Origin of the sequence: Clostridium sp. FS41, from assembly GCF_000954015.1 — a bacterium.
GTDB classification, from domain to species: domain Bacteria; phylum Bacillota; class Clostridia; order Lachnospirales; family Lachnospiraceae; genus Enterocloster; species Enterocloster citroniae.
Genome location: NZ_JYHN01000090.1, coordinates 57,428 through 112,441 on the forward strand (window position 1 = coordinate 57,428; position 55,014 = coordinate 112,441).

Below are 55,014 nucleotides of genomic sequence, written 5' to 3' on the forward strand. Positions count from 1 at the left end.
TCAGGGGCGGCTGCGGATACGGGATCATCTGCATCTGTTAACGGATCATCCGCGGCTGGTACGGAAACGGCAGAAGCGGCAGAAGGAGGGCATGTGCTGAATATTGCAAAACTTGCAGCATTACAGGCATGTGATCCCCACAAGGTAAATGACCCCATGTCCAATGAGCTTTTGACAGCGGTGTTTGACGGTTTGTATACTCTGGATGAAAACGGCGCCTTAGACCCGCTGATGGCAGAAAGCTATGAGATATCAGAGGATGGCCTGACCTATACCTTCCATCTTAGAGAGGCTTACTGGAGCAACGGAGAACCGGTTACTGCTAACGATTTCGCATTTTCCTGGAAACGTCTGGTGGATCCGGCTACCGCGGCAAAGAACAGCAACGAAGCAGTTGCAGTAGGCATTAAAAATGCAAAAGCGATTGTAGACGGAGAGATGGACCCGGAACAGCTGGGGGTTACTGTAATTGATGATAAGACACTGCAGGTCGAGCTGGAAGCAATCGTACCTTATTTTCTGAAAACCCTGGTACGTCCTGCGTTCCTTCCCATCAACCAGGCATATTTTGAGTCAGCCGGTGAAGATTATGGCATGAAACCAGAGGCAACCATCTATAACGGCCCGTATACCTGGACTTACTGGGATTACGCCACCAATATCAGGGCGACTAAAAACCCTGATTACTGGAATGCGGACAATATCGATATTAATCAGCTGAACTGGCAGATTGTGACTGATTCCCAGACCGGCGCTTTGATGTTTGAAAACGGAGAGCTGGACTTTGTAGAAATCAGCGGAGCTTTGATTAATAATTACGCCGGCAGTCCGGCATTTACAAAGGCGCTGGAAGTACATATGTGGTATATATACCCTAATTTTGAAAATGAAGTACTGGCCAATGTTAATATCCGGAGAGCGCTGGCAACTTCCATCAACAAAGATGCAATTGCAAAGACAGTACTGAACAATGGTTCTCAGGCAGCCAATTACTTAGTCGGGTATAATCTGTGCTTTGCTCCTGATGAAAAGACCCAGATGCGTGATACCAACGGTGATCATTTCCTGGCATACGACATGGAAGCGGCAAAGCAGTCCTGGCAAAAGGGACTTGAGGAACTGGGGAAGGACAGTGTAACGCTGCGCCTGATGTACTATAACAATAATGACGCATCCATCGCCCAGGCTGAATATATTGCTTCACAGTGGCAGCAGACTTTGCCGGGGCTTAAAATTGAGCTGTACAGCTATCCGTCCAGCTCAGCTCTTACCTATGCACAGAGTGGAGACTTTGATCTGTTCCTGTTCCGTTGGGGCCCGGACTATAAGGATCCGATGGCATTCCTTGAACTGTTGGGAAGAAAGAATGAGCATAATTACGGACGTTATGACGGAAAAGAATTTAATGATATTATTGATGCAGCTTCTACAGCAGAGATGTTGAAAAATCCGCAGGCAAGATGGGACAGCCTGGCAGAGGCGGAAAAGATTCTGCTGGATGAGGATGTGGCCGTATTCCCGACTGTACAGAATGGTCTGGCTATGCTGATCAATCCAAAAGTACATGGGTTAGAGGTACGTAATACCAGCCTGACATGGAACTACCGTTTTGTTACAATGGATGACTGAGCGATCTGAAATCGCCGGATGATATTGATGAGGCTGTGAAAATGTGGTTTGAATCTGCATTTATCACAGCCGCATCTGTCTCATGTAATAGTATTAGGAGGAATTTGCTGTGTTTAAAGAAAAAGGTTCATTTATGAAAATGTTGAAAGATGGAGAGCAGGTGTTTGCTTCAAGCGTATGGGATTGCTTTTCTGCAAAAGCTGCGGAGCTTTGCGGATACAGGGCGATGCTGCTCAGCGGCGCGGCTGTGTCAAAGGGGCTGACCGGTATGCCGGATCTGGGATTGATGACGGCGGATGAGCTGATTTATGTGACGGAACGGATTACTGATTTTTCACCCTTGCCATTGATCGTGGATTTTGATGAGGGGTACGGTGACAGCCCGCTGAACGTATACCGGAATATTAAGAGACTGGTCCGGGCCGGAGCCCAGGGTTTTACTCTTGATGACGGGCAGGGCGTCAGGGGATATGAACGTCTGGCTTATTACCGCGGAACCGGGAAAAAACCTTATGATGTTATGCCGATGGATGTTTACCTTGCCAAGATAAAAGCGGCTCTGGCCGCGGTGGAAGGAACGGATTGCGTTGTAATTGCGCGGACAGAAAGCAGAGCTGTCAATGGATTTGATGATGCGATGGAACGTGTGGCCCGCGCCCATGAGCTGGGAGCACCAATGACCCTGATCAACCGTGTCAATGATATGGAAGAGTGCAAAAAGGTTGCCGCAGCTGTTCCCGGCTGGAAGATGTATCCGGATATTGACGTAATGCCTGATGGCGTGCCGATGGTTACCATGGAGGACGTGAAGGAGCTTGGTTTTAATTTTGTGACAATCCACTGCCTGGAGAAAGGGGCAATGTGGGGCATGGTACTTTATGGAAAGAATAATTTCCAGAATAAGAACGGCATTTTTTCCGGCCGTCATCAGATGGATGGTCTTACAGAAGAGGAAAAGAAAGAGGCATTTAATGTTTATGGAACGCAGTGGCTGCAGTTAGAGAGAACGTTCCAGGAGATGAAGTGATTCAGGTGAAACCGGCCATTATGTAAAACACGGAATACGTGTTTGAAGGAGGAATCAGATGGGATTGGAGACATGGGTACTTGGGGCCTTTCTGGTGGCTCTGGCCGTGTGTATAGGTACAGGAACAGAACTTTTATATGCACTGCTGTTCGGAATGCTCTGTTTTTCCTGGTATACTGTAAAAAAGGGGCGGACGCTGGGAAATGTATTGAGATTATTGCTTGGCGGCATGGCGCGGGTGGGAAATATTATAATCATTTTTGTGCTGATCGGCTGCCTGACAGCAAGCTGGCGGATTGGAGGCACAATCCCTTTTATCCTGTATCACTCTGTGGATTTGATCGAACCCAGGTACTTTGTGTTGTGTACATTTCTTTTGTGCTGCATGATGTCGTTTCTGACAGGTACCTCGTTTGGTACCAGCAGTACCATGGGAGTCATCTGTATGATGATTTCCAATGCGGCGGGACTGAATCCGATGCTGACAGCCGGGGCTGTTTTATCCGGTATTTTTTTCGGAGACCGTTGTTCTCCCATGTCTTCAAGCGCAATACTTGTATACTCCCTTACCGGGACAGATATTTACCGGAATATCCGGGGGATGATGAAAACCAGCGTGGTTCCTTTTCTGGCTTCCTGCGTTCTTTATGTGGTGCTGGCGGGAGGCATGGCTGCGGAACCGGATCCGACCGTGACCATACTCTTTCAGGAAAATTTTTCCCTCAGCTGGCTAACCGTCATGCCGGCAGTGCTGATGCTTTTGCTGGCGCTTCTGCGGGTGGATGTGAAAATCGCCATGGGAGCCAGTATTGTGACAGCGTCTGCGGCAGCAATCATGATTCAGGGAATTACACCCGGTGAGCTTATACGCACATTATGGACAGGAGGCGTCTTTGAAGAAGGAAGCCGGCTGGCCGTACTGCTGGATGGAGGCGGGATTTCGTCTATGGTTGAGGTCGGGGCAATTGTGCTCATATCGGCTTCTTATTCCGGAATTTTTTCGGTTACACCGCTTCTTTCCGGGATAAAAGACAGGCTGAAGCAGACCGCTGTCAAATTAACGCCCTTTGGCACCGTGATCCTGACTTCGGTTCTTTCTTCTATGGTCAGCTGTAATCAGAGCCTGGGAACAATTCTGACCTGGCAGATCTGTGATGATCTCTATCAGGATAAAGAGGAACTGGCGATTGCTCTGGAAAATTCGGTCATTTTAATTGCGGCATTAATCCCATGGGCGATTGCCGGTGCTGTACCGGTGGCCACGATCGGAGCAGAGATGACCTGCCTTTTGGCTGCGTTTTATCTGTACCTGGTTCCGGCATGGAATCTCTGGATATCTCTCAGAAAACAAAACTTTAATTATATAAATAAATGGAGGAAATATCATGATAAGAAAATGCATTGAAAAAGAAACTGTCCGGAAGCCTGCCCCTTTTCAGGGCACCGGTGAGATTACCGTCCGCAGTTTGTTAAACGGCCCTGATGAAATGAGCCAAAAAGGCCGTGTTTTTGGCCATACCACCGTCTATCCCGGTTCTGAGATCGGTTATCATGTTCATACCGGCGACAGTGAAACTTATTACATATTGAGCGGTACCGGACATTACAATGATAATGGAACCATGGTTACCGTTGGTGCCGGCGATGTAACCTATTGTGCACCGGGTGAAGGGCACGGACTCGCCTGTGCCGGTGAAGAACCCATTGAAATGATTGCCTTGATTCTGTACGAATAATATTTTATGAAATATAAAAGAGGGCTGTCGCACCAGTGATGATGAATCTGATGATTTAAATCACGGATGGTGGGAGAGTCCTTTTTTATATATTGTCATACATAAAACGGCTGCATATGTCGCATATGCCCTGATATAAACATATACCAACATTATATTTGTATAATATATATAAAAATAGTCTTATCGTCTAAATATAACGATAGATTGTGCAAAGAATATTATGTGCAATTTTACTATACTTGAGTTATGAGAAATGTATTTGAAGGGACAAAAATACAAATATATTTAAGGAGGAAGTATTATATGAAAAGAAGAAAATTATGGGCACTGGCACTGACAGCGGCAATGGCCGGCTCACTGACCGCATGCGGAGGCGGCTCCAAACCGGCAGAAACGGCAGCGGCACCGGCGGCAGCGGAGACAACGGCGGCAGCGGCAGGTGACAGCGCAGCAGCTGACACACAGGCGCCGGCCGGAGATGGAGGAAGCCTTGTATACTGGTCCATGTGGGAGTCCACAGAGCCGCAGGGACAGGTGATCAAGGAAGCGGTTGACAAGTTTGCGGCCGATACGGGAATCGCAGTTGACGTTCAGTTTAAGGGACGTACCGGTATCCGCGAGGGTCTTCAGCCGGCGCTGGATGCAGGAACCAACATTGATGTGTTTGACGAGGATATCGACCGAGTGAACAAGACATGGGGCGCATATATCCTGGACCTGGAAGACCTGGTAAAGGAGAACGACTACGAGGCAACCGCAAGCGCGAGTCTGATGGGCGCGTGCCGTGAGGTTGGGGACGGAACCCTTAAATCCATTCCTTACCAGCCAAATGTATTTGCATTTTTCTACAACCAATCCATTTTTGACGAGGCGGGCGTGACAGAGGTTCCGAAGACATGGGCAGAGCTGGACGCGGCATGCCAGAAGATCAAGGACGCAGGCTATACGCCCATCACATGTGATGACGCCTACATTCTCTGCATGTTCGGATACCATATGTCCAGGATCAACGGATATGATAAGACATCTGACATTGTGAAGAACAATAAGTGGGATGATCCTTCCGTACTGGCCATGGCTAAAGCATATGAGGATTTTGCAGCCAAGGGGTATTTCTCCGAGGGCATCGGCTCCAACGTATGGCCTGCAGGACAGAACCAGGAACTGGCAATGGGCACTGCTGCAATGTATCTCAACGGCTCCTGGCTTCCAAACGAGGTTAAGGACATGGCAGGGGACGATTTTAAGTGGGGATGCTTCAGCTATCCGGCGGTAGAGAACGGTACAGACGGCACGGAAGCAGCTAACTTCGGCGCGCAGGTTCTGGCCATTAACAAGAATTCACAGAATGCAGAGGCTGCATTCCAGCTGATCACATACATCACCAAGGGCGAATTTGACAAGAAGCTTTCCGTTGAGTCCGTAGGCATTCCTTCCGATTCAACCAACACTGAGTGGCCGGCACAGATCGCATGTGTACAGCCGGTAATGGAAAGCCTGACCACACGTTATCCATGGGCGGCCGGCGCAGAGGACAACGTAGACATGACGCCGATCATCAAGGAGAACATGATGAAGCTCTGCGGCGGCTCCGTCACAGCGGATGAGTTTGTGGCAAATTTGCAGGCAGCCGGAAAGTAAAGCTTACAGGCAGCAAGAGTATCATATAAGCAACATCATCATTGAGGTGGCATCGTTTAACGCTGCCGCCTCTTTTAAATTTTATGCAGCAGCATAATTTTTAAGTAAGGAGGCACTGGTGTGAAAAGAAACAAAGGAATGATCATAGCGTTTATGACACCGGCAGTCGTGATGTTTGTCCTGGTGTTCCTCTATCCCATCGTCAGAACCGTTCTGATGAGTTTTTTCAAGATTGAAGGCATCACGGACGCCATGTCAAAATGGACCTTTACCGGAATTGATAATTACGTTAAATTGGCTAACACCACCTTGTTCCGCATGTCCATGTGGAATCTGGTCCGTATCTGGTTTATCGGAGGCATTATCGTCATGTCCCTGGCACTTTTGTTCGCAGTGATCATAACCAGCGGTATCCGTTTTAAGAGCTTTTTCAGGGCCATGATCTATCTGCCCAATATCGTCAGCGCGGTTGCGCTGGCTACCATGTGGCTGCAGTATGTATACAGCCCCAAGTTCGGCCTGTTAAAAACATTTTTTACATCCATTGGACTGGATTCCATTGCCAAAATCCAGTGGCTGGACAATGACCACAAGTTCATGGCATTGCTGCTGGCTTACTGTTTTGGTATGGTGGGATACCATATGCTGATCTTTTCCAGCGGGATCGAGAGGATCAGCGAGGATTATTTTGAAGCGGCAACCCTGGACGGAGCCAACAAGTTCATGCAGTTCCGCTACATCACACTGCCCCTTTTAAAGGGCGTGTTCAGAACGAATATTACCATGTGGAGCGTTACAAGCGTTGGATTCTTTGTGTGGTCACAGCTGTTCTCAACCGTTACAGCCGATACCCAGACCATCACGCCCATGGTTTACCTGTATATGCAGATTTTTGGCGCAGGAAACAGTGTGACTGAGAGAAACTCCGGTGTGGGCGCAGCGGTGGGCGTTATGCTCAGCGTGTGCGTGGTCGCCGTATTCTGGCTGTGTAATCATCTTTTGAAAGATGATGATCTGGAATTCTAGGGAAGGGGAACGTATATGTCAGGATTATTTGGTAAAAAAGAAAAGAGATACAGTGAACCCATCCGCTGGAGGAGGGAACTGAAGCTGGGTCCGGGTTATCTGCTTTTGACCCTGTGGATCCTCTTTACCTTTATACTGCTGGGCTGGGTGCTTCTGGCCAGCTTTTCCACCACCAAGGAGATCTTCTCCAACAAGCTGCTGGACAGCGGTTTCCATTTTGAAAACTATGTGAAGGCGTGGGTCAATTCCAATGTGTCCACCATCTTCTTTAATTCATTGTTTTATTCCTTTGTGTCCTGTACCCTGCTGATCGTGATCTGCGCGCCTGCGGCCTATGCGCTGTCACGTTTTGACTTTGTGTGTAATAAGCTGATACAGACCGGGTTGGTTGCATCCATGGGCGTTCCGGTTGTGATGATCGTGCTTCCTCTGTTTGCACTGGTGGCCGGACTTAACATCCTTAACAATGTAACGGCCAATATGGCCACGCTGATCTTTCTGTATATCGGCATCAATGTGCCCTACACCACCATTTTCCTTACTACCTTTTTTGCCAACCTTTCCAGGGCGTTTGAGGAGGCGGCAGCCATTGACGGGTGTCCGCCGGTGAAGACGTTCTGGCTGATCATGCTTCCCATGGCCCAGCCCGGCATTGTGACCGTGACCATTTTCAACTTTATCAATATCTGGAATGAGTATTTTATTTCCCTGATATTCGGCAACTCGGACCGGGTGCGCCCTGTTGCGGTCGGACTGTATTCCATGATCAACTCCATGAAATACACAGGCGACTGGGCCGGCATGTTTGCGGCAGTGGTCATTGTATTCCTGCCCACTTTTATCCTGTATATTTTCCTGTCTGAGAAGATCATCGCAGGTGTTACAGGCGGCGGTGTTAAGGGTTAGGTCATGTCGAGACACAGAATAAAATCCAGTAAGAGAGGTAGATAAGCATGGGAAAGAAACCTGTATTGGTGATTATGGCGGCTGGTATGGGAAGCCGCTACGGGGGATTAAAGCAGATCGACCCGGTGGATGAGTATGGCAATATCATAATTGATTTTTCAATTTATGATGCAAGGGAAGCCGGATTTGAGAAGGTAATATTTATTATCAAGAAGGCCATTGAGGAAGAGTTTAAGATCCATATAGGGAACAGGATCAGTAAGTACATGGATGTGGAGTATATATTTCAGGAACTGGATAAAATACCGGCAGGTTTCCAGGTGCCAAAAGAGCGGGTAAAGCCTTGGGGAACCGCCCATGCGGTCCTGTGCTGCGCATCCAGCATAGACGGTCCTTTTGCGGTTATTAATGCGGATGATTATTATGGAAAAGAAGCGTTTCACATGATTTATGATCAGCTTTCATCCGTGGAGGATAATGACAGATACCAGTATACCATGGTGGGCTACCGTCTTTATAATACCCTTACGGAGAACGGATATGTGGCCAGAGGCGTGTGTACGGTGGATGAATGCAACTGCCTGACCGATGTCCATGAGCGCACCAGAATAGAAAAGCACGGCGATATAGCTGAATACACGGAGGATGGCGGGTCCACATGGACGGAACTTGGGGAGTCCGCCATTGTGTCCATGAACATGTGGGGATTTACGGCCAGCATCCTGGCGGAACTGGAAAAACGGTTCGGGGCATTCCTGGAAAAGAACCTTTCCGCGGATCCCTTAAAGTGCGAGTATTTCCTTCCCTTTGTGGTTGATGAGCTGTTAAAAGCAGATCAGGCCCAGGTTACGGTGTTAAAGAGTGTGGACCGCTGGTATGGAGTCACCTACAAGGAGGATAAGGAGATGGTGGTAAAGGCCATCAAAGGATTAAAGGACAGCGGACTGTATCCACAGAAGCTGTGGGAGGGCTGAGAGATGAGTACAGAGATAGAGACATGGATACTGGAGGAAGCGTCCGCGGCTTTTATGACACAGGGACGCATGGTAAGCTGTGAGCGCTACGGGAGCGGACATATTAACGACACCTTTAAGCTGGTGTGCGACCGTCCCTATATCCTTCAGAGAATGAATGATGAGATTTTCAGGGACCCGGTGTCCCTGATGAGGAATATTGAAGGCGTGACCACATTTTTAAGGCAGGAGGTCATAAAAAACGGAGGAGACCCTGACCGGGAGACCCTGAACCTGGTAAAGACAAAGAAGGGGGAAGCCTTTTACGTGGACAGTCAGGGCAGCTACTGGAGGATGTACCTGTTCATTGAAGGAGCCACCTGTTACAACCTGGTGGAAAAGCCCGAGGATTTCTACCAGAGCGGCAAGGCCTTCGGCCATTTCCAGCGCCTTTTGTCCCGGTATCCGGCCAAAGAATTGTCCGAGACCATACCGGGCTTCCATGACACGCCCCGCAGGTTTCAGCGCTTTCAGGAGGTTGTGGATCAGGATATCTGTAACAGGGCGGACCAGGTGAGGGAAGAGATCCGGTTTGTGACGGACAGGGGCGGGGATATGGGCCTTGCCATGGATATGCTGGCATCAGGGGCGCTTCCCCTGCGGGTAACCCACAACGACACAAAACTAAACAACATTATGATCGATGACAGCACAGGCCAGGCCATCTGCATCATTGATCTGGACACAGTGATGCCAGGACTCTCCATCTTTGACTTCGGCGATTCCATACGGTTTGGAGCCAACACGGCGGAGGAGGACGAGACGGATCTGAGTAAGGTTTCCCTGTCCCTTCCTCTGTTTGAGACCTACACCAAAGGATTCTTAAAGGGATGCGCGGGGAGCCTTACGGAGGAGGAGGTAAAAATGCTGCCCCAGGGCGCACGCCTTATGACCCTGGAGTGCGGAATGCGTTTCCTGACAGATTACCTGGAAGGGGATACCTATTTTAAGACCGCCAGGGAGAAACATAATCTGGACCGGTGCCGGACCCAGTTTAAGCTGGTGGAGGACATGGAACAGAAGTGGGAAGAGATGCAGACAATTGTGGAAATGGTTTCCGCTGTTTCCCTTTGATCCCCCCGCCGCCTATCCCGCACGGTAGGTGGTGGGGGTTATCCCTGTAAACTTTTTAAACAGCACGTAAAAATATTTAATATTGGAAAAGCCCACACGCTGCGCAATCTCCTCCACGGACTGGTCCGTATGCCTGAGAAGGCGCATGCTCTCCTCCAGACGGCATGTGTTGATATAGTCGTTGATGGAACGTCCGTAAGAACTTTTAAACATGCGGCCCAGATAGGCATTGTTCATCTGGATCATGTCTGCAATGCGCTGGGAGTTCAGGCTGCTGTCATGGTAGTGTTCCTGGACGATCTCTTTAATGTGGCGGGCCAGTTCAGAATATTTTTCCGCCTTTTTTTCACTGTAATTATCACAGATGGATACAAAGGCCCTGTCAAAGGCCCGGTTGATCTCCCCCAGATCCCTGATCTGCTCCAGGGATTCGGGGAGAAGCTTCTGGCCGTCTTTCAGCAGATCGCTGGAAAACTCATTTAAAATATTGCATATGGTATCCTCGGCCCGGTATAGGATGTACTGAAAGTCATCGTACCGGTAGTTTTTAATGGTGTCCAGGATTTCCAGCCATTTGGCCCGGCTCAGGTCAAGGCTGCCTGACTTGAGGCGTACGATCAGGTCTGTAAAATCCCTGGTGGTAATGGTATTGGCCGGAGTTTTTATGGCCAGGGCTTCCTCATGGATCACAAGTTCCTCCTCATTGAGGATCAGGCCCAACTTGCGCAGTTCGTTCAGGTTGGAAAAATGGGAGGCCAGGCTCTCAAAATCCGTAAACAGGGAACTTTTAAACAGGCGGCAGTTGAGTGACTGGGAAATAAAAGCGGCCAGGTCTTTGTAATCCTCCTCAGATTCCCAGATGCCAATGCAGGCATAGATGTGGGAGGATTTGGTGACTACCATTTCCGGGTGCTGTTTTTCCACCAGCTCGTAGATGTCTTTTCTGTGCTGGGCATGGACCAGCATAAAACCAAATGGGCCTTCCTGGTTCTTAAAAAGTCGGGAGGAGGACAAAGAGAGCTTGCCGGCCAGCATGTCATACAGGACCTGCTCCAGGCTGGCGCGCTCTGATTTGGACACCACTGCATTGATCTGTTCCCTCAGGGGAAGGGAGGGAGCGTTGGGAGGACCGGGCATGTCGGGTTCATTTCCCTCCAGAAGCTTGTCAATGGTCTTAATGGCGTCCTTTAGCCTGAGCATGGGCATCAGGGCAAAGATGAGCAGCACAACCAGGGCAGCGCCGAAAATGGAGATCAGCGTTACCATAAAACATACCACGATCCGGCGAAAGTACAGGAGGCGGGGAAGGGTTTTTTGCAAAGGGGAGATCTTCATGTAGGTATGGCCCGTTGTCAGGGACTCATAATACATGCAGATTTCCTTTTTCTTATTGTCTATAAAATACCCGCTGTTTTTTTCCTTGGTGATCATGGGATAGTACTCGGTGTATTTGTCCAGGAGGGAGTCGCTTGCGGACACCAGGATATCCCCGTGCTTGTTGATGACGATCAGGTCTGAGGACGGGTTGGAGGCCAGCAGGGACTTTTTGTACCAGTTGCTTTTGATGGTAATGATCAGGGTGCTGGGCTTGGGGGTTCCGTCAGGGTATACCTCGTAGAACATAAAGGTGTAGTACTCTTTTCCGCCAGGTCCGTTTTCATGGCAGTAGATGGGTTTAAAACGGTCTTCATTGGTCCTGCTGATCAGGAGCTGGCGGATGGGGGACTTCTTATAAATATCAATGGGCTGGTCCGGGAAGGAGGGATCAGTGGAGTATACGTGCTCCGTGTAGCCGTTGTGGATGATGATGGACTCTGCAAAATCCGTGGAGCTTAGGGACGTATTCAGATCCCTGGTCATGTATACACGGTCCGTGTTGGAAAAGGTTCCGGATCCCATCATGGTTTTTACCGCATCTGAATAAAACAGCTGCATTCCATAATTTACAATGGAGGAGTTGATGGTTTCTGTAAGGGAATCGATCTGGATGGCAAAATCACGGTTCAGGTCGGAAATGGAGTCATAGGTGATGCGCTCGAAAATGCGGAACAGGGTGAGGAAGATGATGGCAAGCACCACAAGAAATCCTGAACCAAGGGCCAGGATGTGGATGAGTTGTCTGATTTTCTTGGGGTTTTTTACTGCTTTCTCCGTCATCTTACCGCCTTTGGGGAAGTTTAAACTTTGCAGGGTTTAAAAATTGTACATCGGCTCACTTCCACATTTTTCATACTTTACATATTTTAGCATAAAATTTACAATCAAATCAACTGCAAAACAAACAAATTGCACAACAAAATATAAGAATTTTCGTATGTGCAAAAATTAAACGTACTCAGGGAGGTATAGTTATGAAGAAATCATTGGCAGTCATCCTTGCATCAGCTATGGCAGTTTCATTGACAGCATGCGGCGGTTCCGGCAACGCTAAGACACCGGAGCCAACAACGGCAGCTGAGGCTCCTAAGACAGAAGCTCAGGCAGAAGGCACAGAGGCGGAAAACGGACAGGAAGGGACTGAGGCAGTTTCCTCAGATGCGGAGGCGACCGGCAATGTAATGCTGTACTCTTCCATGCAGGAGGATCAGCTGATGGCCATTAAGCAGGGATTTGAGAAGAAATATCCTAATGTAAAGATGGATTATTACTTTGCAGGCACAGGAAAGGTGATCACCAAGATCGCCACCGAGCACCAGTCAGGACAGGTGGCGGCTGATGTGATCTGGGTGGGAGACCCCTCGGACTATATTGGATTTAAAAATGAAGGCATTCTTGCAAAATATTCATCCCCGGAGGCCGGCGCCATTGCCGATAAGTTTATTGACCCGGACGGATACTACACTGGTGCACGTATGATGAACATGTCCGTGGGATATAACACCACCCTGGTTACGGAGGAGGAAGCGCCCAAGACATGGAATGACCTGTTGGATCCAAAGTGGAACAACCAGATCGTAATGACCGACCCGTCTTCAGCAGGCACCACAAAGTATTTTGTGGGAGCGCTCCTTTCTGATCCATCTTATGGTGAGGAATATTTTAAGAAGTTAAAAGAAAATGGATGTGAGCTGGAATCCGGCACCACCGCAACCCACAACCAGGTGGCTGCAGGCGCCTATAAGGTGGGGATCATGCTGGATTATGTAACACAGAACCTGATGGATGAGGGTTCGCCTCTGGGCTTCAGGTATCTGGACTCCGACCTGGTTTCCATCTTCTCACCCATTGGCCTGGTTGAGGGATGCGCAAACGATACCAACGGCAAACTGCTGTATGACTTTATCCTTTCCAAGGAAGGCCAGGAGATCCTGGTAGACAACAACCTGCTGTCCGTAAGGGATGACGTGGACCAGAAGGGCGCCAGCGTGGAGGAGATCGCAAAGTCAGCCATGAGCGTTGACCTTCAGTCCCTGTCCGACAGCTCAGATCAGATTATTGAGACATTTGACAAGATCTTTAAGTAAGGAAAATATATTAAAAGTACATTAAAAGTATAGCAAGGAATGTATAGCAAGGAAAGCGGGAACATGTAAGCGGGGCCGGAAGAAGTTCCGGCCCTGTTTTATCCGCATGGATGGAATTACATTTACAAGGGACAGGAGGACCTATAATGGCTAGTATTAAGTTCGACAATATATCCTTTTCCTATGGGGACAGACAGATTTTAAAGAATTTTTCCCTGGAAGTGGACGACAGCCAGATCATGTGCCTGGTGGGCCCCTCGGGCTGCGGCAAGACCACGCTGATCCGCTGTCTCCTGGGATTTAACAAGCCCAGCACAGGGGAGATCTGGATTGGGGACAGGTGTGTATTTTCACAGGCAAGGCGTATCAATATTCCGCCGGAGCGCCGCGATGTGGGCGTGGTGTTCCAGGATTATGCGGTTTGGCCCCACATGACGGTTCTGGAAAATGTGTGCTATCCCATGAAAAAGCGCAGGATGCCAAAGACGGAGGTCAAGCAGAGGGCGGAGAACGCACTAAAACAGGTGCGCATGAGCGAATACGCGGGCTACCTGCCCAGCCAGCTGTCCGGCGGCCAGCAGCAGAGGGTTGCCATTGCAAGGGCATTGGTCAGCTCCGATGCGGTGATCGTCATGGATGAGCCAATCACCAACCTGGATGCAAAGCTGAGAGAGGAAATGCTCATAGAGATCCGGCAGATCCAAAAAAATATAGGGACCACCATCTTCTACATCACCCATGATCAGGAGGCATCCCTGCAGCTGTGCGATAAGATGGCCATTATGAACAGGGAAGGGGAGTTGTGCCAGCTGGGAGCGGATGAGGATATCATACTCCGGCCCGCCAACCGGTTTGTATTTGAGTTTATCGGTGTTTCCAATTTCTTCACACTGTGCAAAAAGGGAAAGGACTGGTGCTTTTCCGGCAACGGAAAGATGGTATTTGACGGGAAGGTGCCTGCACAGTATGAACAGGCGGGAACCGTGGACATGGGCGTGCGCCCCAATAACATTACGTTTGACTCTGCATCACCCCTGAAGGCAGCGGTAAAACGCTCCGTATTCCTGGGTAGCGAGTATGATTATTTTGTGGATTTTAACGGCAAGGAGATCCGTGTTCAGAAAAATGCCTTTGACGCCAATCAGGCAGGCACGGTGGAGCGGGAAGGGGAAACCGTGGGTCTTAAATTCATAAGCCCTGAGTTTTATCCTGCAGTTGGAAAGGAGGAAAACCTATGACATTCAGGAGACGGCGTGCCATGACAAGCGGCTCGGAGCTGGCTGCCATGGAGGGCAGGAAGTTCGGCCTGGACCAGGCCATGACGGGCCTCAGCTTTGTATTGCTTCTGGTCATTGTGGCGATCCCGATCTTTATGATCGTTTACAATGCGTTTTTCTATGAGGGCAAGTTTGATATCAGCCTCTTTGTATCAGTGATAGGAAATATGGATAACCTGAAGGCAATGTGGAACACCATTGTTATCGCCCTGGCGGTGACGCTGTTTGGAACCATTATGGGTCTGTTCTATGCCTGGCTTCTGGGGCGCAGCGACATTCCGGCCAAGGGCTTTATGAGGGCTATGTTTACCATCCCCTACATGTTTCCTCCGTTTTTTGGTGCCATGGCATGGGATCTGCTTTTCTCAGGAAGGGCCGGCTATGTGAACAAATGGCTGATGGCAACCTTCCACCTGGCCAGTGCGCCCATTAATATCAACAGTATCGGCGGGATCATTTTTGTGGAGTGCTCCTACTATTTCCCATTTGTGTTCATGCAGGTGGTAAGCGCCCTGGAGCGCATGGACCCCACCTTGGAGGAGTCAGCCAGGATCGCTGGGGCAAAGCAGGGGCAGGTCATAGCAAAGATTACGATCCCCCTGGTAAAACCAGCTATTTCCGCAGGAGCGCTTTTGATCCTCATATCCTCACTGGCTCATTTCGGAGTGCCGTCCATTCTTGGTTTTTCCAAGAATATTTATACACTGCCCACCATGATCTACGCCCTGATCTATAAATCCTCGGGAAGCTTTGAGGGAATCCGCCAGGGCGCCGCGCTGTCCATCCTGCTGGTGGCGGTGGTGGCGGTGGCACTGGTGATCCAAAAGCGGGTGCTCAGCTCAGGAAGCTATGACATTATCAAGGGAAAGTCCATGCGGCCTACCCTGATTAAGCTGAGGGGAGCCAAATACCCGTTGCTGGCATTTGCCTGCCTTACACTGATCGTTATTGTTGTGGTCCCTCTGGTCATGATATTCCTGGTAGCCCTGGTCAATGCATATGGGCTCCCCCTTACACCGGAGAACTTCTCCCTGAAGAATTACCAGAAGGTACTGACCTCCACGGCCACTCTGGATTCCATCAAAAACTCACTGTTCCTGTCTGTTACGGCCGGGATCGTGTGTATGTTCCTGGGTGTTATGGTGGCTTACGTGATTAACCGCATTAAACCAAAGGGCAAAGGTATTCTGGAGATCCTTTCCGTGCTGCCCTATTCCATACCCGGAACCGTGCTGGCCATCGGCGTTATCCTTTCCTGGTCCGGCTCCATCTTTGGGATTAAACTGTACAATACCATATGGATCATACTGGTGGCCTATATGGCAAGATACCTGTCCTTCTCCATGAAGAGCGCCTCCGCATCCCTGCAGCAGGTCAACTCCTCCCTGGAGGAAGCTTCCAGGGCCTGCGGCGCCACCCACACGGAATCCCTGAAGGATATCACCCTGCCTCTGATCCGCCCGGCCATGGTATCGGGATTCTTCCTGATCTTCCTGCCGGCCATGAGGGAGCTGACCACATCCATTCTTCTCTACGGGCCATATACCAGGACGCTGGGGGTACAGATCTATTCCTTAAGGGACGCAGGCATGATCCCTCAGGCATCGGCCCTGGCCTCACTGGCCATTGTAATCATTATTATATGTAATACCATTGTCACGGAAATCACCAAAGACAGGAAGGGAGCGTAGGTTATGGCACAGGATCAGGTAGTTTTACAGCATGTTACAAAGCGCTTCACAACCAGAACCATGGGTACGGTCACGGCGGTGGATGACTTTAACCTGAATATTCAGGAGGGGGAGTGTTTCTCCTTCCTGGGACCATCAGGCTGCGGCAAGACAACTACCCTGCGCATGATCGCGGGGTTTGAGGATCTGTCTGAGGGCGAGATCCACCTTTGCGGCAAGCCGGTATCCATCAAGTCAAAGAACCTTTATGTTCCCCCTGAGGAAAGAGGGCTGGGAATGGTGTTCCAGGCATTTGCCGTGTGGCCCCATATGAATATTTTTGACAATGTGGCGTTTCCGTTAAAAATACAGAATGTAAATAAGACGGATATGACAAAGCGGGTAAAGGAAGCCCTGCACCACTGCAGCCTGGATGGGCTGGAGGAGGTGTATCCTTCGGAACTTTCAGGCGGCCAGCAGCAGCGTATTGCCCTGGCCAGGGCAATTGTCACCAACCCAAAGGTGATGCTTCTGGATGAACCCCTCTCCAACCTGGATCCTAAATTAAGGGAATCCATGCGGTTTGAGATCAAGGAGCTGCAGCGCAAATTCAACTTTACCATTATTTTTGTGACCCATGACCAGTCTGAGGCCATGGCTATCTCGGACCGGATGATGGTGTGCGACATGGGCAGGATCATGCAGGTCGACACTCCGGCAAACCTTTACAACAAGCCCAATTCCCGGTTTGTGCACAGCTTCCTGGGAGAATCCACATTCATTAATGTTGTGATCAAGGATAAAAAGGCATACCCCAAAGGCGACATGAGCCAGGCGCTGGATCTGCCCGTGCCGCCGGATGCTGCCAGCGACATGGTGGTCGCCACCAGGCCCAATGCCATACGGATAACCGGGGACCAGGGATTTAAGACCCGTGTGGAAAAGAGGATCTTTCTTACGGATAAGACAGAGTACCTGGTATCGGTGGGTGAGCAGCTGGTAAAGGTGGAAACGCCCCACCGTGTGGTGTTTGCGCCGGGTGAGACCTGCTGTATCCACATCGCGGACCCCATGTGGTATCCGGCTGAGGATAAAAAGGCGCAGGAGGAACGGCTGAAGAGACAGCTGGTGTGATTTTCTTTGGCTATTGTTTACTCCCTGGGCCGCTTGAAAGAAATCAGGAAACATGATATCATAGAATATAAATGTATCCTAAAAACTGAGATCACATCCTTTTAAAGGATAGGCCTGCCCTGTCAACGGACGACAGGGTAGGCATTATTTATATACTATTTATATCTGCTTGCCGGGAGCAGGGATAAGCCAAACTCCTTGGACAGGTACGGGAGGGGAACATGACGGAAGATTACAGGGAGAGCATACCCAGAAAGGTCAGGAAAACAGACCTGAAAGCCCAGGTGGAGGAGGAACTTCTCCGCTTTATCAAACACATGGATCTATCTGTGAACAGCAAGCTTCCCAGGGAGGAGGAGCTGGCACGGATGCTGGGAGTCAGCAGGATCACACTGCGCAGCGTCCTGGACGACCTGGCGGGAAAGGGCATGATATTCCGCAGACATGGAAGGGGGACGTTTGTCAACAGCAGCTTTTTTGAGATGAAAGCCAGCTTTAACCCTGTGATGCATTTTGCGGATATGATAAGGAACAGCGGATATGAACCCAGGGTGGAGATGATCCGGCACCAGATTGTCAGGGCGGACCGGGATGTGGCCGGCCGCCTGGGCATGGAGGAGGGGGCGCAGGCCCTTGTGTGTGACAAGATCTTCTACGCGGATCAACAAATCTGTGCCGTGACCCGTGACTATATCCCCCTTTCATACCTGAGAGGGGTGGATATGGGAGAACTGGACCGTTATGTGAATTCCGTGTTCTACTTTATGTACAAGGCCAGCGGCAAAAAGCTGGAGTGGGACAAGGTGGAGCTGAACGCGGTCTACAGTAGGGACGTGGAATTGCTGGACAGCCTGTTAAAAACAGCAGGGATCCCGCCAAAGGCATTCCTGCTGCTAAAGGGCGTTAACTTTGACGAGGACGGGACCCCGGCAGTTTACACATGGGAATACGTGGACACAAACATCTTAAAATACAGCCAGATACGCAAGCGGATCCTTCATTATGACAGGATGGATGAGGATGAAGGATCCAGGATATCAAATATTAAAACGGATTAGCGATCGCTAATCCGTTTTACATTGTTTATGGCTGCCATTTGGAATACCCATATATCATAACAAAAATACTCACGATCAAAAGTCCGTTCCCCAGGTTGATAAACAGGGGATTTTCTGCCAGGCATCCCATAAAAGAACCGATCCCCATGATCACAGTTCCTATTAATGCGCTGAATTTATATCTGTCCATATGTATGTTCCCCCTTTTACGCTTCCTCGGCAATGCTGCCGGCTGCCCGCTGCTTATTTACGGCCATCAGTGCGGTATAGATCGCTGCGCCCAGAATGATTCCGTTTAAGGACGGAAGGCCAAATGGGATCATGTACACCAGGGCGATGGAAATGGCCCAGGTGATCCAGGGGACGGGATTCCATTTGCAGAATCTGGCTTTGTCATACGCCGCATAGCTGCCTTTGTGGACCAGGAAATAGTCTGACAGGATGATTCCGGATAATGGCGGGACCACTGTACCCAGTATGTTGAGGAAGGTGAATAAAAAGCCGATCTCATAGGGTTTTGTAAGGGTTGCCAGGGCTGACAGGGCCAGCAGGATGGCCAGCATTTTCTTGCGCTCCATCTTAAATGCATTGGAGAGATTTAAGGATGTGGAGTACAGGTTGGCTGCATTGGTGGTAAAAATGTTGGTGGTCATAAGGATCAGGCTGGGAATCACCAGGCCAAATCCCAGAAGGATCACGGTGAGGTCGCTGTTCTCCATGGCAATGGCTGCAATGGCGCCGCATACGATCATCAGGATATTGCCTCCCAACAGACCTGTGAGGGTGGCGGATATGGCTGTCTTGGTGTCCTTGGCATAGCGCATGATGTCGGCGATACAGGTTGCGGTGGACAGAACCCAGGTGCCGATCACGGCCGTGATGCCTGTGAACAGGGGCATGTTGGCGGCCGGAAGATAGGAGAACAGGGCATCCACCCCTCCGATGACGCCCAGGGAGCGGATGGCTGTGGCAATGGACAGGAATACAATGGCGGGTATGGCGATGTATCCCAGGATGGTGATGGCGCTGATGCCGAACATGGCAAAGATGCCCATGATAATGGCGCTGGCAGCCATACATAATCCCTCGCCCACCTGACCCATATGAAATACCTGGGCCACAAAATGTCCGTAAGTGGCTGCCTGGATGGTGTACCAGCCAAGGTTGACCACGGGTACAAAGATGGAGGCGGCCTTGGAACCGCTGGAGCCAAAGCTGTACCTGGTCAGCAGCGCGAAGGTAAGGCCTGTCTTACAGGCAATGATGCTGATCAGTACGGCAATGATGCTCAGAAAAATGTTGCCGCCCAGTGTTGCCAGTATGATGTGCTTAAAATCCATTCCTGCCGCAAGCCCGCCTCCGGCCATCATGCTGGTAATGACAAATACAAATCCCGTCCACACAATGGTAAGGCTGAAATAGGTCTTGCGTTGGTTCAAGGGTACGGCGCACCGGGAGTATTCCGTGTCCGCTGACTGGTTCTGATTCTGCTGTTCCATCTCATATCCTCCTCGTCATCTTCTTGATTGATCAACTGTTCCAGTAGCCTTTATGCACTTCTGCTATCTCCTCAACAAGTTCGGGAAAGGGTCCAACCACTTCGATCTTCTTTTGGCCCCTTGCAAATACTTCGCGGCATGGAAGGTCAAAGGTGGGGTTCTGGGGGTCTGATCCGGTCTGGGCCAGCAGGTCCTTCTCGGTCATGCCGTATACCACCCGTCCGATCCCGGCCCAGTAGATGGCTCCCGCGCACATGGCGCATGGTTCCGCTGTGGTGTAAAGGGTGCAGTCCTTCAGATAATCTTTGGAGTACAGCTGGGATGCCCGCTCCGCCACCTGAGTCTCCGCATGGCCGGTGCATTTATTCTCTGTTATCTCAACATTAGGCTGTTCCAGTAAGATGTTGCCGTCCTTATCTGCCAGAAGAGCTCCAAAGGGAGTATTGCCTTCTGCACGTGACTGCCTGGAAATCTCCGCACAGCGTCTTAAGTTCTTAATATCAATTGTCTGATCCATTTTAACCTCCTGATTGGTATAAGGTAATACCTCATATCTTTTATAAATTTAATTTATCATAATCCGAAAGGGTTGTAAATCATTAATATGCATAAGGAAAAAGAAATTTATTGTGCATATTTACCCTCAGTGGACGAGGATACCAATCACAGATACAAAAATGGTTTTACACAGATTTTACAGAATCTATACTATACTTTGATTTCATCCAATGTAAAACTTATGTATACTCCAAAATGTAGTGAACATGAAAAAACAAATACACAGAACAGAAACAGAATAATTGGAGGCAATGTATTATGAGAATGGACAGTAAGAAAATAATGGCACTGATGGGCACGGCAATGCTTGCAATGGGAGTACTGGCAGGATGCTCAGGTTCCGCAGGCGAGACAACCGCAGCAGCTGCAGCAACCACGGCAGCTGAGGCAGCACCAACCACCACCGCAGGGCAGACGGAGGGAACCTCGGAAGAGGCAGCCACATCAGCTCAGGCAGCAGCTGACTTAAGCGGCTCCATCAGCATGGTAGGCTCCACTTCCATGGAGAAGTTTGCAAATGCGCTCAGCGAGTCATTTATGGAGAAATACCCAAAGGTTACGGTTACAGCTGAGTTCGTGGGCTCCGGTGCAGGCGTTGAGGCTGTTAACAATGGAAGCGCTGATATCGGAAACTCTTCCAGAAACTTAAAGGACGAGGAAAAGGCCAACGGCGTGGCTGAGAACATTGTGGCCATTGACGGGATCGCAGTGGTAGTCGATCCTTCCAATACCGTGGAGGACCTGACCAAGCAGCAGCTGTCAGACCTCTATGAGGGCAAGGTGACCAACTGGAAGGATGTGGGAGGAAGCGATGCTCCTGTGGTAGTGGTTGGACGTGAGTCCGGTTCCGGTACAAGAAGCGCCTTTGAGGAGCTGCTGGGACTTGAGGACCTTTGTAAATACAGCAATGAGCTGGACAGCACAGGCGCAGTGATGGCAAAGGTTGCATCCACGCCAGGTTCCATCGGATACGTATCCCTGGACGTGCTGGACGACACTGTTAAGGCCCTGAAGCTGGAAGGGGCTGAGCCCACAGAGGAAAATATCAAGGCCGGAAGCTATTTCTTAAGCCGTCCCTTTGTTATGGCTACCAAGGGTGATATCAGCCAGCAGAACGATCTGGTAAAGGCGCTGTTTGACTATATTTACTCCGAAGATGGCACTGAGATCGTTAAGTCCGTGGGACTGATCGCAGTTGACAAATAATCAGGATCAGAAAGGAGACTTCCCTGCATGAGAGCGGAAACAATTTCCATACGTTCCCACCACAGCAGCAAGTCCACTGTTGAAAAAGCTGCACAGGCCATCTTTACCGGCTGCGGCTTTTTCGCTGTACTGGCTGTTGCATCCATCACATTGTACATGATCATAAGCGGTACGCCCGCACTGTTTAAGGTGGGTATACTGGAAATCATCTTCGGCACCGCATGGCAGCCGGCGGCAGCTTCCCCCAGCTTCGGGATTCTCTTTGTCATACTTACATCCATTGTGGGAACATTTTTAGCAATACTCATCGGCGTACCCATTGGCGTTATGACCGCCATTTTCCTGGCGGAGGTGGCCCCTAAAAAACTGGCGGACACGGTCCGTCCGGCAGTGGAGTTGCTGGCAGGCATCCCCTCGGTCATCTACGGCCTGTTGGGAATATTGATACTGAATCCCCTGATGTATAAAATAGAGCTTATCATATTCAAAGGCTCCGAAACCCACCAGTTCACGGGAGGCGCCAATCTGATCTCCGCGGTCCTGGTGCTGGCCCTGATGATCCTCCCCACGGTCATCAATATCAGCGAATCCTCCCTAAGAGCGGTTCCCTCCCACTTAAAAAGCGCGTCCCTGGCTTTGGGGGCCACCAGGATACAGACTATTTTCCAGGTGATCGTGCCCGCGGCCAAGTCCGGTATCATCACAGCGGTGGTGCTGGGAACAGGCAGGGCCATTGGCGAGGCCATGGCCATCAGTCTTGTGTCCGGAAGCGCGGTGAACCTTCCTCTTCCCTTTAACTCCGTGCGGTTTCTTACCACAGCCATCGTGTCGGAGATGGGGTATGCGGCCGGACTGCACAGGCAGGTATTGTTTACCATCGGACTTGTGCTCTTTGCCTTTATCATGTGCATAAACATAAGCCTTACCAGGATTCTGAAGAAAGGGGAGAAGAAAAATGACAGGTGATATAGCGGTTCAGATCAATAAAAACTCTGTGGTCAGGGACAGCATTTATGGGAAACGGGTAAGGCCCACGGATGTCCTGCTCACAGGAATCATATACGGATGCGCGGGTCTTTCCATCCTGATCCTGGCCGGCATCATGGGATACGTGTTTGTGCGTGGGATCCCTCATGTGACCTGGGCTTTTTTAAGCACTGCTTCCAGCGCCACAAAGGGAACCTTCGGCATCCTGGGAAATATCATCAACACTCTTTATATTGTGGGCATCACCCTGCTGATCGCCACCCCCATCGGGATCGGCTCAGCCGTGTACCTCAATGAATACGCCAGGCCGGGCAAGGCGGTCCGGGCCATTGAATTTACAACGGAAGTTTTATCAGGTATCCCCTCCATTATCTTTGGATTGTTCGGCATGGTATTTTTCGGCAATACCCTGGGACTGGGATATTCCATCCTCACAGGCGCTCTCACCCTGACCCTGATGATCCTGCCGCTGATCACCAGGACTACCCAGGAGGCATTAAAGACAGTTCCGGACAGCTACCGCCACGGAGCTTTGGGGATCGGGGCAACCAAGTGGTATATGATAAGAACCATCCTTCTTCCAAGCGCCATGCCCGGGATCCTTACAGGAGTTATCCTGGCTATCGGCCGCATTGTGGGAGAGTCCGCCGCCCTGCTGTTTACTGCCGGAAGCGGATATTACCTTCCAAAGAACCTGCTTCACAAAGTACTGGAATCCGGCGGAACCCTGACCATCCAGTTGTACCTGTTTATGCAGAAGGCAAAATATAATGAGGCATTTGCCGTGGCAGTGGTACTTTTGGTCATTGTACTGGGGATCAATGGACTGGCAAAATATCTGTCCCATAGATTTAACGTGGAGAAATAAGGAGATAGAACGTGGAAACAAAAACAAAGATTGCAACCCGGAACCTGAACTTGTATTATGGGGAGAATCATGCCCTTAAGAATATTAACCTTGATTTATATGAGAATAAGATCACGGCGTTTATCGGTCCCTCGGGATGCGGAAAGTCCACCTATTTAAAGACCCTGAACCGCATGAACGACCTGGTGCCCGGCGTGAAGATCGATGGGACCGTGCTTTTGGACAATGAGGACATCTATGACCCCCAGGTGGACACCACCCTTCTCAGAAAAAAGATCGGCATGGTGTTCCAGCAGCCCAATCCATTTCCCATGAGCATATATGACAATGTGGCATATGGACCCAGGATCCATGGGATCAAGAACAAATCCCAGCTGGATGAGATCGTGGAGAGCAGCCTCAGGGGAGCCGCCCTGTGGGATGAGGTGGCGGACCGTTTGAAAAAGTCAGCCCTGGGCCTGTCCGGAGGACAGCAGCAGCGTCTGTGTATTGCAAGGGCGCTGGCCGTGGAACCGGAAGTGCTGCTCATGGATGAGCCCACCTCAGCCCTGGATCCCATTTCCACTTTAAAGATCGAGGACCTGATGGATGATTTAAAGAGCAAGTACACGGTGGCTATTGTAACCCATAACATGCAGCAGGCCACCCGTATTGCGGATTATACAGCCTTTTTCCTGGTAGGTGAAGTGGTGGAGTACGCCGCCACGGATGAACTGTTTACCATGCCTAAGGATAAGAGGACAGAAGATTATATTACAGGCCGTTTCGGCTGATAGACGGGTAGTTGGCAGAAAGGAAATAGAATGAGTGTAAGAGTAACTTATGATCACGAATTAGGAGTATTAAAACAGGATTTAAAGGAAATGGCCAGGATGGTGGAAAGCGCCATTGAACAGACCTTTGCAGCCTTTGAGGACCAGGATTACGCCATGGCCGAGGATGTGATCAAGGGGGACCGCACGGTCAATGACATGGAGCGGGCCATTGAGTCCCGGTGCCTGTCCCTGATCCTGCGCCAGCAGCCTGTGGCCAGTGACCTGCGTCAGGTGTCCACCGCCCTAAAGGTGGTGACGGACCTGGAGCGTATCGGGGACCATGCATCGGATATTGCGGAGCTGATCCTGCGCATAAAAAGCGAACACGCATATCACATTGTGAAGCACCTGCCCGTGATGGCGTCCGCTGCGCAGAACATGGTACACGATGCCATCGAGGCGTTTATCAGCCAGGACCTGGAGGAGGCGCTGAAGATCATTGACAGGGATGATGAGGTAGATATGCTGTTTAATAAAGTAAAAACAGATGTCATTGATCTTCTCAAATCCTCCCCCGACCAGGCGGACCAGGGGATCGATCTTTTGATGGTGGCAAAATATCTGGAGCGCATTGGGGACCACGCGGTGAATGTCTGCGAGTGGACCCAATTTTCCAAGACCGGAACCCTCAAGAATGTGAGGATCATGTAGTTAGTGTTATTTTACAGTCAATACTCTCACCTTCATGCCGTCCTCCAGGTTCCTGCTGCTTTGCAGCACCACCTCGCTGCCCGCTTCCAATCCCTGGGTTATTTCCATGTATGCGTTTTTCTTTCTGCCCTGGGTAACGGGTGTTTTGACCACAGATGTATTTACAATGGCGTACACGTAGCTTCCGCTGTCATCAGAGAGAATGCACTTGGATGGGATGTAAACAGAGGAGGCTGACTGGCTGCCGGCCGCCCTTACATCGGCCATAAGGCCGGTATAGCGCAGATCCTCCTGGCGGTCCAGCAGTATTTTTACAGTGTACATGCCGGTTTTGGGATCGCATACCGCTGATATCTCCCCAATGGTGCCGCTGCAGGCGGTGCCGGCCGACTGCAGCCCGATGTCCATGGCCATTCCTGTTTTCAGTTGGTCTATATCCGTGTCAGCCACCTGGATCTCCACCTTTTGCCCGCTGTCATCGATCACAGTGGCGCCTGTTATCTGAGGGGACACTGTCTGGCCGATCTCCACATTGATCTTAGTGATCATGCCGGTGATGGGGGAGGGGACACTGCAGTCATCATAGCGTTTCTGGGCAATGTCCAGGGCCGCTTTTGCGCTGTCCATCTGTGCCTTTGCCGCGTCATAGTTACCGTCCTGGCCGTTTTGCGCCGCCTTTAGCTTGGAGGCGGCCGTGTCCATCCTGGATCTGGCATTTTCATAATCCACCTGTGAGACTACGTTGGAGGCGTATAGTTCCTGGACACGGTTAAAGTTATTAAGGGCATCCGTGTATTCGATCCGTGCGGGCGCCACTCCGGTGTTTTCATCGCTGGCTTTCTGGGCGCTGGTAAAGGCAGCCTTCGCCGCGTCATATCCCGCCTTTGCCTGGGCAAGGGAAAGTCCGGCATCCGTATCATCTGTCTGAAAAATAATATCTCCTGCATTTACATGCTGTCCCTCTGCGGCAGGTACGGCCACCACCTTTCCGCTTCCGCCGGGCATCACGTCAATGGTGCTCATGGCCTCCACTGTTCCCTGCCACACCATGGAGGACAGGTCCCTTCCCGACCGCGCCACGGCCGTGGTCACCTCCGGCTGGCCGCTGTCCCCCGCGCATCCTGTGAGCAGCCCCGCTGCCAGCATGAGGATGGCCCAAACTGTCATATTTCCTTTCATTGTCTTACCTCCCATGTGTCCTTATTTTAAATGTACCCTGACGGTAGCGTTCATGCCGAATACCAGCGGAAGGTTCTCCTTGTTCTCAATGGTTACCTTGATGGGGATGAGCTGTGTCACCTTGGTGTAGGTCCCGCTGGTGGAAAAGCTGGTGGTATTGGTGAAATAAGTCTGGGTAGTTGGATCGATCTCAGTCACCTGGCCTTTAAATGTCCGTTTGGGATATGCGTCTATCTTTACATCAGCCATCTGGCCCAGGCGGATCTTCATAATATCCGTTTCCTCCACATTGACGCCGATATAGAGATTGGAGGTGTCCGCCACCACTGCCACAGGCGTGCTGGCGTTCGCCATCTGGTTCACGGCACCGTCATTTTTAACCACCGTGCCGCTGATGGGGGATGTGATATAGGGCAGGGTCTCCTGGCGCCCGAGAACCTGGTCCTGCTCAACCAGGTCCCCGTTTTCCACATCCCAGGAGATCAGCTTTCCATTGGTCACCGGCATGACGGAATACAGTTTGGCAGTCACCTTGGCATTATCCGTGCTGAAGTAATTGGTGTTTACGCTGTAAATATAATAGCCTGCACTGCATCCAATGACCACTATGGCAAAAAGCAGGGGATAAAGGAACTTTTTAAGCTTCCCTTTTTGACTTACCGGCTCCTCGTCTTCTATGTTGTGCTGCGTGTTTTCTTTCATTTTCTTCACCTTCTATATTATATTCTTGGAATCCGTCCCGCCGGACATCTAGTTCAGCGCAAACTGGCTCTGGTACAGATCTGCGTAAAAGCCTTTCTTTTCCAACAGTTGCATGTGATTTCCCTGTTCAATGATATCGCCGTCCTTCATGACCAGGATCAGGTCCGCGTCACGGATGGTGGACAGGCGGTGGGCAATAACAAAGCTGGTTCTGTTCTGCATCAGGCTGTTCATGGCATTCTGGATCAGCACCTCAGTCCTGGTGTCAATGGAACTGGTAGCTTCATCCAGGATCAGGATCCTGGGGTTGGCCAGTATGGTCCTGGCAATGGTCAGCAGCTGCTTCTGGCCCTGGGACAGGTTGCTGGCTTCCTCATTGATCACCATTTGATATCCTCCGGGCATGGACCGGATAAACGCATCGCAGTGCGCGGTCTTAGCTGCGGTGATCACTTCCTCATCCGTCCTGTCAAAGTTCCCGTACCGTATGTTTTCCATAATGCTGGCGCTGTAAAGCCAGGTCTCCTGCAGGACCATGCCGAACATGGAGCGCAGGTCGTTTCTTGTAAAGTCCAGGATATCGTGTCCGTCTATGAGGATACTGCCTGAGTTAAGCTCATAAAACCGCATCAGCAGTTTGACCACCGTTGTTTTGCCCGCTCCGGTGGGGCCTACAATGGCAATGGTCTGGCCGGATCTGACAGAGGACGAGAAATCATGGATGATCAGCTTGTCGGGCCGGTAGCCAAAGTGTACGTGCCTGAACTCCACATCCCCTCTCACCTGCTGGGGGCGGATGGGGCTTGCGGTTTCAGGCACCTCCTCCTGTTCATCCAGGAATTCAAATACACGTTCCGCTGCCGCTGCCGTGGACTGGAGGGTATTGGAAATATTGGCGATCTGGGTGATGGGCTGGGTGAAGGTGCGCATGTACTGTATAAAGGCCTGGATGTCGCCGATATCGATCACCTTCTTGACCGTGAGATATCCCCCCAACAGGCAGACAAACACGTATCCAAGGTTGCTGACAAAGGACATGATGGGCATCATCATTCCGGAGAGGAACTGGGATTTCCATGCGGAGCTGTAAAGCTCATCATTGATCCGGGTAAATGTTTCAATGGCTTCCTCCTCCCCGTTAAAAACCTGGACCACATTGTGGCCGCCGTATATCTCCTCAATATGTCCGTTGAGCTGTCCCAGGCTTTTCTGCTGCCCCTTAAAATATTTCTGGGACTTCTTGACCACCCCCATGATAAGGCCCATGGAAAGGGGAAGTACCATGATGGCCACCAGGGTCATACGGATGCTGATGGAGATCATCATTGCCAGCACTCCCGCCAGGGTGGCCACCGAGGTGATGATCTGGGTCAGGCTTTGGTTTAAGGTCTGGCTCACCGTGTCCACGTCATTGGTGATGCGGGACAGTACCTCCCCGTGGGTCCTGGTATCATAGTAGCTTAAGGGAAGGCGGTTGATCTTTTCCGAAATATTTTTCCGGAACTGATAGGTCACCTTCATGCTCACGCCTGACATAATATAGCTTTGCAGGTAGGAGAACAGGGCTGAGATCAGGTATAGCACCACTAGGAGCAAAAGACAGTTCCTTATGTACCGGAAGTCTGTGAAAAGGCCGGTGCCCATCATCCAGGCGATCATGCCCTCAAACAGTTTGGTGGTGGCCTTGCCCAGGATTTTTGGCCCAACAATGGAGAAGATGGAGGAACATGCGGCAAACAGGATCACAATGCCGATGGAGGTCTTATACACCATCAGGTATTGGAGCAGATGGACCATGGTGCCCTTAAAATCCTTAGCCTTTTCCCCGGCGGCCTGGATGCCCCGGCCTCCCATGCGGGAAGGGGGAGATTGTTTTTTCTCTGTCATTGCAATTCCTCCTCGCTGAGCTGGGACAGGGCGATCTCACGGTACACGGTACAGCCTTTCATCAGCTCCCTGTGGGTTCCCTTTCCAACCACCCTTCCGTGGTCCAGGACAATGATCTGGTCCGCGTTCATAATGGTGCTGATCCTCTGGGCGACCAGGAACTGGGTGGAATTGCCTGTTTCTTCCTTCAGGGCGGTCCGAAGCCTGGCGTCTGTCTTAAAATCCAGGGCTGAGAAGCTGTCGTCAAACACATTGATGGGAGCATTTTTAACCAGCGCCCTGGCGATGGCCAGTCTCTGCTTCTGGCCTCCGGACACATTGCCGCCGCCCTGGGCGATGAGTGTGTCAAACAGGTCAGGCTTGGATTCAATGAATTCCATGGCCTGGGCAATGCCTGCGGCCTTTAGGATCTGTTCCTCCCCGGCATCCCTGTCCCCGTAAGCCAGGTTGCTGCGGATGGTGCCGGAAAAAAGAATGCCTTTTTGGGGCACAAAACCCAGGTTCCGGCGCAGGTCGTGCAGGGGCCAGTCTTTTATGTTTATGCCGTCAATGAGTATTTCACCCCGGGTCACATCATAAAACCTGGGGAGCAGGTTTACCAGGGTGCTTTTTCCGCTTCCCGTGGCGCCGATAAAGGCTGTGATCTGCCCCGGGCGAGCGGTAAAATTAATATCAGTGAGCACATCCTCGTTCCCGCTGGGATAGCGAAAGGACACGTGGCAATACTCCACCACGCCCTTACAGGGCTGGGATAGAGTGATGGGATGTTTTTTGCCGGTGATGGAGGATCTTGTGGTTAAAACCTCCGCCACTCGGTTAATGGACACAATGGCCCTGGGGATCATGATAAACATCATGGACATCATGAGAAAAGCCATGATAATCTGCATCACGTACTGCATATAGGCCATCATGTCCCCCACTTCCATGTGGAAGCCGGACACCTGGTTGGATCCCACCCACACCACCAGTACCGTGGTCAGATTCATGATCAGCATCATGGCAGGCATCATGCCGGACATGGAGCGGTTCACAAACAGGTTGGTCTGGGTCAGCCGCCGGTTGACCTTGTCAAAGCGGTTTTCCTCGAATTTCTGGGTATCAAAGGCCCGGATCACCAGCATGCCCTCCAGGTTTTCGCGCACCACCAGATTTAACCGGTCGATGAGCTTTTGGACCAGCTGGAATCTGGGCATCACAAGGCTGAACATGGAAAATACAACTGTAAAGAGCAGGAGAACGGCCAGGGCAATGATCCAGGACATGGATTTATCCTTGGCCAGTGCGTGGAGTATGCCTCCCACAGCCATGATAGGCGCATAGAAAACCATGCGGATCATCATGACGATCAGCATCTGGATCTGGGTGATGTCATTGGTAGTCCTTGTGATCAGGGACGAAGTGGAGAAATGATCCATCTCCGCATTGGAAAAACTTTCCACTGCTGTAAATACATCACGGCGCAGGCCGCGGCTGACCCCTGCGGCCACCCGGGCGCCCAGAAATCCCACGGTAACGGTGCAGGCCGCGCTGATAAGGGCGATCCCCAGCATTTTGAACCCTGTTTCCACAATATAGGATGTGTTGCCGGCTGTTATACCGTCATTTACAATATCGGACATAAAGTCCGGAAGGGCCAGGTCACATGAAGCCTGACCGAAAAGCAGCACAATGGCCAGCAATATGTACAGTACATATGGTTTAAAATATCGAAACAGTACGGTCAAACTCACTCCTTCTTCCTGCCGCTGCCTGCGCGGTCCGCCATTGCGGCAATGATGTCCGCACATCCTTCGTATCCAAAGGAAGATGTGTTCAGGCATATGTCGTAGTTTTCCATCTTCCCCCACTCCTTTTCAGCAAACATCTTGTAGTATTCTCTTCTCTGCTGGTCTTTTTTTCTTATATAAGTTTCCGTGTTTTTTGCGGGAACATGGTCCGTGGCCCTGATGCGGCTGACCCGTTCCTCCATGGAGGAGGCGTAGATGAAAATATCCAGGGAGGCGCACACTTCCTTAAGCACCGTATCCGCGCACCGTCCCATAAAGATGGCAGGTCCCTCCATGGCCAGTCTGCGGATGGTCTCGCTCACTGCCTCAAACATCTGGTAAGGCTCAAACATCTGGCCATAATTCTGCAGGCTTCCCGCAAACATGGCAATGTCGTGGAGCAGGCTTTTGCTTCGTGTTTCATCCTTTTCCCTGAGTCTGCCCGGGTTCAGCCCAAAGCGCTCTGCGGCCAGCAGCAAAAGTTCCCCATCGTAAAAGGGAATGCCTAACTTCTGGGACAGGATCCGCCCAACTTCCCGGCCGCCGCTTCCGTACTGACGGTCAATGGTAATACAGCTGCGCCGCCTGCCTGTTATCTGATATGCAGTGTTTTTGGCATTCATGGCCGGTCCTCCGTTTCTGCAGGTTCCCCCTCCCGGGATGCTGGGGTTTCACGTTCCTTTTGCTGTCTGAGGACATGGTCCACTTCATCTTCCATGATGCCGGCCAGCTTGTTCCACAGTTCGATCAGTCTGCACACATCATCATGGCCCATGCGCTGGATCATCTGTTTTCTGAGCTGTTCCATATTTTGGGTGGAATCAGCCAGGACCTGCTCCCCCGCGGGGGTGAGGCAGACGTATGTATTCCTCCGGTCCTTCACATTCACGGTTCTGGTGATCAGACCCTTTCCCTCAATGGAATTGAGCATACGGGATACGGCCGAGATTTTAGTGTCCATGCGGTCGGCCAGCTCAGATACATAGATGCCCATGGAATCCGGGTTCTCTTTTACATACCGGCTGATATGGCTCAGGGCAACATACTCGGAATAGATGACCTGCTCAGACAGAACACTTAATTTGATCTTCCGCATCCGCCGTACCACTTTTACTAATTCCGTATGAAGCAGATGTTCGTCCTGTTCATTCAACATGACCTTCCTCCTTTTGATTGGGGTGTACTCCCGGAGTCTCTCCGGCACCCTTCTCTGGGGCTGATTTTCCGCCAGCCGTACACAAATCCGAGTACCAGGGGGTTCCGGGAATATATTGAGAATATTTATCAGTGTTAAATATTTATAGTGTATAATAATAGTCCTGACGGTTGCATTTGTCAACAGTATATGCTGTATTTTTGCAGTTTTATAACAGAGCCTTTTATTACAGAGACGAAAAAGAGGTGTACTGTAATGTCCATAATGTAGTGGACATAATTCCAAAATGCCCCTTCTTAAAATTTCATGGTATGGTTGTTATAATGCAGAGTAGGAGGTAACCAATGAATATTAGGCAGATATCATTTCTTAATATGCTGGTCAGCCACAGCGGGGAATTTTTGCCCATTGATCGTTTTGCGGAGGATTTACAGGTATCCCAAAAGACATTGAGAAGGGACCTGGATCTCATTGAGACTTATCTGAAGGATTTTGGCGCAGGGATAGAGAGAAGGAGCGGTGTGGGGATCAGGCTTTGGATCCAGCCGGACACAAGGGATCAGCTGCGCAACCGGATCTCTTATCTCACCTACGTCAGCCGCAGTTCGGAACGTAAATCCTGGGAAAAGGAGTCCAGGCGCATGGATATTGCGCTGAACCTGCTCCTCTATTCGGATGAGTATACGTCCCTTTCCTCCCTTGCCTATAAATATTACGTGAGCAAGAGCACCATCAACCACGACTTATGCCTGCTGGGAGAGATGCTGGGCCGCTTTTCACTGGACATTACCAGGACTGCAAATGGAACCATCATATCCGGCAGCGAGCGCGGGATCCGCCAGGCCATTGTCTATATCCTATCTTACATCCTGGATCCCGGGATCATCCTTTCCAGGGGCGGTGAGACCGCGGGCGTCAGCTGCAGTCCGGACCCGGATACGCTTGCCACCATACTGGATATATTCAGGGAAGAGGACATCTGCGTTGTAAACCGGCTGCTGTGCGGGGTGGAGGAAGCATACGGGTATAAGTTTGACGACAGTGAGTTTGTAAACGTATCCTTAAACCTTCTGGTTATGGCATACCGGTTGAAAAACGGCTGCACCCTGGAGGGGGAAGGACGCCTCGGTGGGGCGGATTCCTCCGGGACGGGATCAACGGATCCCATGGGAGCCGGGGCAATAGCGGATGAGGTGCAGGACAGGATGTGGGATCAGTATCAGATCCGGCTAACCCCGGCTGAACTGGAGGGGGTCAGGAATATTTTCCTGGTCACTCATCTCTTTGATTCATCAGGCGGCAGCGGGTGCAGCAATGAAGTGTTCCAGCTTTTCAGCGAGGATTTTATTGACGCCTTTACCACCATCACCAACATCAGCCTGCGGGAAAACCCCACCTTTTGTGAAAATGTGATCGCCCATATCAACCTTATGTTAAACCGCCTGTTTCACGGCACGCCGGCCAGCAATCCGCTGATGGAGCTGCTGATCAAGGATTACCAGAGTACCCTGAACGTGTGCAGAATCATCTGCAGTATTCTGGCCCAAAAGTTTCATTTGCCGGAGCTAAGTATAGATGAGATCAGTTTCCTGATGTTGTATATTCTGGGCGAGACTGTAAGGCAAGCGGAGCATGCCAAGGTTCTTTTTGTCACGGGCCTGGCAAAGAGTGTGGCCAATCTGACAAAACTCAGGCTGCAGCAGCATTTCCCTCAATGGATATTTGAGACCTGTACGCCGGACGGATACCCGGGCGTAAAGAAGGGGTCCTATGATTTCTGTATTTCCACAGTGATGCTGGAGGAGGGAAAGGACTGTCTGCCCTATGTGTTTGTATCCCCCATTCTGGAAAGCAGGGATTTCCAGAATATCCAGGAGCTGTTCTGGAAGACAAACGAGAGCGCTTCCATGTACCTGCTGGAGCTGATGCGTATCGTCAATGACCTCCATGATATTGGCTGTACGATTGATTTTAGTACAAAAGCTCTGTCCGGGGGAACGGACTGTCTCATACGGATATCAGCCCTAAAGGGGATCCAATATATTTATTCCATTCATGAACAGGAAGAGAACCATTGCACCTTTGTGCTGGATGAAGACAGCAGGCGCATCATGTACGTATATATCGATATGTGCAATCTGGATTTTATGCTGTTTTCTTCTAAGATCGTATACCTTCTGGACAACTGTCCGGACGAGATTCTTCCTGATTTCATACATTACCTTACGGAAGGAGATACCAATGTTTAAGATTATATTGTTTATGCACGGAAATCTTGCATCGGAGTTCATCAGGGCATCCTCCCTGGTGTTTGGGGAGCAGAAGGACATGGAGGCGTATGGACTGGAGCTGGGATGCGATGTTGACGGGCTGAGGGAACGTATCAGAACCTCCATTGTGGATTCAGCGGACCGGGGACAGGAGGTGCTGGTCCTCACCGACCTTATGAACGGAACTCCCTTTAATTCCATGATGCAGCTGGAAGAGGAGTGCTCATTCCGGCATTTTACAGGGGTAAACTTTCCGCTGCTGCTGGAGGTTTTAAACCGGCGGATGTCCCAGGACCTGGCTTCTGCCATTGTGGGGCTGGATGAGGTGGCCAGAAGGAGTATCTATGACTGTGATGCATTTTTAAGCCAGATCGCACTTTAATTTATATGATGCTGAAAGGAGAAGGAGTTTAATGAAACATATTTTAGTCACAAGGATTGATGACCGTCTGATCCACGGCCAGGTGGTGACGGCGTGGATCAAACAGTATCCCATTAACAAGATCCTGATCATTGACAATGAACTGTCTAGGAACAAGCTGATGGGGCGGATCTATAAGGCGGCAGCGCCGGTGGGCATTGAGGTGGTGATCATGGATCAGGAAATGGCGGAGGGATTTTTAAAGGAAGATCCAGGGCCGAAGGAAAATCTTATGATACTGGTAAAGGTTCCCCAGGTGCTGGAAAAACTCATAGGGAGCGGAATCAGCATAGACAAGATCATATTGGGCGGCATGGGGGCAAAACCGGGCAGAAAGACATTTAATAAAAATGTGTCCGCCAATGAGGAGGAGACGGGGTGCTTTAAACGGATTATTGAGGGCGGTGTGGAAATCTATTACCAGCTGGTCCCCAATGATAAAGAGGTAAATATCAGAAAAATGCTGTCATGATGGGAACAAAGGGAAGGAAAGACGAAAGGAGAAGAGAATGAACGAATACCCGGATTACTTAAAGTCCTTTTCCAGGGCGGAGTATGGGGCGCATATACAAAAGCTGCAGCAGGAGATGGGGGCATCAGGAATAGACATGCTGCTGCTGTCCTCACCGGAAAACATTTTTTACGCAACCGGTTACCGGTCCTGGTACACTTCCAGCCTGTTCCGCCCGGTCCTGGTCTTTGTGCCAAGGGTGGGGGAACCGGCCATATCCCTGCGGATTCTGGAAAAGTCCACGGTGGAAAATATAAGCTGGTGTCCCAATATCTATGCGGCAGGCACGAAGAGCAGGAATCTGGGACCCCTCAATTCAGAGGGACCGGCGGACGCAATGAAAAAGTTCCTGGGAGAACTGGGATATGAGGTAAAGACCGTGGGACTGGAGGCAGGGGACGGCCAGCATTATGTCTGGTCCCTGACCATTCTGAAGGAGCTGACGGATACGTTTCCCCACCTTATATTTACGGACGGCACTGCGGCGATCCAGGGGGCGCGCATGATCAAGACGCCATGGGAAATCGACCGGATCCGGACCGCAGGGTGGGTGACGGAAACAGCCATTGTGGAGACATTCCGCCAGATCAGGCCGGGTATCACCACGGAAAAGGACATTGCCAGGGGGATCGCCAGCAGAATGACGGCAGGGGGAGTGGATAAAATATCGTACCTTACAGTCAACTCGGGCAGGGACAAATACCATACCTTTAACAGCTATGCCACGGACCGGATCGTGGACCACAAGGACATTGTGCTGGTAGATATCAGCGGTCATATTGACGGCTATGCATCGGACCTGACAAGAGTCATGTACCTGGGCCATACACCGCCGGAGCAGTATGTCCGGATGGCTGAGACCGCAAGAAACTGCGTCCATGCCGGATTTGACATGCTAAGGCCCGGAGTAAAGGTGTGGGAGATCAACCAGGCGATCGAGGGGTATCTCAGAGGATCCAGATACGGAAGTAACGTGGTACATTCCAGCGGACATTCCACCGGCCTTAATGTGACTGAGTATCCTAATATTAGTGATGACTGCCATGAGACGGTCCGGGCAGGCATGGTGTTTGCCCTTGAGAACGGGGTTTACCCCTATGATCTGGAAAAGGGGGCAGGGACCATATGGATCTCCTTCCGCATGGAGGATGAGGCACTGGTGACTGAAAATGGGGCGGAGTGGCTCTCTGGACCGGGGAAGGCACTTTATACAATGGGGGATTTTTGCTAAAACTGACAAAAGAAGGAGGTTACGAGTATGATCATTATCAAAGCGTTATTGCTGGCAATTGCAGCAAACCTGGCAAGCGGCAGGGTGTGGAGCCCGGTCACATGGCCCTTCTGTTACCCGCTTATCAACGGCACCGTGGTTGGTTTTATTCTGGGGGATCCGCTTCTGGGACTGATGGCAGGCGCCACCATTAACCTGGCGTACATAGGGTGGATATCCGCCGGAGGGACCATGCCCTCCAATATCGGCATAGCTGGTGTGTACGGAACAGCCATTACCATACTGGCTAAGGCAACGCCGGAACTGGCCATAACCCTGGCCATACCCATCGGTCTGCTGGGCGTTCTCTTGTGGAACCTGCAGATGACCCTTAACGTATTCTGGGTCCATCGTCTGGACGCCAATGCCGAGAAGGGGGAGATAAACAAAATATTCTTTAACGCGTGGCTGTTTCCGCAGCTGACCGCCCTGGTGGTCAACGGCACGCCGGCATTTATCCTGATGTTCCTTGGCGGAGAGTTCTTTAACCGTCTGTTAAACCAGATTCCCCAGGCATTTGTCAACGCCCTGAGCGTTACCGGCAATCTTCTTCCTGCCCTGGGTGTCGCAATGCTCTTAAACTATCTGGGAAAGAAAAAAATGATCCCGTTTTTTGTGATCGGTTTTTTCCTGACCACGTTTCTGGACCTGGGTATCATGGCTATCGCCATTCTGGGCGGGTGTGTGGCTGTAATCGTATACTATGCATCTACTGAAAAGGCAGCTGAGGAGTACGAGGATATTCCCGAGGAGGAACCCAAGACAGAACTGAAGATCCGCCTTAGAAAGTCAGATTTGATAAAGCACTGGCTCATTGGCCTTGGGGCAGAGGTGGGGTATAATTATGAGAGAATGCAGGCGTCCGGCAACGTGCTGGCCATGCTGCCTGTGATCCGGCGGCTGTACACGGACCCGGAGGATATAAAGGCTGCCCTGAAACGGTATCTGGTATTCTTTAACACTGAGCCGTCTTTTATCGGCAATATCATTCCCGGCATCTGCGCCTCCCTTGAGGAGGAGCGGGCAAACGGAGCCGACATTTCGGATGAGATGATCAACGGCTTAAGGACAGGTCTTATGGGCCCCCTGGCCGGTGTGGGCGACAGCCTTGCAGGAGGCATTATCTATCCCATTGCAGTATCCCTTGGATGCGCACTGGCCCTGAAAGGTGAATTTTCCGGCCCGATCCTGTTCTTTGTGATCTTTACCGGAATCATGCTGGTGCTGGGATACAATCTGTATAACATGGGGTATAAACAGGGAAGCAAATCGGTTATGAATATTCTGGGCGAAGGTTCCGGTTCCATTACACGGCTTACGGATGCATTCGGCATTCTGGGCTTAATGGTGATCGGTGCAATGGGCGCCCAGAAGGTTCTGGTCTACATCCCATTGCAGATCACAGTGGGGCAGACAACGGTTATTTTCCAGGATGTCCTCAATGGTCTCCTGCCAAATATGCTGCCCTTTGGCCTGATTATTGGCACATGGATGCTGCTTAAGAAAAAGGTTTCGCCCATCATGGTGGTGCTGATCCTGATGCTGGTGGGGATCGTGGGATATTATATCGGTATCCTGGGACTTGCGGCCTGATGACTGGCGGGGAGTAGAAATTAAAACCGGGAGTATAAAACCGGGAGTATAAAACCGGGAATATAAAACCGGGGATGCCAGATTGTACGGCGTCCCCGGTTTTGTAACATTTTAATTTGATTATATCTTCTGCTTACTCTCCAAACACTGCCTTATAGTCAGCCTGGAACTTGGCAATGCCCTGGTCGGTCAGAGGATGCTTGGTCATCTGAGCCAGTACGCTGTAAGGAACCGTTGCAATGTCAGCCCCTGCCTTTGCGCAGTCGATCACATGAATAGGATTGCGGACGCTGGCAGCAATGATCTCTGTCTCAATGTTGTGCATCTGGAAGATCTCAGTGATATCATAAATCAGGTCAATACCAGGCATGGAAATGTCATCCAGACGTCCCAGGAAAGGAGATACGTAGGAAGCGCCTGCCCTTGCAGCCAGCAGGGCCTGTGCAGCGGTAAATACCAGGGTCACATTGGTCTTTATGCCCTCAGCGTTCAGAACCTTGACAGCCTTTAATCCTTCAATGGTCATGGGGATCTTAACAACCATGTTGGGATGGATGGCAGCGATCTCCCGTCCTTCTTTGATCATGCCTTCTGCGTCAACTGTGGTAGCCTTAACCTCGCCGCTGATGGGGCCGTCCACGATCGAGGTGATCTCTTTGATGACCTCTGCGAAATCCCTGCCCTCTTTTGCGATCAGGGACGGATTGGTGGTAACGCCGCAGATAATGCCCATATCATTGGCTTTTTTGATGTCTTCTACATTGGCTGTGTCAACAAAAAATTTCATAGTAAATACCCTCCTGAATGATCCCGGACAGGTTTTCCTGCCCTCACCTTTATATTTTCTAAGTGTATTATATCGCATATACCCACAATGTCAAGCAAAATATTGCAAAAAAATGCGTTAATATGCGATTTTAACAGAAGAGAAACGGAAAAATAGAAAATAACACTTTGAAAAACGCAGAAATAACGCAAAGTTCGGCAAACAGATGCGTTATATCTATATAAAGTCCAATCCCTTATTCTTATAATCCACAGCCATCTCCCCCGAGACATCATTGTCCGTGATCAAGGTGGTGAAGGCTTCGATCCCGCACACATGGTATCTGGATACGGTGTTCAGCTTAATGGGATTGACCAGGGCGATCACGCGCCTGGATGTCTCGATCAGCTGGCGCTTGATGCTGACCTCATCCGGGTAAGGAATGGTCATGCCGTACTCGGGATGGATGGCGTACACACCCATAAAACACAGGTCCGGATGGTAGAGGGACGCCTGGCTGGCAGCTGTTTCGCCCACATTGGTCATGGATTCCTTCAGGAGATTCCCGCCCAGGACGATCACATTCACCTGCTCTTTCATGGAACAGGCATGAGCAATGGAGTAGCTGTTGGTGAGCACGGTTAGTTTCAGGCCGTTGGGGATGTTCTTGGCAAACTGGAGGTTGGTGCTGCTGCCGTCAATGGCCACCAGCTGGTCCTGCTCCAGAAAGCCCAGGGCTTTTGACACCAGACGCTGCTTCAGCTCAATGTCCGTGGTCTCCCGGTCAAAGAAATTGATCACCGGACGCTCCATGGGGATGGCGCCTCCAAATACGCGCTTTACCTGTCCCTTCTGATCCAGATCCAGCAGGTCCCTGCGGATGGTATCCTCGGATACACCCAGCTCCACGGCCAGACGGCTGACCACCACCTTGCCGGAGGAGTGGAGCTTGTTTAGTATCAATGCTTGACGTTCTTCTTTTAACATATTATCTATTCCTTTCCAGCAAAATATTGCAGAAATGCGCAAAAAAAAGCTGTTTCCAGTACTATTATACTGAAAACAGCCGCAACCTTCAATAGACAATCTCATAAAACAGGCATTGAAAACAGCCTGGAACCTGCGATGGAGTTTGCATTGCAGGGGTTTACAGTATTCTGGGAAACAAGTATAATGTAGTGGTAAAAGGACCAGGGCAAAACCGTGGGTCCCCTTGTCCGCTGAGGGTAAGTAAAAGGCAGAGATAGAAAAGAGGTAATAAGATGAAGAAATTGGAAGATTATGTGAGAAGCATACCGGATTTTCCGGAGCCGGGAATCATTTTCAGGGATGTGACCAGTATCCTTCAGGATGCGGATGGGCTGCATCTGGCAGTGGACAGCCTGATCCATATGGTGGAGGACCTGGACTATGATGTGGTAATTGGGCCGGAGTCCAGGGGATTTATCTTCGGGGTACCGGTAGCTTATGCACAGCATAAGAGCTTTGTGCCTGTGCGCAAACAGGGTAAGCTTCCCTGCGAGACCATTTCCATGGATTATGAACTGGAGTACGGAACCGCCACCATCGAGATCCACAAGGATGCCATCAAGCCTGGCCAGAGAGTGGTGATCGTGGATGACCTTATAGCCACGGGAGGCACCACTGAGGCGATCATAAAGCTGATCGAACAGCTGGGGGGCGTGGTTGTGAAGATCTGCTTTGTAATGGAACTTGCCGGACTGAACGGGCGGGAGCACCTGAAAGGTTATGATGTGGATTCCGCTATTATATATGAAGGAAAATAGATCAGTGTATGCGGATATCTGCAGATAATCTAAAAAGCCTTTCCCGTTTAAGTGGGAAGGCTTTTTTCGTGTGCCGTTTTTTTGCTGCCGCCCGGGCCAATAGTTTATAAAAGAACGGACAGATCCACCTGACTGTCATTTAAGGTCTGTTCAATGACGCTTTTCTTTTGAAGAAGTGTCTTTAAGATCAGTTCTTCCTTCCGGCTGGTGAAACGGAAGGCCGGGGTGCTGATACTCAAAGACGCGATCACCGCCCCATTCCGGCAGATGGGAACCGCCCGGCACTGCACATCCAGGTAGCTTTCCTCATCGTCACAGGCAAATCCCTTGTGTTTTACATCTGACAGCTCTTTCATCAATACATTAAAGTTTGTTATGGTCTTAGGCGTCAGGGGCTTTAAGCCTTCGGGATACAGCTGCTCTATCTCATCAATGGAATACTGGATCAGCATACATTTGCCAAGGGCCGTGGCATAGGCAGGAAATGTGGTTCCGATGGAGGACACCATCCGTATTTTCTCAGTGGAATCCGCTTTTAACAGATAGTTGACATTGGGACCGTCCAGGGTTGCAAAGTAGCAGGTTTCGGAACAGATGGAAACAATGTCATCCATGACCCGGCGGACATATTTCAGGATATCAAATTTTTCCAGGTATTCGTTTCCGATTTTGTACAGGGCGGATCCAAGGGCATAGGTGTGGGATGCGGGATCGTATATAATAAATTTCCTGGCAAGCAGGGTGTATATAATGGGATTCATGCTTGTCTTGGGCGCATCCAGATGCTGGCAGATTTCTGTAAGCGTGGCAGGCTGTTTCCTGGAAGCGAGGTATTCTAAAACCTCTAAAGCGCGGTTAACGGCATTATGTATGTTCATGGCAGGCTCCCTTTCGCAATATGTTTTCTATTATTTCTTCTCAATTATAACGCATATACGCTATCTTTTACAAGATGAAGTTTTAAATGAAATCATTACATGGACCATATTAACTTATATAAAGCTGGATAACGTATATAAGTTAATATGAATAGATAAAATACAAAAAATTATCTGATCTGTAGATTTTTATTTGGTATATTTACAAAAAAATCAGGGTGTGCTATCATCAATATAGGTCCTAAATAGATTCTATATAACGTATATACGTCAATAAGAAACAATGGTAAAAAGGAGAAGGCATAAAATGAAAATTATGAAAACCATCAATAAGATTCCAGCAGGACTGATGATAGTCCCTCTCTTTATGGGAATTTTAATCAACACCTTTTGCCCCCGGGTTTTGCAGATCGGGTCGTTTACTACAGCCACATTTTCCAATGCCGGTGCGGCTTCGTTTATGGGAGTGCAGCTGCTTGGCATTGGCACCATGTTAAAATTCAGGGATATGCCCCAGGTTTTAAAAAGAGGAGGCGTACTGCTCCTGTCCAAGTTTTTGGCGGGCGTGGTGATCGGCTTGACCATCAATGCCATATTTGGCGACAAGGGACTGTTTGGACTGACAGCATTGGCATTGATCAGCGCTATCACAAACAGTAACGGCAGTGTTTACACGGCCCTTATGACAACCTATGGTGACAAAACAGACTGTGCCGCAGTAAGTATGCTGACCTTTAACGATGGCCCCTTCCTGACCCTGGTTGCCTTGGGAGCTTCCGGTCTGGCAAACATTCCCCTGATGTCGCTGGTGGCCGTGCTGGTTCCCCTGGTGGTGGGCATGATCCTGGGCAATCTGGATGAGGACTGCAACAAGTTTTTTGCACCTCTTGTGGGTTTGATGGTTCCTTTTGTGGGATTGACATTGGGCGGATCCATTAATCTGATGAATATTGTAAAGGGCGGGCTTCCCGGTATCATCCTAGGGCTCCTTGCCATGTGTATCGCCGGTCCATTTACCGTATTCTGCGACCGTAAGATTTCCAAACGCAGCGGTTATGCCGGGCTGGCGGTTTCCACCATTGCAGGCAATTCCATTGCCACCCCGGCAGCGGTCGCGCTTATTGATCCGGCCTGGCAGCCCTATGTGGCCGAGGCAACCACGCAGATTGCGGCGGCGGTGGTGGTAACGGCCATTGTGATCCCCATTGCAACCAGCGCCTGGATCAAGCGGTTTGGAAGTCCCAAGAATCCGGTGAATGGACATGCCGGTGAAGTATGGTAAAATAGGAGACAGACAGGGGTAAACAGGAGACAGATAAATGAGAGGAGAAAAGACATGTATAATGCGTTAATTGTTGAAAAAAACGATGATGTGGCCGTGGTACTGGAGGCCATCCATGTGGGGGACAAGGTTACATACCGGTATGGTGATGAGGAACGCAGTGTGGTATCTCTCAGCGAAGTTCCGGTCTATCACAAGGTGGCGGTGCGCGATATCAAAAGGGGGGACCATATTCTCAAGTACGGCGAGAAATTGGGAGTTGCGACCCAGGATATTAAGCTGGGCGAACATGTGCATGTACAGAACCTGGACAGTGAACGGGAAGACTTATAAGCAGGAGGAGAAAGATCATGAAAGATACATTTTACGGATATAAAAGGCCGGACGGCAGAGTGGGGATCAGGAACAATGTACTGATCCTGCCGGCCAGCATCTGCGCATCGGATGTGTGCCGTATGGTAAGTGATGCGGTTCCGGGAACCGTATCCTTTAACAATCAGAATGGGTGTTCCCAGACAGAGAAGGATTTTAAGTATACGTTGGACGTGCTGGCTGGATTTGCGGCAAATCCCAACATCTACGCCACGGTAGTCATTTCTCTGGGATGTGAGGTGGCGCAGATGGATATTGTGGTGGAGGCCATTGAAAAGCTGACCAATAAGCCCATGAAAACCCTGATCATCCAGAAAGAGGGCGGAACCATCAAAACCATGGAAAAGGCGGTCCGCTACGCGCGTGAATTTGTGATCGAGGCCTCCATGCTGACCAGGGAGGAAGCCCCCATCTCAGCGCTGCGCATCGGGACAAACTGCGGCGGGTCTGATCCCACCTCCGGACTGGCGGCCAACCCGGTGGTGGGCGGGGTCAGCGATATGCTGGCAGAGCGCCGGGCAGTGTCTGTTCTCTGCGAAACCACGGAGCTGATCGGCGCAGAGCATATCCTGGCAGCCCGTGCAAAGGACGAGACGGTGAAAAACAGGATCTATGAGATCATCAACCGCTATGAGGAGAGCATCCGGATCGTTGGTGAGGACATGCGGGGAGGGCAGCCCTGTGAGGGTAATAAGCGCAGCGGCATCACCACTATTGAGGAGAAGACTCTGGGCTGTATCCACAAGGGCGGCCACAGCACCATTATGGAAGTGATCGACTATGCCCAGGAACCCACACAAAAGGGCCTTGTGATCATGGACACGCCTGGAAATGACGCTGCTTCCGTGGCGGGACTGGCAGCCGGAGGATGTCAGATGGTCCTGTTTACAACCGGCATGGGAACTCCCACAGGAAATCCCATTGCCCCCGTATACCGCCTTACGGGCAATAAATTCACCTTTGCCAATATGGAGGACAATATTGACTTTGACGCCAGCGGCGTATTATCCGGAACAGCAACCATTGAGGAGCTTTCCATAGAACTGTTTGAGGAGATGTTAAATGTGGCAAACGGCAAGCTGACCAAATCCGAAAGCCTTGGCTTTAAAGAGATTGCCATTATGCGGGCATGTAATTACTTATAAATATGTGATTGGAGCAATGAAAGAAGGGTACAGGATATGATAAACAGATTTTTGGAAAAAACAAGGGCCGGGGAACTTACGGTGGGGACCTTTTTTGAGATGGGCCATGCAGCGGTGGGGGAAGTGATCGGCCAGACTGAGCTGGATTACTTTATTATCGACTGCGAACACGGTCCCTATGATATCGAAAGCGCAGGGGATGTGATCCGTGCCGCGGAGGGCGTCAGCGGGGGGAAGGTAACCCCCTTTGCCAGGAGCAGGGACAGTGGGAGGGCTTCCATTCTAAAATTGCTGGATATTGGCGCAAAGGGGATCATCATTCCCCATGTGCAGTCCCTGGAGGAAGCAAAAAAGATTGTGGAATACGGAAAATATTTTCCTGTAGGAGACCGTGGCGTGGCTGTGAGCCGTTCTGTAAAATACGGCCTGGGCCATGAGACGGACCAGGGTACAAAGGCCTGGTTTGAGGAGTGCAATGAGAAAGAACTCCTGATACCCCAGTGCGAGACAGTGGGATGCCTGGATCAGATCGAGGAGATCATGGCGCTGGATGGGATTGACGGAATTTTTGTGGGTCCCTATGATCTGAGCGCGTCCATGGGGATCCCGGCGGAATTTGACAGTCCAAGGTTTTTAGAAGCCATTAAAAGGATCATTAGGGCGGTAAAGGCAGCAGGAAAATTCGGGATCATATATGTGGATGATGAGACAACAGCTGCCCAGAGGTATGCACTGGGGTATAACAGCGTTACCATACAGCTGGATTCCACGGTTTATTTCAGAGCCCTGAATAAGATGGCGGATGAAGTCCGTAAGGCTGTAAGGTTATGAGGACATTTCCGGCCTGGATAAAATACGTACGTGAAGCAGGTCTGCCAACCACCCTTTCAGAGGAAAATGCAGACGAAGGCCGGTTGGAGGAACTGGCAGCTAAATGCACCATGGACGGACCGGTTGGAGGTCTGGAAAAGCTTGGAAAGGAAGATGTGGTACGTATCCTCAACCTTGCCCGTTAGAAGAATACTAAGTGTCACATAAGAAACAGCCGGGAGCTGCCAGTAAAATGCTGGTCAGCTCCCGGCTGTCCTTTGATAACTCCCCCTCCCGGCGGGATTATACCGGGCATGTATGGCGGGTCCGGGCACTGACCTCCAAGGCGGACCGAAGGTTTTTTTTCGTGCCCAAGGGGTGAAAAAAAGCCCGGATAATTCCTTGAACAAAGTATCTGTCCGTAGTACAATAGTAATATTATTATAATGACGAAACGGTAAAGGAGTATGCCGAATGGGACAAAAGAGGGCTGTATTCATAGCGGCGGCATGTGCATTATCAATTTCCATGGTGCTGGGGGCATGTTCAAAGGAAACGGCAGCGGATCGTGAGCCGGCTGTCCAGGAGGAGAATATGAAGCTGGTATTCTGGCATTATTATAATGATGCCCAGAAGAAGTATCTGGACCAGCTGATACAGGAATACAATGATACGGAAGGAGCAAAACGCCATGTGACCGTGGAGGCATACAGCCAGGGCTCTATCGGAGACTTGACCAACAAGATAGATCTGGTGCTCAACGGCTCCACCAATGATGTGGAGATGGCTAACATGTCCCTGGCTTACAGGGATATGGTAGTGGGCGTGGTGCATAATAACAATGAAAAGCTGGTGGATGTGGGAGAATATCTTACAGAGGATGAACTGGCCCGGTATAACCAGGCATACCTGGAAGAGGGATATATCGGGGACCGTCTTTATATCCTTCCCCTGGCAAAGTCCACGGAGCTGCTGCTCATGAACCAGACCCGTCTGGATGAATTTTTAGAGGCCAATCCCCAATATTCTGTTTCAGGCATGGCCGACTGGGACAGCCTGGAGGAGATGGCGGAGGGATATTACAAATGGACCGATGACATGACCCCTGACCAGGAAGGAGACGGAAGCCCCTTTATCGGACTGGATAACCTTGCCAATTATTTTATTGCCATGAACCATGCCATGGGTTCCGACATTTACCACTACGACCAGGAGGGAAAACTGGTCATAGACCTGGAAGAGGAGTATGTCAAGCGCCTGTTCCTCAACTACTATATACCGTTTACCAAGGGGTATTACGGGGCCAGCGGCAAGTACAGGAGCGATGACCTGAAGCAGTCCATACTTGCGGGATACATTGGCTCCTCTTCCAGCGTGCTCTATTTCCCGGATGAGGTGGCGGATGCCAATGAAGACATGGTGCCCATTGAGATGGGAGTATATAAATATCCGGTACTGTCCGGCTGCAGGGAAACCGCCATCCAGCAGGGAGCCGGTGTGGTTGTCTTTAACCGGAGCGGGGAAGAGAACAGGGCCAGCATGGATTTTATCCGCTGGCTGACAGTGGACAGGGGGTTTGAACTGGCCTCATCCATGTCTTATATGCCGGTCAGTGATGAGCCTATCACCCAGGAACAGAAGGACCTGGTGGAAAGTCCTAAGGTTTTAAAGGGTCTTGAGGCGGGACTTGAACAGAGCAATACTTACCAGATGGTATATGGTTTTGATTTTGAGAATTCCTATGATGTGAGGACGGAGCTGAACGACTGCCTGAGCATTGCGCTCAGCCAGGGGCGCCAGGAGTTTCTGGATCTTGTAAACGGGGGAATGACCCCGGAGGAAGCCGCAGAGTCCATGGATTACGATGGAAAAGCTGAACTGTTCTATGAACAGGTGAGGGAAATTTTTGGCCAGTAATATCCGGTAATGCGGTTGCCTGTCGGAATGGAGATTCGTCCTATGAAAAAACGTTTGTTAAGCAACAGGGTGAGGAATGCCATCCTTATGGCGATCCTGCTGCAAAGCATCATATTTGGGATCGGTTTGGTGATAACCGGGACGTTCTCCGGTACAGCCAACCGTCCTTATAAGGTTATGGAGTCCCAGGTGGCTGAAAAGAATTCCCTTTTATCCAGTTACATGAATAATGTGCTTCTTCTGGCAAACACCATGGAGAAGGAGCTGGCCAAGATGACGGACGAGGTAGAGATCCAGAACAGGCTTGTGGATAACCTGAACCATGCGTCCTCATCGGACGGTATTTTCTACATTGACCTGGACGGCAGGGAAGCCCTGGTCCTGCATGACGGGGAGCCGGACATCTATTCATCCACCTATGGGGATATCAGCTGTACCATCGGCCGTACCCAGAGCAGTTATCCCATTGCCCTTTCCAAGGACTGGCGCCCAAAACTCACGGATCAGGAGTGGGGGATGGTGGAGCAGTTCTGGGAAAATAAAGGAAATGGCGGCACCTGGTTTTTTACCAGCGAGCGCCTGTACTATGTGCTGAGCCAGGAGTCCAGCAGGGGCAGAAGGATCATGGGTCTGGAGATCAGCAGCGACATGCTGGATTCCTGCCTTAAACTGGATAATCCGCCCTATCAGGGGATGACCATGCTGCTGCTGTCGGATGAGTCGGTCCGCTTCAGCCTGGATCAGACCTTTGAAGGGACCGGATACGATCTTGAAGAAAAGACAGGGTATATATCCCTGACCAATAATGGAGTTGGCTATGACGGCGTGCGCAGTGCCCTTCAGACCTACGGGTATATGTACGGCGGGGCTGTCTATGTGGCTGCCGTGTGCCACCATTCGGAGCTGACAGCCCTGTCCCAGTCCACCATTCTCATGGTGGCGGGCGTGTACCTTCTGTCCATTTTTATAGCCATTATTTTTTCCTATATTGCCATATATATGGTGCTTAAGCCCATACAGCGGCTTCAGGAGGATATCGCCTGCCAGAAGCCGGAGGAGGTCCATTTCAGGGAAAGCGGTATTGTGGAGATTGACAGGATCCATCAGGCCCTGAACGACATGGCTGATAAACTGGAGCAGAGTTATTCCAGGTATTCCTTTACCATGGAATCAGCAGGGGATAATGTGGGCAGCTTTGAATACCAGGAGAAAGGGGGAAGGGTCAAGGTAAGCCCTTCTGTCAGGATCCTTTTGGGCATCCCGGCGGACAGCAGGGAGCCGGTGAATGAGATAGACTATGACAAGTGGAGCCGCATTCTCGGCGGCTTGGAACAGATCGAGGAACTGGAGGACGGGTATGCCTTTACTGACATTTACGGTGACAGGCGGGCTGTGACCATCCGCCAGCGCAGGGAGGAGCACGGCGTATTTGGCCTGGTAATCGATAAGACAGATGCCTATAATGAGATCGTGCGTCTCAGGAACATTTCCCAGCACGATCAGCTTACCGGACTTTATAATTCCTCCTACCTGAAAAAGGAAGGACAGAAGATACTGGATGAAAATGCAAACCGGGTAAATGCCCTGGTATTCTGTGACCTGGACAATTTAAAGTATATCAATGACAACTTTGGCCACGAGATGGGAGACCGTTACCTGAAGGCCATGGCCGATCTTTTGACCTCCATGACCCAGGGGGAGCAGTGTATTGCGGTCCGTCTGTCCGGTGACGAGTTCGTACTGTTTTTCTACGGATATGACAACAGGGATGTCATTGAGCAGAAAGTGCGGGATGGATACGCGGGCCGGCCTTCCCTGAGGCTTCCTGACGGTACGGACCACAGGATCAACGCTTCCATTGGGCTTGCCTATGCCCAGAGGGAGACGGAGAGCATGGACGGCCTGCTAAACCGTGCCGACCGCGCCATGTACCGGGTAAAACATGGTGAGAAAAACGGTATAGCGATATATGACAAGTCAGATGAGGCGGGGCCGGCATAGGCCCCGTCAAGCTTTTTTCTATACTCCCCTTGCTTTTTTGCATAAAAAAAATTATAATGTATTTTGACTATCCATAGGAAAAGGTGACCGCAGATATGGCAAATGAGGGAACAAAAGAAAAACTGGATATCGAATTGGAAGCTCCGGCTGACTTTACAAGTCCTGAGGAGCTGTACCTGGATCTGATCAAAACCATCCGTAAATACCACCCGTCCGATGATATAACAATGATTCAAAAGGCATATAAGATTGCAGACGAAGCCCATAAGGAACAGAGGCGCAAGTCAGGCGAACCTTATATCATCCATCCGCTTTGCGTGGCCATTATACTGGCCGACCTGGAGATGGACAAAGAAACCATTGCTGCCGGGCTTCTTCATGATGTGGTTGAGGATACGATCATGACCCTGGATCAGCTGACCAAGGAGTTTGGTTCAGAGGTTTCATTTTTGGTGGACGGCGTTACAAAGCTGACACAGCTGAACTGGGACAAGGACAAGGTGGAGATCCAGGCAGATAATCTGCGCAAGATGTTCCTGGCCATGGCTAAGGATATCCGTGTGATTATAATCAAACTGGCCGACCGGCTGCACAATATGCGCACCGGACAGTACTGGAAGCCGGAAAAGCAGAAGGAAAAGGCCAGGGAGACCATGGAGATCTATGCCCCCATTGCCGACCGTCTGGGTATTTCCAAGATTAAGATTGAGCTGGATGACCTGTCACTTAAGTTCCTTAAGCCGGAGGTGTATTATGATCTGGTGGAGAAGGTGGACCTGCGCAAGGATGCCAGGGAGACCTTTGTACAGGAGATTGTGGATGAAGTAAAGAGCCATATGAAGGAAGCTGGCGTGGAAGCCACGGTAGGCGGAAGGGTCAAGCATTTCTTTAGTATTTATAAGAAGATGGTGAACCAGAATAAAACTCTGGATCAGATATATGATCTGTTTGCAGTGAGGATCATGGTGGAGACAGTGAAGGACTGTTACGCGGCCCTTGGCGTGATCCACGAAATGTATAAGCCCATACCGGGCCGTTTTAAAGACTATATAGCCATGCCCAAGCAGAATATGTACCAATCGCTGCACACCACCCTGATCGGGGGCAACGGGCAGCCCTTTGAGATACAGATCCGCACCTATGAGATGCACAGGACTGCGGAGTACGGTATTGCAGCGCACTGGAAGTACAAGGAGAGCGGCAGCGGACAGGTGCAGGCCGGCAGCGAGGAGGCAAAGCTCAGCTGGCTGCGCCAGATCCTGGAGTGGCAGCGGGATACGGACGACTCCAAGGAGTTTCTGAGCATGGTCAAGGGAGATCTGGATCTGTTCTCAGACAGCGTGTACTGCTTTACCCCGTCAGGTGATGTGAAGACACTTCCCAGCGGCTCCACCCCCATCGATTTTGCATACTGTATACATAGTGCAGTGGGGAATAAGATGGTGGGAGCCAGGGTGAACGGAAAGCTGGTACCCATTGAATATGTGATCCAGAACGGCGACCAGCTGGAAATCATCACGTCCCAGAATTCCAAGGGACCCAGCCGTGACTGGCTGAACATTGTTAAGAGCACCCAGGCCAAGAACAAGATCAACCAGTGGTTTAAGAACCAGATGAAGGAAGATAACATTGTCAGGGGCCGGGACGCCATTGAGCGTTATTGTAAGACAAAGGGTATTAACTGGTCGGATATCAGCAAACCGGAATTCATGGAAAAGGTAATGAATCGGTATGCATTTAAGGACTGGGAATCCGTTCTGGCATCCATTGGACATGGCGGCATGAAAGAGGGCCAGGTCATCAACAAGATGATGGAGGAACGGGAAAAGAAGATCAAACGCGAGATCACGGATGAGGATGTGCTTAAGGGGATCGCGGACACGGCTGGAAGGTCCGGCGAGGCCACGGTGCGAAAGTCCAAAAGCGGCATCGTGGTCAAGGGGATCCATGACTTGGCCGTGCGTTTTTCCAAGTGCTGTAATCCCGTGCCCGGGGATGAGATCGTGGGTTTTGTCACCAGGGGACGGGGCGTGTCTATCCACCGCACGGACTGCATCAATATCATCAACCTGCCTGAGGATGAGCGGGGCCGGCTGATTGATGCTGAGTGGCAGGGGGCGGAAGGGGCTACCTGCAATGAGCAGTATTCCACTGAGATCAAGATCTTTGCCAACAACAGGATCGGTATGTTTGCGGACATTTCCAAGGTGTTTACCGAGAAGCAGATCGACATTACTTCCATGAATGTGAGGACCAGCAAACAAGGTAAGGCAACCATTATCATGACATTTGATATACACGGTACCGAGGAATTGAACAGGCTTACAGACAAGATACGCCAGATCGAGGGCGTTCTGGATATTGAGAGGACCACGGGCTAGGGTGTGGATGAATATTCATCCGGCCCGGGGAGCCGGTGCCAATTCGCCGAGGCGGATGGAAGCTAGGCAGATTGAAGCCAGGAGGAGAGGGGTAAGGATATGAGTGATATGCGGGTTAAGACATGTGTGCTGGGAGCAGTGAGCACCAATTGCTACCTGGTTTACAATGAGGGCACCAAAAAAGCCGTGATCGTGGACCCGGCGGATAATGCCCAGTTTATCCTGAACAAATGTAATGAGCTGGGGATCACCCCGGAAGCCATTCTTCTGACCCATGGGCATTTTGACCATATCATGGCTGCGGAGGATGTGCGCCGTTCATTTCATATTAAGATTTACGCCTCTGAGACAGAGGACGCAATGCTGTCCGATTCCGGCCTGAACCTTTCAGGGGGATGGGCGGGAAAGCAGACCAGTTTCCATGCAGACGTGCTCCTTAAGGATGGGGATGAGCTGGAACTCATCGGTTTCCGGTGGAAGGTGATCGAGACTCCGGGCCATACCACTGGCTCTGTGTGCTATTATGTGCCGGAGGAAGAAGTGGTGTTTTCAGGTGACACCCTGTTTTGCGAATCCTATGGGCGGACGGATCTGCCTACAGGAAGCAGCAGCCAGATGGTGTCCTCCCTTCTGGATAAGGTCTTTGCGCTGCCGGATGATACCATGGCATATCCGGGGCATGGGGACACCACCACCATTGGGTATGAGAAAAAGAACAATCCCATTGCATTTTACAGATAACGAAAGCAGGACTGATATGATTGGATTATTAATACAGGATAACGCATATGAACAGGACATCAGAGAACTTCTGATGTCCTTTTATCCGGGGGAACTATATGCCCATGAATTAAAGGATGATCTGGAATTTTATGTGGAGACAGCGCTGGGGGATGGGACGATCTCCGTCATCATATGGGAAAAGGATGGAGAAAAGGAAGCTGGCAGTGACGGCAGCGGGGATATCACCTGGAAACCGGTCATGAGCCGTACCGGGACATCGGACCTGTCCGATCATCTGGTCACTAAAAATGTGGTGAAAAAGATGTTTTACCAGATGCTGGTGGAGCGCACGAAAAAAGAACTTCCCTGGGGATCCCTGACCGGTATCCGTCCCACTAAGATCGCCCTTACAAGGCTGGAGGAGGGCTGGAGGGAACAGGATATCCGCTCCTTTATGAAGGAGACTTATATGGCCAGTGATGAGAAGATCGACCTAAGTATTGAGATCGCTGCCAGGGAAAAAAAGCTGTTGGAACCCCTTGACTACGATCGGGGGTACAGTCTGTACGTGGGAATCCCTTTCTGTCCCACCACCTGTCTGTACTGTTCCTTCACCTCATTCCCCATCAGCAAGTGGACAGGGCGTACTGGTCTTTATCTGGAAGCCCTGTTTAAGGAACTGGAGTACACGGCAAAGAAAATGCAGGGCAGGCCCCTGGATACCATCTATTTTGGGGGAGGCACCCCTACAGCCCTTCCGGCAGAGGATATAGATGCAATATTATGTAAACTTGAGCAGCTGTTTGATAAGGAACATGCCCTGGAATTTACAGTGGAAGCAGGGCGCCCCGACAGTATTACGGAGGAAAAGCTGAAGGTACTGCGGGATCACGGCATTACCCGTATCTCCATCAATCCCCAGACCATGAACCAGAAGACGCTGGAGCTGATCGGACGCCGCCATTCCGTGGAAATGGTGAAAGAGCGGTTCATCATGGCCAGGGAGCTGGGATTTGACAATATTAATATGGATCTGATCATGGGCCTTCCTGAGGAGGACCTGGATGATGTGCGCTACACCCTGGAGGAAGTCAGGAAGCTGGCTCCGGACTCCCTGACGGTCCATTCCCTGGCCATTAAGCGGGCAGCCCGTCTTCACATGTTCAAAGAACAGTATGAGGGCCTGAAGATCAGCAACACGCCTGAGATGATCGATCTAAGCGCCGCCTGTGCCAGGGAGATGGGTATGGAACCGTATTACCTTTACCGCCAGAAGAACATGGCCGGCAATTTTGAGAACGTGGGCTACTCCCTTCCCGGGAAGGCATGCATATACAATATCCTTATCATGGAGGAGATGCAGACCATTGTTGCCTGCGGCGCCGGCACCACCACAAAGGTGGTATTCCCCTCGGAGAACAGGCGGGAACGGTGTGAGAACGTGAAGGAAGTGGAGCAGTATATAAGCAGGATTGATGAGATGATAGAGCGGAAGGAACGGATCCTGGATCCTTTTACATCCAGATAGTCCGGAACAGATGAGAAATTCCGCCTGTGTGGCCCTGCTTTGCGAGAGATCCATGGGTGGATTTAAACTGAAAAAAATTTTGATGACTGAGGAGGTACTTCCCGTATGGGGAGTGCCTTTTTGTTTTTTTCAGGATAATGGTCTGAGGTAATGGCCTGAGGTATCAGTTTGAGATATCAGCCTCCAATTTGCGATGATTTGGTGTTATCTATTCAATTTTGGACAAGATAAGTATAAAATATGTAATTACAAATTATGAATAGGAGGAATTATATGGAGGGAAATGTAATTGCAAGAAGTGACCTGACGGAGTTTAAAAATTATCTTCGTGACAGGGAGCGATCTGTGAGGACCATTGATAAGTACTGCAGGGATGTCGCTGCCTTTATGGGCTATGCCGGCGCCAGCCAATGCGTTACAAAGGAAGTGGTAATAGGCTATAAGAGACATTTGCAGGAGACATATAAAATAACCAGCGCCAATTCCATGCTGGCCGCGCTGAACTGCTTTTTTCATTTTAAGGGCTGGGACGATTGCAGAGTGGGTCTGTTTAAGGTACAGAGACAGCTGATGGGCAGCGAGGACCGCAAACTTACAAAGGAGGAATACAAAAGGCTGATCAAGGCGGCCTGGAGCAGTGAGAACAAACGGCTGGCCATGATCATGGAGACCATAGGAAATACGGGAATACGCGTAAGCGAGCTTTCTTTTATCACGGTAGAGTCACTGTATACCGGCCGGGTGGAAATATACAATAAAGGAAAATGCCGGACGATCTTTATCATAAAGGAGCTGCGCCGCCTGCTTTTGGAGTATTGCAGGGAACGGAATTTGTCGTCAGGCCCTGTATTTGTGACCTCAGGAGGAATGCAGATGAACAGAAGCAATATATGGTCGGAGATGAAGAAGCTTTGTACCAAGGCAGGGATTCCCAGACAGAAGGTATTTCCCCACAATTTAAGGCATTTGTTTGCCTACACCTATTATGGGATCGATAAGGATCTGGTACACCTGGCAGATATACTGGGGCATTCCAATGTTGAGACCACACGCATTTATACGGTTTCTACCGGGGAAGAACAGGAAGCAGTGATGAAGAAAATGAAAATGATCATTTGATGGATAAAACGACATAATACATATTATGTTTTACAAATACATAAAAACAGCGTATTATCTGTAACAATAAGCTGGTTTCCATGAATTTATTATATCACAAAACCGTGAGCAGGCAATATTTTTTTAAGGGAACCATCCAGACTCCTCTTGGGATCTCCCTGCAGAACCCTGCAGAACCGCGTAGAACCATGTAATGCTTGCCCAATGCCATGCAACACCATACAAAATACATGGTATGGGCAGCGTTATGTGGAAAGGGCCGGGGCCAAAAGGTGATAAAAAATACGACATAATATGTATTATGT

The 55,014-nt window shown here is 50.4% G+C and carries 50 protein-coding genes (1 of these 50 running past the window's edge); 37 read left to right on the forward strand and 13 right to left on the reverse strand.

Features of this window, described 5'->3' with window-relative positions; genetic code table 11:
- The 9 genes from CLFS41_RS26970 to CLFS41_RS27010 form a co-directional block, all read left to right on the forward strand.
- On the forward strand, positions 1-1,629 hold the 3' portion of the coding sequence (locus tag CLFS41_RS26970; RefSeq protein ID WP_007862278.1) for a peptide ABC transporter substrate-binding protein. 75 nt of this gene lie to the left of the window's left edge; the window shows 1,629 of its 1,704 coding nt (coding positions 76-1,704); its start codon lies off the left edge, out of view; its stop codon occupies positions 1,627-1,629.
- A 109-nt stretch (positions 1,630-1,738) separates the two neighbouring features.
- Positions 1,739-2,656: an isocitrate lyase/PEP mutase family protein gene (locus CLFS41_RS26975; protein WP_052665901.1), complete on the forward strand. Its 918-nt coding sequence runs from the start codon at positions 1,739-1,741 to the stop codon at positions 2,654-2,656.
- 58 nt (positions 2,657-2,714) lie between these two features.
- Positions 2,715-4,061: a Na+/H+ antiporter NhaC family protein gene (locus tag CLFS41_RS26980; protein ID WP_045094125.1), complete on the forward strand. Its 1,347-nt coding sequence runs from the start codon at positions 2,715-2,717 to the stop codon at positions 4,059-4,061.
- The gene (locus tag CLFS41_RS26985) at positions 4,042-4,392 is read left to right on the forward strand and encodes a cupin domain-containing protein (RefSeq protein ID WP_007862275.1); all 351 of its coding nucleotides are present in this window, start codon (positions 4,042-4,044) and stop codon (positions 4,390-4,392) included. Before CLFS41_RS26980 ends, CLFS41_RS26985 begins: the two co-directional genes overlap by 20 nt.
- 306 nt (positions 4,393-4,698) lie before the next feature.
- Positions 4,699-6,036 carry an ABC transporter substrate-binding protein gene (locus CLFS41_RS26990; RefSeq protein ID WP_045094126.1) on the forward strand — a complete coding sequence of 446 codons (1,338 nt, stop codon included), beginning with the start codon at positions 4,699-4,701 and terminating at the stop codon, positions 6,034-6,036.
- Positions 6,037-6,156: 120 nt separating this feature from the next.
- A complete protein-coding gene (locus CLFS41_RS26995) occupies positions 6,157-7,062 on the forward strand; it encodes a sugar ABC transporter permease (RefSeq protein ID WP_007862272.1) in 906 nt (301 codons plus the stop codon).
- A 15-nt stretch (positions 7,063-7,077) separates the two neighbouring features.
- Positions 7,078-7,968: a carbohydrate ABC transporter permease gene (locus CLFS41_RS27000; RefSeq protein ID WP_007862269.1), complete on the forward strand. Its 891-nt coding sequence runs from the start codon at positions 7,078-7,080 to the stop codon at positions 7,966-7,968.
- Between the two features lie 47 nt (positions 7,969-8,015).
- Positions 8,016-8,942, forward strand: coding sequence for a sugar phosphate nucleotidyltransferase (locus CLFS41_RS27005; RefSeq protein ID WP_045094127.1), 927 nt, complete (start codon positions 8,016-8,018; stop codon positions 8,940-8,942).
- A gap of 3 nt (positions 8,943-8,945) precedes the next feature.
- A complete protein-coding gene (locus CLFS41_RS27010) occupies positions 8,946-10,055 on the forward strand; it encodes an aminoglycoside phosphotransferase family protein (RefSeq protein ID WP_045094128.1) in 1,110 nt (369 codons plus the stop codon).
- A gap of 12 nt (positions 10,056-10,067) precedes the next feature.
- Here the strand turns inward: CLFS41_RS27010 and CLFS41_RS27015 are convergent, their stop codons facing one another.
- On the reverse strand, positions 10,068-12,212 hold the full coding sequence (locus tag CLFS41_RS27015) for a helix-turn-helix transcriptional regulator (RefSeq protein WP_007862265.1): 2,145 nt from the start codon (positions 12,210-12,212) through the stop codon (positions 10,068-10,070).
- 194 nt (positions 12,213-12,406) lie between these two features.
- Here CLFS41_RS27015 and CLFS41_RS27020 point away from each other — a divergent pair, with 194 nt between their 5' ends.
- The 5 genes from CLFS41_RS27020 (at position 12,407) to CLFS41_RS27040 (ending at position 18,658) form a co-directional block, all read left to right on the forward strand.
- Positions 12,407-13,519, forward strand: a complete 1,113-nt coding sequence (locus tag CLFS41_RS27020; protein ID WP_045094129.1) for an ABC transporter substrate-binding protein — start codon at positions 12,407-12,409, stop codon at positions 13,517-13,519.
- A 146-nt stretch (positions 13,520-13,665) separates the two neighbouring features.
- A complete protein-coding gene (locus CLFS41_RS27025; RefSeq protein WP_045094130.1) occupies positions 13,666-14,757 on the forward strand; it encodes an ABC transporter ATP-binding protein in 1,092 nt (363 codons plus the stop codon).
- A complete protein-coding gene (locus CLFS41_RS27030) occupies positions 14,754-16,487 on the forward strand; it encodes an iron ABC transporter permease (protein WP_082082706.1) in 1,734 nt (577 codons plus the stop codon). The genes CLFS41_RS27025 and CLFS41_RS27030 overlap by 4 nt, the downstream gene beginning before the upstream one ends.
- Positions 16,488-16,490: 3 nt before the next feature.
- Positions 16,491-17,600 (forward strand): ABC transporter ATP-binding protein, encoded by a 1,110-nt coding sequence (locus tag CLFS41_RS27035; protein WP_007862261.1) that lies wholly within the window; start codon positions 16,491-16,493, stop codon positions 17,598-17,600.
- Between the two features lie 221 nt (positions 17,601-17,821).
- Complete coding sequence (locus tag CLFS41_RS27040; RefSeq protein WP_007862260.1) at positions 17,822-18,658, forward strand: GntR family transcriptional regulator; 837 nt, start codon at positions 17,822-17,824, stop codon at positions 18,656-18,658.
- Positions 18,659-18,683: 25 nt separating this feature from the next.
- Here the strand turns inward: CLFS41_RS27040 and CLFS41_RS30520 are convergent, their stop codons facing one another.
- Genes CLFS41_RS30520 through CLFS41_RS27050 form a run of 3 tightly spaced genes read right to left on the reverse strand, consistent with a single transcriptional unit; the run spans position 18,684 to position 20,674 of the window.
- Positions 18,684-18,848 (reverse strand): hypothetical protein, encoded by a 165-nt coding sequence (locus tag CLFS41_RS30520; RefSeq protein WP_007862255.1) that lies wholly within the window; start codon positions 18,846-18,848, stop codon positions 18,684-18,686.
- Positions 18,849-18,864: 16 nt separating this feature from the next.
- Positions 18,865-20,157 (reverse strand): cytosine permease, encoded by a 1,293-nt coding sequence (locus CLFS41_RS27045; RefSeq protein ID WP_007862254.1) that lies wholly within the window; start codon positions 20,155-20,157, stop codon positions 18,865-18,867.
- Between the two features lie 31 nt (positions 20,158-20,188).
- Positions 20,189-20,674, reverse strand: a complete 486-nt coding sequence (locus CLFS41_RS27050) for a nucleoside deaminase (RefSeq protein ID WP_007862253.1) — start codon at positions 20,672-20,674, stop codon at positions 20,189-20,191.
- Positions 20,675-20,973: 299 nt separating this feature from the next.
- Here CLFS41_RS27050 and CLFS41_RS27055 point away from each other — a divergent pair, with 299 nt between their 5' ends.
- The 5 genes from CLFS41_RS27055 to phoU are packed head-to-tail and all read left to right on the forward strand — an operon-like array spanning position 20,974 to position 25,242.
- On the forward strand, positions 20,974-21,921 hold the full coding sequence (locus CLFS41_RS27055) for a phosphate ABC transporter substrate-binding protein (protein ID WP_045094131.1): 948 nt from the start codon (positions 20,974-20,976) through the stop codon (positions 21,919-21,921).
- Positions 21,922-21,948: 27 nt separating this feature from the next.
- Positions 21,949-22,887 carry a phosphate ABC transporter permease subunit PstC gene (gene pstC / locus CLFS41_RS27060; protein ID WP_007862250.1) on the forward strand — a complete coding sequence of 313 codons (939 nt, stop codon included), beginning with the start codon at positions 21,949-21,951 and terminating at the stop codon, positions 22,885-22,887.
- On the forward strand, positions 22,877-23,776 hold the full coding sequence (gene pstA / locus CLFS41_RS27065; RefSeq protein WP_007862248.1) for a phosphate ABC transporter permease PstA: 900 nt from the start codon (positions 22,877-22,879) through the stop codon (positions 23,774-23,776). The genes pstC and pstA overlap by 11 nt, the downstream gene beginning before the upstream one ends.
- A gap of 11 nt (positions 23,777-23,787) precedes the next feature.
- Positions 23,788-24,549, forward strand: coding sequence for a phosphate ABC transporter ATP-binding protein PstB (pstB, locus tag CLFS41_RS27070; RefSeq protein WP_007862246.1), 762 nt, complete (start codon positions 23,788-23,790; stop codon positions 24,547-24,549).
- Positions 24,550-24,579: 30 nt separating this feature from the next.
- Positions 24,580-25,242, forward strand: a complete 663-nt coding sequence (gene phoU / locus CLFS41_RS27075) for a phosphate signaling complex protein PhoU (RefSeq protein WP_007862245.1) — start codon at positions 24,580-24,582, stop codon at positions 25,240-25,242.
- A 6-nt stretch (positions 25,243-25,248) separates the two neighbouring features.
- Here phoU and CLFS41_RS27080 read toward each other — a convergent pair whose 3' ends face one another.
- From CLFS41_RS27080 to CLFS41_RS27105, 6 genes are read right to left on the reverse strand one after another with little or no spacing between them, the layout of a single operon-like run.
- Positions 25,249-26,421 (reverse strand): efflux RND transporter periplasmic adaptor subunit, encoded by a 1,173-nt coding sequence (locus tag CLFS41_RS27080; RefSeq protein WP_045094132.1) that lies wholly within the window; start codon positions 26,419-26,421, stop codon positions 25,249-25,251.
- A 21-nt stretch (positions 26,422-26,442) separates the two neighbouring features.
- A complete protein-coding gene (locus CLFS41_RS27085; RefSeq protein WP_045094133.1) occupies positions 26,443-27,123 on the reverse strand; it encodes an efflux RND transporter periplasmic adaptor subunit in 681 nt (226 codons plus the stop codon).
- 48 nt (positions 27,124-27,171) lie between these two features.
- Positions 27,172-29,010, reverse strand: coding sequence for an ABC transporter ATP-binding protein (locus CLFS41_RS27090; protein ID WP_045094134.1), 1,839 nt, complete (start codon positions 29,008-29,010; stop codon positions 27,172-27,174).
- A complete protein-coding gene (locus tag CLFS41_RS27095) occupies positions 29,007-30,737 on the reverse strand; it encodes an ABC transporter ATP-binding protein (RefSeq protein ID WP_045094135.1) in 1,731 nt (576 codons plus the stop codon). Before CLFS41_RS27095 ends, CLFS41_RS27090 begins: the two co-directional genes overlap by 4 nt.
- A 2-nt stretch (positions 30,738-30,739) precedes the next feature.
- A complete protein-coding gene (locus CLFS41_RS27100; protein WP_045094136.1) occupies positions 30,740-31,402 on the reverse strand; it encodes a cytidylate kinase-like family protein in 663 nt (220 codons plus the stop codon).
- A complete protein-coding gene (locus CLFS41_RS27105; RefSeq protein ID WP_052665903.1) occupies positions 31,399-31,935 on the reverse strand; it encodes a MarR family transcriptional regulator in 537 nt (178 codons plus the stop codon). The genes CLFS41_RS27100 and CLFS41_RS27105 overlap by 4 nt, the downstream gene beginning before the upstream one ends.
- Before the next feature lie 344 nt (positions 31,936-32,279).
- Between CLFS41_RS27105 and CLFS41_RS27110 the strand changes: the two genes are divergently transcribed.
- The 5 genes from CLFS41_RS27110 to CLFS41_RS27130 are packed head-to-tail and all read left to right on the forward strand — an operon-like array spanning position 32,280 to position 38,000.
- Positions 32,280-34,184 carry a PRD domain-containing protein gene (locus CLFS41_RS27110; RefSeq protein WP_007862237.1) on the forward strand — a complete coding sequence of 635 codons (1,905 nt, stop codon included), beginning with the start codon at positions 32,280-32,282 and terminating at the stop codon, positions 34,182-34,184.
- Positions 34,177-34,587, forward strand: coding sequence for a PTS mannose transporter subunit IIAB (locus CLFS41_RS27115; protein WP_007862234.1), 411 nt, complete (start codon positions 34,177-34,179; stop codon positions 34,585-34,587). Before CLFS41_RS27110 ends, CLFS41_RS27115 begins: the two co-directional genes overlap by 8 nt.
- Before the next feature lie 31 nt (positions 34,588-34,618).
- A complete protein-coding gene (locus CLFS41_RS27120; protein WP_045094137.1) occupies positions 34,619-35,098 on the forward strand; it encodes a PTS sugar transporter subunit IIB in 480 nt (159 codons plus the stop codon).
- A 37-nt stretch (positions 35,099-35,135) separates the two neighbouring features.
- Entirely contained in the window at positions 35,136-36,368 is a 1,233-nt protein-coding gene (locus CLFS41_RS27125) for a Xaa-Pro peptidase family protein (protein ID WP_007862232.1), read from the forward strand.
- 27 nt (positions 36,369-36,395) lie between these two features.
- Entirely contained in the window at positions 36,396-38,000 is a 1,605-nt protein-coding gene (locus CLFS41_RS27130; protein WP_007862231.1) for a PTS system mannose/fructose/sorbose family transporter subunit IID, read from the forward strand.
- Positions 38,001-38,133: 133 nt separating this feature from the next.
- Here CLFS41_RS27130 and fsa read toward each other — a convergent pair whose 3' ends face one another.
- Positions 38,134-38,787: a fructose-6-phosphate aldolase gene (gene fsa / locus CLFS41_RS27135; RefSeq protein ID WP_007862230.1), complete on the reverse strand. Its 654-nt coding sequence runs from the start codon at positions 38,785-38,787 to the stop codon at positions 38,134-38,136.
- 216 nt (positions 38,788-39,003) lie between these two features.
- On the reverse strand, positions 39,004-39,753 hold the full coding sequence (locus CLFS41_RS27140) for a DeoR/GlpR family DNA-binding transcription regulator (RefSeq protein WP_007862229.1): 750 nt from the start codon (positions 39,751-39,753) through the stop codon (positions 39,004-39,006).
- A 275-nt stretch (positions 39,754-40,028) separates the two neighbouring features.
- Between CLFS41_RS27140 and CLFS41_RS27145 the strand changes: the two genes are divergently transcribed.
- A complete protein-coding gene (locus tag CLFS41_RS27145; RefSeq protein WP_045094138.1) occupies positions 40,029-40,553 on the forward strand; it encodes an adenine phosphoribosyltransferase in 525 nt (174 codons plus the stop codon).
- A 104-nt stretch (positions 40,554-40,657) separates the two neighbouring features.
- Here CLFS41_RS27145 and CLFS41_RS27150 read toward each other — a convergent pair whose 3' ends face one another.
- A complete protein-coding gene (locus CLFS41_RS27150) occupies positions 40,658-41,431 on the reverse strand; it encodes an IclR family transcriptional regulator (RefSeq protein WP_007862227.1) in 774 nt (257 codons plus the stop codon).
- Positions 41,432-41,738: 307 nt separating this feature from the next.
- On the opposite strand from CLFS41_RS27150, the gene CLFS41_RS27155 reads away from it, so the two are divergent.
- The 12 genes from CLFS41_RS27155 to CLFS41_RS27205 all read left to right on the forward strand — a co-directional run bounded on the left by CLFS41_RS27155 (position 41,739) and on the right by CLFS41_RS27205 (position 54,709).
- Positions 41,739-42,713 (forward strand): 2-keto-3-deoxygluconate permease, encoded by a 975-nt coding sequence (locus CLFS41_RS27155; protein ID WP_007862225.1) that lies wholly within the window; start codon positions 41,739-41,741, stop codon positions 42,711-42,713.
- 54 nt (positions 42,714-42,767) lie between these two features.
- A complete protein-coding gene (locus CLFS41_RS27160; RefSeq protein ID WP_007862223.1) occupies positions 42,768-43,046 on the forward strand; it encodes a UxaA family hydrolase in 279 nt (92 codons plus the stop codon).
- A gap of 17 nt (positions 43,047-43,063) precedes the next feature.
- On the forward strand, positions 43,064-44,230 hold the full coding sequence (locus CLFS41_RS27165; protein WP_007862221.1) for a UxaA family hydrolase: 1,167 nt from the start codon (positions 43,064-43,066) through the stop codon (positions 44,228-44,230).
- A 36-nt stretch (positions 44,231-44,266) separates the two neighbouring features.
- A complete protein-coding gene (locus CLFS41_RS27170) occupies positions 44,267-45,061 on the forward strand; it encodes an aldolase/citrate lyase family protein (RefSeq protein ID WP_007862220.1) in 795 nt (264 codons plus the stop codon).
- Entirely contained in the window at positions 45,058-45,246 is a 189-nt protein-coding gene (locus CLFS41_RS27175; RefSeq protein ID WP_045094139.1) for a hypothetical protein, read from the forward strand. The genes CLFS41_RS27170 and CLFS41_RS27175 overlap by 4 nt, the downstream gene beginning before the upstream one ends.
- A gap of 11 nt (positions 45,247-45,257) precedes the next feature.
- On the forward strand, positions 45,258-45,422 hold the full coding sequence (locus tag CLFS41_RS30215; protein ID WP_157140289.1) for a hypothetical protein: 165 nt from the start codon (positions 45,258-45,260) through the stop codon (positions 45,420-45,422).
- Between the two features lie 92 nt (positions 45,423-45,514).
- Positions 45,515-46,957 carry an extracellular solute-binding protein gene (locus tag CLFS41_RS27180; protein WP_007862215.1) on the forward strand — a complete coding sequence of 481 codons (1,443 nt, stop codon included), beginning with the start codon at positions 45,515-45,517 and terminating at the stop codon, positions 46,955-46,957.
- 42 nt (positions 46,958-46,999) lie between these two features.
- Positions 47,000-48,958 carry a GGDEF domain-containing protein gene (locus CLFS41_RS27185; RefSeq protein WP_045094140.1) on the forward strand — a complete coding sequence of 653 codons (1,959 nt, stop codon included), beginning with the start codon at positions 47,000-47,002 and terminating at the stop codon, positions 48,956-48,958.
- 95 nt (positions 48,959-49,053) lie between these two features.
- Positions 49,054-51,339: a bifunctional (p)ppGpp synthetase/guanosine-3',5'-bis(diphosphate) 3'-pyrophosphohydrolase gene (locus CLFS41_RS27190; RefSeq protein ID WP_045094141.1), complete on the forward strand. Its 2,286-nt coding sequence runs from the start codon at positions 49,054-49,056 to the stop codon at positions 51,337-51,339.
- Positions 51,340-51,438: 99 nt separating this feature from the next.
- On the forward strand, positions 51,439-52,080 hold the full coding sequence (locus CLFS41_RS27195) for an MBL fold metallo-hydrolase (protein WP_045094142.1): 642 nt from the start codon (positions 51,439-51,441) through the stop codon (positions 52,078-52,080).
- Positions 52,081-52,096: 16 nt separating this feature from the next.
- Entirely contained in the window at positions 52,097-53,590 is a 1,494-nt protein-coding gene (gene hemZ / locus CLFS41_RS27200; protein ID WP_045094143.1) for a coproporphyrinogen dehydrogenase HemZ, read from the forward strand.
- Positions 53,591-53,863: 273 nt separating this feature from the next.
- A complete protein-coding gene (locus CLFS41_RS27205; RefSeq protein WP_007862209.1) occupies positions 53,864-54,709 on the forward strand; it encodes a tyrosine-type recombinase/integrase in 846 nt (281 codons plus the stop codon).
- Positions 54,710-55,014: the final 305 nt, after the last annotated feature.

What these genes read in the sequence shown, in the direction of transcription:
- CLFS41_RS26980 (WP_045094125.1), top strand. Translation starts at nt 2,715, where the DNA reads ATGGGATTGGAGACATGGGTACTTGGGGCCTTTCTGGTGGCTCTGGCC.
- CLFS41_RS26985 (WP_007862275.1), top strand. Translation starts at nt 4,042, where the DNA reads ATGATAAGAAAATGCATTGAAAAAGAAACTGTCCGGAAGCCTGCCCCT.
- CLFS41_RS26990 (WP_045094126.1), top strand. Translation starts at nt 4,699, where the DNA reads ATGAAAAGAAGAAAATTATGGGCACTGGCACTGACAGCGGCAATGGCC.
- CLFS41_RS27000 (WP_007862269.1), top strand. Translation starts at nt 7,078, where the DNA reads ATGTCAGGATTATTTGGTAAAAAAGAAAAGAGATACAGTGAACCCATC.
- CLFS41_RS27005 (WP_045094127.1), top strand. Translation starts at nt 8,016, where the DNA reads ATGGGAAAGAAACCTGTATTGGTGATTATGGCGGCTGGTATGGGAAGC.
- CLFS41_RS27010 (WP_045094128.1), top strand. Translation starts at nt 8,946, where the DNA reads ATGAGTACAGAGATAGAGACATGGATACTGGAGGAAGCGTCCGCGGCT.
- CLFS41_RS27015 (WP_007862265.1), bottom strand. Translation starts at nt 12,212, where the DNA reads ATGACGGAGAAAGCAGTAAAAAACCCCAAGAAAATCAGACAACTCATC.
- CLFS41_RS27020 (WP_045094129.1), top strand. Translation starts at nt 12,407, where the DNA reads ATGAAGAAATCATTGGCAGTCATCCTTGCATCAGCTATGGCAGTTTCA.
- CLFS41_RS27025 (WP_045094130.1), top strand. Translation starts at nt 13,666, where the DNA reads ATGGCTAGTATTAAGTTCGACAATATATCCTTTTCCTATGGGGACAGA.
- CLFS41_RS27030 (WP_082082706.1), top strand. Translation starts at nt 14,754, where the DNA reads ATGACATTCAGGAGACGGCGTGCCATGACAAGCGGCTCGGAGCTGGCT.
- CLFS41_RS27035 (WP_007862261.1), top strand. Translation starts at nt 16,491, where the DNA reads ATGGCACAGGATCAGGTAGTTTTACAGCATGTTACAAAGCGCTTCACA.
- CLFS41_RS27040 (WP_007862260.1), top strand. Translation starts at nt 17,822, where the DNA reads ATGACGGAAGATTACAGGGAGAGCATACCCAGAAAGGTCAGGAAAACA.
- CLFS41_RS30520 (WP_007862255.1), bottom strand. Translation starts at nt 18,848, where the DNA reads ATGGACAGATATAAATTCAGCGCATTAATAGGAACTGTGATCATGGGG.
- CLFS41_RS27045 (WP_007862254.1), bottom strand. Translation starts at nt 20,157, where the DNA reads ATGGAACAGCAGAATCAGAACCAGTCAGCGGACACGGAATACTCCCGG.
- CLFS41_RS27050 (WP_007862253.1), bottom strand. Translation starts at nt 20,674, where the DNA reads ATGGATCAGACAATTGATATTAAGAACTTAAGACGCTGTGCGGAGATT.
- CLFS41_RS27055 (WP_045094131.1), top strand. Translation starts at nt 20,974, where the DNA reads ATGAGAATGGACAGTAAGAAAATAATGGCACTGATGGGCACGGCAATG.
- pstC (WP_007862250.1), top strand. Translation starts at nt 21,949, where the DNA reads ATGAGAGCGGAAACAATTTCCATACGTTCCCACCACAGCAGCAAGTCC.
- pstA (WP_007862248.1), top strand. Translation starts at nt 22,877, where the DNA reads ATGACAGGTGATATAGCGGTTCAGATCAATAAAAACTCTGTGGTCAGG.
- phoU (WP_007862245.1), top strand. Translation starts at nt 24,580, where the DNA reads ATGAGTGTAAGAGTAACTTATGATCACGAATTAGGAGTATTAAAACAG.
- CLFS41_RS27080 (WP_045094132.1), bottom strand. Translation starts at nt 26,421, where the DNA reads ATGAAAGGAAATATGACAGTTTGGGCCATCCTCATGCTGGCAGCGGGG.
- CLFS41_RS27085 (WP_045094133.1), bottom strand. Translation starts at nt 27,123, where the DNA reads ATGAAAGAAAACACGCAGCACAACATAGAAGACGAGGAGCCGGTAAGT.
- CLFS41_RS27090 (WP_045094134.1), bottom strand. Translation starts at nt 29,010, where the DNA reads ATGACAGAGAAAAAACAATCTCCCCCTTCCCGCATGGGAGGCCGGGGC.
- CLFS41_RS27100 (WP_045094136.1), bottom strand. Translation starts at nt 31,402, where the DNA reads ATGAATGCCAAAAACACTGCATATCAGATAACAGGCAGGCGGCGCAGC.
- CLFS41_RS27105 (WP_052665903.1), bottom strand. Translation starts at nt 31,935, where the DNA reads ATGTTGAATGAACAGGACGAACATCTGCTTCATACGGAATTAGTAAAA.
- CLFS41_RS27110 (WP_007862237.1), top strand. Translation starts at nt 32,280, where the DNA reads ATGAATATTAGGCAGATATCATTTCTTAATATGCTGGTCAGCCACAGC.
- CLFS41_RS27115 (WP_007862234.1), top strand. Translation starts at nt 34,177, where the DNA reads ATGTTTAAGATTATATTGTTTATGCACGGAAATCTTGCATCGGAGTTC.
- CLFS41_RS27120 (WP_045094137.1), top strand. Translation starts at nt 34,619, where the DNA reads ATGAAACATATTTTAGTCACAAGGATTGATGACCGTCTGATCCACGGC.
- CLFS41_RS27125 (WP_007862232.1), top strand. Translation starts at nt 35,136, where the DNA reads ATGAACGAATACCCGGATTACTTAAAGTCCTTTTCCAGGGCGGAGTAT.
- CLFS41_RS27130 (WP_007862231.1), top strand. Translation starts at nt 36,396, where the DNA reads ATGATCATTATCAAAGCGTTATTGCTGGCAATTGCAGCAAACCTGGCA.
- fsa (WP_007862230.1), bottom strand. Translation starts at nt 38,787, where the DNA reads ATGAAATTTTTTGTTGACACAGCCAATGTAGAAGACATCAAAAAAGCC.
- CLFS41_RS27140 (WP_007862229.1), bottom strand. Translation starts at nt 39,753, where the DNA reads ATGTTAAAAGAAGAACGTCAAGCATTGATACTAAACAAGCTCCACTCC.
- CLFS41_RS27145 (WP_045094138.1), top strand. Translation starts at nt 40,029, where the DNA reads ATGAAGAAATTGGAAGATTATGTGAGAAGCATACCGGATTTTCCGGAG.
- CLFS41_RS27150 (WP_007862227.1), bottom strand. Translation starts at nt 41,431, where the DNA reads ATGAACATACATAATGCCGTTAACCGCGCTTTAGAGGTTTTAGAATAC.
- CLFS41_RS27155 (WP_007862225.1), top strand. Translation starts at nt 41,739, where the DNA reads ATGAAAATTATGAAAACCATCAATAAGATTCCAGCAGGACTGATGATA.
- CLFS41_RS27160 (WP_007862223.1), top strand. Translation starts at nt 42,768, where the DNA reads ATGTATAATGCGTTAATTGTTGAAAAAAACGATGATGTGGCCGTGGTA.
- CLFS41_RS27165 (WP_007862221.1), top strand. Translation starts at nt 43,064, where the DNA reads ATGAAAGATACATTTTACGGATATAAAAGGCCGGACGGCAGAGTGGGG.
- CLFS41_RS27170 (WP_007862220.1), top strand. Translation starts at nt 44,267, where the DNA reads ATGATAAACAGATTTTTGGAAAAAACAAGGGCCGGGGAACTTACGGTG.
- CLFS41_RS27175 (WP_045094139.1), top strand. Translation starts at nt 45,058, where the DNA reads ATGAGGACATTTCCGGCCTGGATAAAATACGTACGTGAAGCAGGTCTG.
- CLFS41_RS27180 (WP_007862215.1), top strand. Translation starts at nt 45,515, where the DNA reads ATGGGACAAAAGAGGGCTGTATTCATAGCGGCGGCATGTGCATTATCA.
- CLFS41_RS27185 (WP_045094140.1), top strand. Translation starts at nt 47,000, where the DNA reads ATGAAAAAACGTTTGTTAAGCAACAGGGTGAGGAATGCCATCCTTATG.
- CLFS41_RS27190 (WP_045094141.1), top strand. Translation starts at nt 49,054, where the DNA reads ATGGCAAATGAGGGAACAAAAGAAAAACTGGATATCGAATTGGAAGCT.
- CLFS41_RS27195 (WP_045094142.1), top strand. Translation starts at nt 51,439, where the DNA reads ATGAGTGATATGCGGGTTAAGACATGTGTGCTGGGAGCAGTGAGCACC.
- hemZ (WP_045094143.1), top strand. Translation starts at nt 52,097, where the DNA reads ATGATTGGATTATTAATACAGGATAACGCATATGAACAGGACATCAGA.
- CLFS41_RS27205 (WP_007862209.1), top strand. Translation starts at nt 53,864, where the DNA reads ATGGAGGGAAATGTAATTGCAAGAAGTGACCTGACGGAGTTTAAAAAT.